The sequence below is a fragment of the Paenibacillus sp. JJ-100 genome, from assembly GCF_948329825.1.
In the GTDB taxonomy this organism is placed as follows: Bacteria; Bacillota; Bacilli; order Paenibacillales; family Paenibacillaceae; genus Paenibacillus.
Genome location: NZ_CAOJCM010000001.1, coordinates 977,479 through 1,035,149 on the forward strand (window position 1 = coordinate 977,479; position 57,671 = coordinate 1,035,149).

A 57,671-nucleotide genomic window follows, 5' to 3' on the forward strand; every position below is an offset into this window, starting at 1 on the left:
CTTTTTTCATGCTGGGGCCTCATATGGAACAATATCAGCAATCCACGAAGCGGATCGTGAACGAAGGGCATGGGCTCGGATTGCATGGAGTAACCCATGTACCAAACCAATTTTACAATTCGGCATACAGTGGACTAAAAGAGATGAAGCAAGCGAATGAAAGTTTAAATAAAGTTGCTGGTGTTAAAACGAGTCTTGTACGTACACCATATGGTAGCAAGCCTTATCTCAAACCGGCTTATCGTGATGTGTTGCTCGGTCAGGGAGGGTTTCATCTGTGGGATTGGAATGTCGATTCATTAGACTGGAAATACAAGAAAGATCACCAGAAAGTATACGATAATGTAATGTCTCAAGTTCACAAGGTGAAAAATAAGGGTGTGACTCCAGTTGTGCTAATGCACGACCAAGAAGCCACATTGAAAGTATTGCCGCGAGTATTGAAAACGTTGAAGGCAGAAGGGTATCAGTTCAAAATTTTGAATAAGAACGTACAACCTGTGAATTTTTGGAAGGACAAACGTTAAGATTGAGTCAAAAAACTAGTCTAGTTTAATCTTGAGGAGGTGCACATCATGAGAAGACAAACGATCTGGATGGCAATCTCACTCACAATTCTGCTCACTTTAAGTGGATGCGGGGAAACACAGTCGCAATCACAATCCAATCAGTCAATGACGGGGAACACAACATCAATATCGCCTGGAGATCAACCCTCCTCAAGTACGATGTCTAAAGATGGAGCAGCGTCAGATTCATCAACAGGTGATGATTCACATCCGAGGTTATCCAATAAGAATGAAGTTATGAAGGCGATTCGCACGGAGGTAAAGATGAAAAATGTGGTTCTGCCATCATCTTTTCCGTTAGCTAAAGATCGATATTTAGGTGCAGTAATCACTAAAAACACTTCGGATGCTTTGTATGTAAATTTCTACTCGACAGATCAGCCCGTATCTTTAAATGACCCATCACTCAAAAAGTCAGACGGTGAAAACTCTTGGCTAGCCAGCTATGAAGTCAAAACCGATGCTGATCCAAATTCAACGGATATCTTTCCCGAGACGGATCTGCAAAATATACCGAAAGATATGAGCGTTGAACTAGGCTATGGAATTAAAGGGTTGGCGGAAGGTGCTGCTGGAAGTCAGTACCTGACGTGGCAGGAGGGCCGATGGACACTACAGATTCGTTCTCGTTCTGAGGATCAGATGAACAATCCTGGAATTGCGAAGAAAATGGTTAAGTATCTGGAGTCACATAGGTTACCTGCTCCTAAAGATAAAGGATTGGTCCATGTGCAGTATACAAACGGGGGAGATCAGGTTCGTGTGACAATTTCCTGGCAGGACGGCGAACGAATTCATCAGTTGAAAACAGATCATATACCGCTGGACGCACTCCGTATGGTCGTATCGGTAAAATGATGAATCATCTGCTGAGTGTTCATGATAGGACAGTGATCGGCGGTTTGCCTTTAGCAAATATAGCAAGCAAAAAAGCTTCACTCAGAGGTAAAGCTCTTGAGCGAAGCTTTTTCATTGTTGTACATCGATCAGAGATGAGGTTCGCTGTTTTGGCTATACCTTCTGTTATCGGCTCTTTCACTTGAACCAACCTTTTTCTTTGGAGCGGGTGATCGCTTCGATGCGATTACTTGCATTCAATTTATTAAGAATAATCGAAATGTAATTCCGAACCGTTCCGGTCGTGATGAACAAATGTCCGGCAATTTCCTTCGTATTCTTCCCGTCTGCCATAAGGCCGAGTACAGCGTGTTCTCGTTCGGTTAACGGGTTTTCCTCGACATAAGCTTCATCCACCAGATCAGGAGCAAAGATGCGTCTTCCATTCATCACCTGTCGAATAGTTTCGGCGAGCTCTTCAATGGGGCTGTCTTTAAGCAGATACCCACGCACTCCGCCTTTGAGCGCACGTTCAAAGTAACCAGTTCTGGCGAATGTTGTGAGGATGATGACTTTGCAATTCATGCCTTTCAGTTCTTCGGCAGCTTCAAGCCCGCTTTTCACAGGCATCTCGATATCCATTAAACAAATATCAGGTGTTAGTTGCTTTACCAATGCAATGGCTTCCTGGCCATTGCTCGCTTGTCCAACAACCTCCATATCCTCCTCCAGATTGAGCAGAGAAGATAATGCCCCTAACATCATCCGCTGATCTTCAGCTATGACAATTCTGATCATTCTTCAGCCTCCTTCATCGGTTTGCGTACCATCTTAGGGATGTGGATGACTATGGCAGTGCCTATCTTTCCCATACCTGTCTGAATATCTATGCATCCGTTCACGAACTCCAGTCGTTCTTTCATACCAAGGATGCCGGTTCCGCGCTCATTCTGCTTACGCGTTTGTTCAATCCCCGTTCCATTATCATATACGGTTAAAACATTATGCGAAGGTGTCTCCTCAATGCTAACCGTACATTGGGTTGCCTGACTATGTTTAACCACATTGGTCACCGCTTCCTTCAAACACATCCCCAGCACATTTTCATTCAATTGCGATGTGTCTTGCAGCTTCGGGTTGCCGTTTAAAATAAATTCGATTGAAGCAGCTTTCAAAATCTGCTCCGCACGAAACAGTTCGTCGACCAGTTGCGTTCCTCGCATCGTCGTGACCATCTCCCGAACTTCCTTCAAGGCGGTGCTTGCCGTCTGTCTCAGCTCATTCAATTCAACGATCGCTTGATCAGGATTTTTACGGAGCAAGCGTTTGGCTAGATCGGTTTTGAGACCAATCAGTGAGAGCTTTTGTCCAAGGGTATCGTGCAAATCACGTGCAATCCGTTGCCGTTCTTCCATTTTCACAAGCTCGTCAAGTCTTTTGTTGGCACTTTCGAGCTCACCCTCAAGCTGTTCACGCTTGTTTTTATTGTATGTGCTGATTGGAAGAAGGATCGAGGCCATCAGCGTGATAAAGACGAATGGAAACTGACTAAGCAGGAGCGAGCTTTGATTGATAAATCCATAATTGACCGTCAGGAAGCTTGCGCCGAGATTTACCGAGTAAAGGGTAAAAAATCCGGCTTTATTTTTAATATTACCTATAAAAAAAGCGAGAAACAACGAGAAGTAGGCATAATCGTATGCAATCGTCATCGTGATGGAGATCGCGATCAGCAGTCCGATCCACATGTAGACCTGCCAGCCCTTGGTGATGAAGGCGAGTAAATAACAGACGAAAAATACAAGAATGATGATAATACCAGTCACCATTGTCCACAATTGCGAATACTGAGAGATGTAGTAGAAGGGCAGGATGAAAAAGACGAGCCATACATACGGATTCAAGCCAGTATTTTTATAAAAGAGTTGCGACCACTTCTGAATATCATTCTCCCCCTTGAAAAGGTGTTACTCAACTTTAGCCTGACTGTAGCACGACTGACGTCTGAATACAAGAAAACGAACCTGACAGAGTTAAGGCTTCTCTGTCAGACTCGCTTGATTGGTTACCCGAATAGAATTCGGAACGTAGTTTTTGCGGGAAGATTGCTTCAGTTCTCTGAAACTGATAAATTGTTTGCTTTTTTCATCCCACAGACGGAAGCGCAGTGCAACCAGACTGGAACGTAGTGTTATGGTGGTAGCCTTCTGCAAAGGCGGCGTTGCGTTATGTGCCTCTTCCAGATAGTAGTTCGGTACACGCGGACTCAGGTGATGCACATGATGGAACCCAATGTTTCCGCTAATCCATTGAAGCAGCTTTGGTAATTTGTAATAGGAACTTCCTTCTACAGCCGCTTTTACATAGCTCCATTCGTCTTCGTGTTCGAAATACGTTTCTTCGAATTGATGCTGTACGTAGAACAGCCAGATGCCGAAGAAACCGGAGAAGAAAAATACGGGTGCTTGCACCATGACAAAGGCCTGCCATCCAATGAGCCAGCACATCAAGCTGTATAGAGCGATGATCAAAACGGTTGTTAAATGAGTGTTCAATCGTTCCTTGCGTCTTGCAGCCTTGCGATTAAAACGGTAGGCGAGCAAAAATACATAGATTGGTCCGATGCCAAACATGATCACCGGGTTGCGATATACGCGATAGAAGAGACGCATCCAAGGAGTAGCAGCCTTATATTCATCTACGGTCATAACCCAAATGTCACCTACACCGCGTTTGTCCAGATTGCTGCTTGTCGCATGATGGATCGAGTGCTCAGCTTTCCATTGTTGGTACGGAGTCAGGGTTAATACCCCCGTGATGGTGCCTAGGATATCGTTGGCCCGTTTGCTTTTGAAGAATGAGCCATGACAACAGTCATGAAAAATAATAAACGTTCGCAGGACGAATCCCGATGCGACTAGTGCGATGGGAAACGTGAGCCAGTAGGAGATTGATAAGCTGTAGTATGCAGCTGCCCATAATAGAAAGAGAGGGAGTAATGTATTAATTAATTGACGGATACTAAGTTTGAGATCATTTTTTTCAAAAGGTGTGACTTCTTTTTTTAGCGCCATTTCTTTGCTTCTACTCATGCATGTTCCTCCTTCATGCGTACAACCATGACCGGCTGTACCTTTACGATCCCGGTGATCCTTTTTTGGGAAGCGTTTTTATCATTGTAAAAGAATATGCCCATGACAGTAAGTCATAAACGTCAGCCTGTTGTAATGATAAATATCAAGGATGAACCATGACATTTGTCATGTTGACATAAGCATAAGCAGGGAAGCAGAGCCTCAAGAAGAGGATATTGTACATTCTCTTTGGATTTATCATAAACAATTTGTATTATGTATACAAAATTTGTGAAGAGCATGGTAAAATCTAACCTTGAGTGTGCATGACGGATGTATCAGATTAGATTATCTATGTTAATTTTGGATAGATTGGGTGGAGCGCTGAATGAAAAAAAGAATTACGGATGTTTTATTTCTTATGGCTGGTGCGTTCTTGTTTGCACTGGCGGTGAACTTGTTTGTTATTCCTAACGACCTCGCAGAGGGCGGCGTGACAGGTATTACGATCATTCTATATTACGTGTTTCAATGGTCTCCGGGACTGATGAACTTGATTCTGAATGGTATTTTATTAATTATTGGCTATAAGTTTCTTGATAAAACGACGACAGTGTATACGATCATTGCAGTCATCTTTAACTCGCTGTTCCTTCATCTCACGGAGAGCTGGAGCATTGCTTCAGACGAGCTGTGGGTTAACACCATTTTTGCAGGTGTATTTGCAGGTCTTGGGATAGGTCTAATTGTCAAAGTGGGTGGAACTACAGCGGGAACAGTCATTCTTGCCCGGCTAGCTAACAAATATCTGGACTGGAATATCAGCTATGGCTTGCTGTTCTTTGATCTGATTGTGGCGTTCTCATCCTATTTCATCATTGGACCACAGGGACTGATGTGTACGATTGTGTTGCTGTTTGTTGGAACGAAAACGATGGAGTTTATCATTGAGGGATTGAACCCGAAAAAAGCAGTGATGATTATTTCTTCCAAACAGGATGAAATTGCGAAGCAAGTTATTGAGAAGATGGATCGCGGAGTAACGGTTCTCTCGGGTCATGGATACTATACGAAAAATAAGAAAGAAATTTTATATATTGTGATCAGCAAGCAAGAAGTGTCTATGCTCAAGAAAATCGTGCGGACAGAGGATGAGATTGCATTTATCACTATTCATGATGTACGCGACGTATTCGGGGAAGGGTTTATTGAGCTTTCAAAGTCCTAAGGTCAGGACGCATAGATCAGCTTAAAAATTAAGACGTAAAGGACGAGGTAGAATTCAATTCTGCTTCGTCCTTTTTGTGTATTTCAACGGAAATATCTAGCACATACTCCGAGACGGAGCATAGTCGGCCCGTAAACAATACGAAGGAGGTTATGAAAAAGTTACGGAACTATGAAGATGCAGAGCAAGAGAAGTCCAAACGATTAGTAGATTCAAACATAAGATAATTAAGAGTATCTCTTATCACAATAAATGTGTTTGCCAAGTATCCCAATAGCAATATTTTCAAGGTTAAGTCTATTATGATGATAGAAAGAAGGGGTGTACTTTGACAGTTTTATCAACCGGTCCAGTTGAGAATCGCCCTGTGGGTGGGGTTAGACCAAGCCAACAAGTGAGAGTTAAGATTATCAATGGAGATTCTGACAACTCTTCCGAGGTCCTTGTACAAGGTTATTACTTAAATGGATCCAGAACATTGTATGTGTTAGAATCCTTATCTTTAATTCCCGGTGAAGTGCTGACCAGGGATTATTTCGCGGATTTGGATGCATTTCAATTTGTTTTTACAACAGATGGTCTGGCAGAACCGAGTACTGATATTTCATTTTGGGGGACCGATGCTTCTGGACAACTGGTCACTGCTCATCGTTTTGTATCTGATGAACTTCTGGGATCAGGAGTGCCTGGACCACAAGGTGAAGAGGGTCCTCAAGGAATTCAGGGTCCTCAGGGGATACAAGGGCCGCCAACACTCATTGATACCAGAAGGGTAATTGATAATAGTGTACTTGCTATTCCGGGAGGAGACGGAAATTTAATTACATTTAATCTTCCAGAGATAACCTTAACAAGTAATAAAACGATAGAACTTACTGCTTTTTGCAGGATGGATTTTATTTCTGATGCTGTAGCCAACTTTTATAGTTATGTGGGGGTTGTTAGTTTAGTAGAACCTACTCTAGGTACACTTGTGCAATCTGTATTCGGGGAGGAGATATTCAAACGGAACACGGATTCGAAACAAACCGTAATCAGTCCTTCAGTTAGTTACCTGCTTCCTAATCTGGATCCAGGAACATACAATTTCAGTTTAAATATTTCAACAGGAGGGGAGCAGATCGAAAGTCGAGTACTCTATGTGCGTTATATCTATGCTAAAGTATTTGAACAATAGATGAACAATACTTTCGAGTGTAATTCCAAATAGTGCATAGATTTCGTTATTCATATTATTTTAAAACACCTTCAAGAAGAAGAACTAAGTCCTTAGACATAGGTAAGTTCTTGAAGGTGTTTTTCAGCTGCGCTACATAGCAATTTGGATTAACTATGGGTGATTTCACACGAAATTACCATCTTCTTTCTACTCATACATCCGTTGTTCTAATTCAGCAAAAGCGATGGACGGATCATCATGAGAATTGTCAATATAAGCAACAGATCTCGCTGGAAGCGGCCAAGCGACTTTTCTGCGGGCAAGAGATGTGCGAAACGTATCCCAATGAGACAGTTTCCATTCATCCAGCGGAGATTGTCTTGCTGTAATTCGCTGATGATGCATTGTTTCGTCCTGAAGATAAATGTAAGCTACTCGAACATCGGTGTCATCCAGGGAGCGCCCAATTCGTTCCAGTTCTTGTTTGATCCAGTCGGGATTTTCGATTTCTTTGGTAAAAGGGCCTACGACTACCGTGTCAATATCGAGCTGCACATTATCGAGCGCCGCATCCATGGTGATGCGATAACCCAGATCCCGGCAGAGCCGCTTGTACTCCGTCGAATCCCGATCAGAAGGATCTAGACCGTGTGATGTCATAATAGCCTCTGCAGCAGGACGGAGGAGGATATCCATGTCAAGAAAAACCGCTTTATATTTACGGGAAAGTGCTTTGGCAAGTGTAGTCTTGCCGCTTCCAGCACCGCCGAGAAAGAAAATGAGTTTACTTTTGCTCATGCCAATAAGTCTCCTTTTATTCGTGATATAAAGTAAGGTCGGATGCACATATCATGTGAAACTATAGGGACGAACACGAAAACAGATCATAATTATTTTAACATAAACTAAAGCTGCGATGTTTGGACACAACAAGACCAGGGACAAGCTTGCCTGCTATCATATCGGTTGAGCGCACGAGGCACTGAATGAAACGCGAAGACTTTGGATTAGCTGGGATTGTATTTATGCAAACGTCATATGTAAGTGTTATAATGTAAAAATGAACGTATGAAGGGGGTGGATCTCTTGTTTGAATTTCATGAGCTTTTACCATATATATTTTCCATCGGTCTAATCTTCACTGTCAGTTATGCCTATATTGCCCATCTTCACTGCGGTATGACGGAATACTGGATGGAAGGTGGAATAGGTGACGGGATTGAGCCTGTGTTTCCAGCGTTAGGCTTCAGACAGCATAGGCCAGAGAACCGGAGCCGCATGGTCAGACGAAAAGAAGCACCAGATGAAGATGAACCGGACTGTTATTCCTCGTTGAGAATGGAATCGACCAATCAACGAGGAGGATCTATATGGAACATAAGACAAACAAGAGATATGCACTTACCTCACACAAGGGACGAACCTTTGCCCTCACTGGAATCTTAATCGCTGTTATGCTGCTCGCCGGCTGCAGTAATAATCTATCAGAGATTAATTCATCCACACCGGGTTTCTTTAATCATTACATCGTATTTCCATTGTCGTACCTGATTCAGTATATTGCCAGTGCTTTTCATGGAAGCTACGGTGTTTCGATCATCGCTATTACGTTGGTCATTCGTCTTGGTTTGTTACCGCTTATGATGCGTCAGGCGAAGTCCCAGCAAGGAACACGGGTGATTATGAATGCGATGAAACCGGAAATGGACGCACTCAAGAAAAAGTATGAAGGTAAAAATGATCCGACTGACCGGCAGAAAATGTCCGAAGAAACGATGGCTTTATATAAGAAGCACAAGTTTAATCCGCTCAATATCGGTTGTTTGCCTTTGCTTATTCAACTTCCTATTCTGTCAGGTATCTACACAGCAATTCGTCTTACGCCGGAAATCTCGTCCCATTCATTTCTGTGGTTTAAGCTGGGTGCGCCTGACTATGTGCTTGCCGTGATCGTTGCGGTCATCTATCTAATCCAAGCGAAGGTATCACAAGCGAATATGGCTCCTGAGCAACGTAAACAATTTGCAATTGTAGGGTACATCTCCCCACTGATGATGGCATTATTCTCACTATCGGCTCCAGCAGCTATGCCATTGTACTGGACTGTAAGTGGTTCGTTCTTGATCCTGCAGACATTGCTGTTCCGTAAGCTGTATCCAGTGGAGTACCCGCAGGAAACAGCCTCTAAATCAAAGAAAAATGCCAGCAGTGACAAAAATACAACTTCTGCCAAACGAGCTGTCAAACCAGCCAAGTCCTAAATAAGCTTTCCCATGCTTTAAAATGAGAAGATGGGAAAAGAGAGCCGAAGCTTTCGCTCCTGTTTGTAAAATTTGTATTTGTAAAATAGTTTAAACCAAAGAGCCTATCCTTCGGGATAGGTTTCTTTGGTCTAGACGTCTACAGTTTCATTCCTATATTTCTTCTGATAATTGAAAGCGGGATACGAACTGCCAGATTAATTCACGGCGCGAGGATACCTCTGTTTTGGCAAAGATGGACTTGAGATGATCCTGAACGGTGTACACTGAGATATGCATAGCCTCTGCAATCTCCTTCGAAGAGAAGCTACGCAGTACGTAAGCGAGCAACTCACGTTCACGTGCGGATAATCCGTAACGTTCAGATAGCAGAGGGAGTACATCCTGAGGCAGGGCCTGTTCCAGCCAAACCGCAATATGATCCGGTTGAATGACGGATGGAGTGTCTTCCGGATGCTGCATCCGACTTGCATGAAGCATAAGATAACGTCCGTCCAACAGCTGGACACAGACTTTGGACAGAGGATTAAGCGCATGATCCGGTGATGGAAAAGAACTAGCGCCCGCTCCAGTATCTTTTCCAGTATCGTTACCGGTACCATTTCCTGCATCAGCTTCAGCAACAATCTTTGTCTCCGTATGAGTGGATTGCAGTAGATGAGAGCATACCGCTCGAATAGGTCTTGGAAGCACAGCGTGTCCCACCTGCTCCAGTCTGTGTAGCTCAGATAACCAGTAACGTGCAGCAGCATTGTTCATCACAGGTTCAAGTGACGTATTCAAAAGCATAATCCCCGGCTCTTCTGGGCTTTTAACTGTCAGCTCTTCCGTAAGGGACAGGCGAGTGGTACGAAGCATGAGTGCGATCGAGGCTGTCCAGTGCTGCATGAGCAAACGTTCTTCCTCTGAAAATGCAGGGGCATCCTGTTTGCGATATAAGGTGAGATGTCCCCAGCAAGCATTCTGATCAACGAAAACAGCGCGCATCTCATCATAAATCCCGGCAGGTCGCAAAATATTCGCATAACGTGAACTGCTTTCAGGATGTGAGTGAAGAGGAAGCGAAGCCTGTAAAATCGCTGTATATTGGCCGGATTGAATTAAATCCGCATATTTATGAACATCATCTTCCATATATTCATTGAGGAATAGCTGTTTATGAATGGCTTCGATACCATCCTCGGTAACTGCTCCTGTCGAGAGAAGTGTCGAAGGATCTACGGTGTTGAAGCAGTAAGCATCGAAGGGGATGATCGTCTTCATTTGTTTTAAAACAGCTTCCCGGTAGGTGCGGGAGGTCCAGCTTCCTTTTTCAAGTGAAGCCATCCGGTTAAGATTATGGTGAGTAAGCAGGCTTGCCAAGTGGATACGCTCCTTTCCGAGGTCATATACAGCGCAACTTTACGCACAAGATATGATATATCCCATACTTCTGGGATGGTGGTCTGTTCGCTTCCTTTTATAATGAAATTAGACGAATGTTCGGTCAAGTCTAACTTCAATTCAGAGGAGTGCAATCATGATGAAAGACCATATACATGACAACGTTACAAAGGTGGGCGAAGAATCGACTATGAGCTGGGATACAGCAGATTCATATCGATATGAACAATCGATAACGCTCAAAATACCGGGTTACGAGCATATGCACGACATGATGGAAAAACTGCTTGCCGCTTCGATTACGGATAACAACGACACTCATATCCTCGTAACGGGTGCTGGAGGCGGCAAGGAAATTACGCTGCTTGGTACAAGTCATCGGGAGTGGCGGCTGACAGGCATGGATACGTCTTTCCAGATGTTACAGCTGGCGCAGCAAAAAGCACAAGAAGCAGGTATCACGGGCCGGACTATACTGATTGAGGGCACGATTGAGCAGCTGCCCGAGGAGGCCTTGTATGATGGTGCAACTTGTATGCTTATGCTGCATTTTATTGAGGGGATAGAGGCAAAAAGGTCATTTTTGAGGCAATTGGCCCTAAGGCTCAAGCCCGGCGCACCTCTAATCATTGCGGCTGTCAATGCGGACCTTGCATCTCCGGCCTATCCAGTCATGATGCAGGCCTGGAGGGAGCATATGCTGCAAGCAGGTATTTTGGCTGAGGAATGGGATCGATTTGCCGCTTCGCTTGGTCAGCAGTCTGATCCAGTATCCGGTGAACTCATGGTCCAGTTGCTTGCGGAATGCGGGTTTTCCCAGATGACACGATATTATGGAGCGTTCTGGGTGGAGGCATATTATGCGAGCAGAGACTGAACATAACTCCCTGAATATGAAGGATCAGATATGGGTCATCGGTGGGTACGGTCAAGTCGGACAGATGATCTGTCAGCAGCTCGCACTTGCATATCCAGGCAAGGTATGGGCAGCAGGTACGAGATGGCAACGAGCCGAACAATTCAGCCGAGAAACGGGCGGTGCCGTTAAACCGTTGCAACTGGATATTACGAAACCGATCGATTCTGGCATGTTGCAAAACGTTAAACTGGTCATCATGTGTGTGGATCAGTATGATACCCGGTTTGTTGAAAGCTGCGCCAAAGCCGGAACGGACTATATCGATATTTCGGCCAAAGCTGATTTTTTGACACAGGTGGAACATCTGCACTCGACACTCCACTCATCAGGCTCAACCGCTATTCTCAGTGTTGGATTGTCTCCAGGCATCACGAATTTGCTTGTACGAGAAGCGGCAGTACATCTAGATCAGATACAGGAAGCGGATATCACAGTGATGCTGGGTCTCGGAGAGAAACATGGCAAAGCAGCGGTTGAATGGACTGTGGATCAGATGAGCACCACTTATGACGTCATGAGGCAAGGAGAGTTTGTCTCCGTCCAGAGTCTCAGCGGCGGGAAATACATTGATTTTGGCGATGGACTGGGACGGCGAATGGCGTATCTATTTCCTTTTTCCGATCAACAGGCTGTCGCTCGAACGCTGCATATACCCAACGTTTCAACCAGATTGTGTCTGGATTCACGCTGGATCACAAGATTGTTGTCGATGTCAAGACGAATGGGGCTGCTGAAACTGTTGCGCTTGCGCCGGATACGTCAGGCGATAGTCAATGCATTGGTTTGGATTCCGGGTGGGGAGCCCATGTATGCAGTAAAGGTGGACGTTACCGGCTGGAAAAATGGACAGTACACCCGTGTGGAACAACGTATCGTTGGCAATAAGGAAGCCGTGGTAACCGCTGAAGTCGCTGCAGCTGTGGCCAAAAGAGTGTATGATACCCCACAGCAGCCGGGCGTTTATCATGTGGAGCAGTGTTTCACTTTGCTTGATCTACAAGATGAACTTGCTGAGAAATTAAAGGTCGTTACGAAGATCAAATAGACGACGTTGAGAAGGATAACGGATTTTTGCCCACGAGCTTCAATCTGCTATGATGGAACTATGACATCTTGCACGATAGGAGGGGGAAAATGGACCATATCGCCGTATTGCCCTATTACAAAGTACAGCGAGAAGTAACTGGCCTTACACAAGAGATCGAGATGAACGCCCGTACCATGACCCTTTATTCGGATCGAATCGTGACCAAGTTTAGGGAATTCCTAATCACGGAAGTGTTTGATATGTCTTTCCGTCGGATGGGAGATGAAGGTGGTTTCTTCTATTTGCATACAAGCACAGGTGTATACCCTTATATGGTGGAGATTGATCCCCGGCCTTTTATCCGAACCTTTCGTCAAGTCGCAAGTTCCCGATTAAAATGATTGACCTTGCCGCTGCGTTAAGCCTTACGCTGGATTGGAATTAAATACATCCAATTCAGAGGAGCAGTGTATACCATGAGTATTTTGATTCGACAAGCAACGATCTTAACGATGCAAGACGGCCAATCCCCCTTTACCGGAGATATTCGTATTGTAGGAAATCGAATTGCAGAGATAGCCAGCCACATTGCCCCCGAGCCTGAAGACGACGTAATCAATGGTCAAAACAAATTAGCTATGCCTGGTCTGGTGAATGCTCACCAGCACTCCCCGATGAGCTTGCTTCGAGGATTTTCCGATGACTTGAAGCTTATGGATTGGCTGGAACGTAAGATGCTACCCGCTGAAGCTCGAATGACGCCTGAGGATATCTATTGGGGATCCAAATTGGCTATTGCAGAGATGATTCGTTCAGGAACGACGGCCTTTGCCGATATGTACATTCACATGAATGAGATCGCGGAAGCCGTCACAGAAACAGGAATTCGTGCATCGTTGACACGTGGCATGGTTTTTATGGAGGATGATGGGGGACGCAGACTTCAGGAAGCCGTTGATCTGGTACAAGGCTGGTCCGGTAAAGCGAATGGGCGAATTACAACGATGTATGGACCGCACTCTCCCTATACCTGTCCCATGGAACCGCTACGTGAAGTGATTACGATGGCCGTTCAGGATGATATCCCACTGCATATTCATCTTGCGGAAACGAAGGAAGAAGTAGAGAAAATCCGAAACCGATATCACATGACACCGACCGAATATTTGGAAGAAGCAGGCATGTTCGAACGAGCACATGTGTTACTTGCCCACGCTGTGCATCTGAATTCAAGTGATATTAGCAGACTTAAGCAGATGAACGGTGGAATAGCTCATAATCCAGTGAGTAACCTGAAGCTTGGATGTGGCATTGCGCCGGTTGAAGCAATGATGGCCGAAGGGATTACGGTGGGCATTGGTACAGACGGAGCGGGGAGCGCAACCACACTGGATATGTTTGAAGAGATGAAGGCGGCGTGCTGGCTGCAAAAATTAGATTACGAAGATCCAACTCGTCTGCCGGCGCGTAAAGTCCTCCATATGGCAACCCGTGGAAGCGCAGAATTGCTGGACATTCAAGATGATGTTGGTATATTAGCTGCTGGATATAAGGCTGATGTTATTTTGGTTGATCTCGCTAAACCACATCTGCAACCGATCCATGATGTAGAAGCGTTGCTAGCCTACGGTGTGAATGGCTCAGATGTACATACCACCATTGTAGATGGACAGATTCTAATGAGAGATCGAACACTCCTGACGATGAACGAAGAAGAGATATACCGTGAGGTGAACGCGCGAACGAAGCGAATAGTGAAGGGGATATAACGTATTTTAGTAAATCAATGAGGTGGAACGGTTTAGAACATTCTAACGCTATGAGAATTTATCTCGTGGCGTTTTTTTGTTGAACCATTTTTGTAAATAAATCTATTTGCTATTTGGTTGAATCTTAATCAAATTGCTATCATTAACGTGGAATTGTAGACACAAACTATGAATTTACGCTTATGTCATAGTTTCATACAGATGGGTCTCTGGTTATACGGCAGATCATTTGATAATATAGAAGAGACACCCGAGTGAACGTTTTTTAGCAGGATAAAAGGTAACGTTCGATTCAGTTTTGTATACTGGGGTGCATGTTGAGAGTGTATGTGAATATATGAACATAATGCAATTATTTTATTATACACAGAATGGAGCTATCCGATGAGATATCGCAATATGGAAGATTGTATTAACGATTTGGAGCAGCATGGTCATTTGATCCGGGTTAAGGAAGAAGTCGATCCGGATTTGGAGATGGCTGCCATCCATATGAAGGTGCATGAGGCCAAGGGCCCGGCGCTGTTATTTGAAAATGTTAAAGGTAGTAAGTTCCAAGCCGTTTCGAATCTGTTCGGCACGATTGAACGCAGCAAGTTCATGTTCCGGGAAACACTGGAAGGCGTGCAACGGGTGATGACAGTCCGAGGCGACCCAATGAAGGCACTCAAGACACCATTCAAGCATATTCGTACTGGACTTGCCGCATGGCAGGCGCTGCCTAAGCAAAAATCCATCAGTCTTCCTGTCTCTGCGCAGGAGATTCAGATTTCTGACCTGCCACTCATCAAACACTGGCCGATGGATGGAGGAGCGTTTGTCACTTTGCCGCAAGTGTATACCGAAGACCCGGACAAGCCGGGCATTATGAATTCCAATCTGGGGATGTATCGTGTACAGCTTAGCGGCAACGAGTATGAGATGAACAAAGAGATTGGCATGCACTATCAAATCCATCGTGGAATCGGAATCCATCAGGCCAAAGCGGTGAAAAAAGGAGAACCATTGAAGGTCAGTATTTTCATCGGCGGTCCACCTTCACATACATTGTCTGCCGTGATGCCGCTGCCGGAAGGCATGAGTGAGATGACCTTTGCCGGGCTACTTGCTGGTCGACGTTTCCGTTACAGTTATAAGGATGGCTATTGCATCAGTAATGACGCGGATTTTGTCATTACGGGTGAGATTTATCCTGGGGAAACGAAGCCCGAAGGCCCGTTTGGAGATCATCTGGGTTATTACAGCCTGACGCATGAGTTCCCGCTTATGCGTGTTCATAAAGTATATGCTAAGCCGAATGCGATCTGGCCGTTTACAGTTGTAGGACGTCCGCCGCAAGAGGATACCGCATTTGGTGATCTCATTCATGAGATTACGGGAGATGCCATCAAGCAGGAGATTCCGGGAGTGAAAGAAGTGCACGCCGTGGATGCTGCAGGGGTTCATCCGTTGTTGTTCGCCATTGGCAGTGAGCGTTATACACCTTATACCGACGTGAAGAAACCAACGGAGCTACTGACCATTGCTAACCGAATCTTGGGTACGGGTCAACTCAGCTTGGCGAAATATCTGTTCATCACGGCGGAGGACAAGCAACCACTTGATACACATCAAGAAGTAGAGTTTCTCACTTATATGATGGAACGAATGGATCTGCAGAGAGATATTCATTTTCAAACCCAAACCACGATAGATACACTGGATTACTCAGGTACGGGACTGAACAGCGGCAGCAAAGTTGTTATGGCCGCTTACGGAGACAAGATCCGTGAGCTCTGCAGGGAAGTGCCGGAAGCGTTGAAGAATATTCGAGGTTATGATAATCCTCAACTGATCATGCCAGGGATGGTTTCCATTCAGACGTCTGCCTTCACCAATTATGAAGATACGGATCGGGAGATGAAAGAGTTTACAGATCTTCTGCATAAGCGTGGAGGATTGGAAGCTTGTCCAATGATTATTGTGTGCGATGACAGCTCGTTCATGAGTGCGAATCTCAGCAATTTCTTATGGGCTACCTTTACGCGGAGTAATCCGTCTCATGATATGTATGGAGTGAATAGTGGCTATCATCACAAGCACTGGGGTTGTGATCAGCTCATTATTGACGCTCGAGTGAAACCACATCAGGCCCCGCCGCTGATTCCCGATCCATCGGTGGAGAAGCGCATTGAGCGCTTTTTTGCGAAAGGCGCAAGCCTGGAATCCATTAAACTGTAGCGAAAAAATGTGAGCAGGAAGTCCAAATATATTTTTGGTCTTCCTTTTTTAGTGGAATTCAGAGAGTTTATTCTTTTGATTAGAATGCGCAAATGTACGAGTAAACTCATAACTACGAAATCTCAATCGGGATAATCCTGATTTTATTATGAGAATAAAGTCTTAGATGTTCATTTTTATCTAAATCATTAAGGTCATTTGGACTATGTAAAAAAAGTAGAATTGAAACGATATAAAGTATAGGTATGTCTTGGCCCCGATCCATCCGGGAGCTATTAACTATAATCATTTGTCCAGGGGGAGTTCCGATTGAGAATCCATATTATGAACCTGCAAGACGGGGACCGTTTAACAGCGGATACGTTTAGTGATGCAGGGCTGCACATTCTCGGAAAGGGGACTGTCATTCGAAGCGAGGATATCGCCTTGCTCATGCAGCATCGAGTAGATTACGTAGAAATTGAATTGCGTGAAGAAGGTATTACAGAAGCGGAGTTTTTTGCAGCTTCCTTAAAACATGCATCGGAATCAAACAGTGCAGATCATAAAGAACAACGTCCTGAAGAAGAGATGAAATCTCAATTTCTTCAAACTGTACATAATTATCAAAATGCATTTCTAGAAGCTCTCACTGTAGGCAAGTTTAATGCGACCATGGTAGATGATGCCTTGCAGCCTATGGTTGAAGGTCTTGATGATCAAAAGGATGTAGTGCATCTCCTGATGATGCTGGAACGGGATGACGTGAATAACTACACCCATTCCATTCAGGTAGGTTTATTATCATTCTACATTGCAAGCTGGCTCGGCTATTCTCAGAAAGAATGTTATAAGATTAGCCGTGGAGGTTACTTACACGATATTGGCAAGTGTAAAGTTTCGCTCCGCATTCGGAATAAAACAGAGCCATTGACGGCAGAAGAACAGCTTGAATTGCAACGTCATACCATCTACGGGCATGAAATTATTAAAAATTCGATGACGGATGAGGTCACTGCCCTCGTTGCATTGCAGCATCATGAACGGGAAGATGGCTCAGGGTATCCAATGCAGATCGGAAAAGGTGAGATTCATCCATACACTCAAATTGTATCTGTAGCGGATATTTATATTGGTATGCGATCCGGTAAACACGGAGCGAGCAATCCGAATCTGATCAATAATCTTAGGGATATCTATGCCATGGGATTCGGTAAATTAAATGAGAAGGTCGTTCAGGCGTTAATGCAACATCTGCTGCCTAACTTTATTGGCAAACAAGTGCTCCTTAGCAATGGAGAGAAGGGTGTTATTGTCATGAACAATGCATCCGACATTTTCAAACCGCTAATTCGAGTGGAGTCGGAACAATACCGCGATCTGTCCAAAGAGCGTACACTTTCTATTAATGAACTGTTGATCTAAGTTTCTTCCAAAAGAAAACACTGAAACGAGCCTCTTGTCATTGGACGAGAAGCTCGTTTTTTTGTGCAAATGATCCATGATACTTCTAAAGACGGACTTCCAGATATCTGTTTCTAGATTACACTTGTATACTTGACTTTAGTTCAGATCCGAAATCCATCCAAATCAAGTTTTCTTCTTATGTTGTTAGTTCCTTTTTTGTTTGGTGAGACGAGCCGAAACGCTTTGGTATCTATCTTTTTAAAAGGGAGATAAGGGGCTATTTTTAATAAATAGCTTTTTAAATCTTCAATCTGTTCAAAAGGGAACCAGAATTCGGGCATCACACTGCTGTTTTTTTGCAGAAACACGGCAAGCAGTGATGTATTGCTTTGGTCGTCCAGCTCATGTTGTGATGCAGGATCGATAAAACAAAATCTATAAACTATTCTTAATTGAATGTAAGGCCTAACTGCCGTCGGATAAGGTTGATGATCAATCATGAATTGAATAGCTTGATTTAAATTGGATTGAGTTAACTGCCAACGGCTTAGATCGAAGATTCCATCGAAATGAGTTTCACATGTACCAAAAGCTTTGGTTGCTGCTTGCAACAACTTACTCACGTCTCGATCCTTATGTCCGTGGATGATCAGGTCGAATCTCTCGGGGGAGTCTACTTTTGCTGTTGTGCAGTGGGTGAGAAACTGCTGAATTACCGGCCAACAATGTTCTATTTTATGATTACTTTTAATGGCTTGAACGACTTTGGATAATGGTAGCTCATAGGTGATCTGAGGTTTGGATAACACGTTTTCTTCATGAGTTACCATGATGCATCTCCCTTATGTATCACTTTTTGAAGTGGTTTATTATTCCAATTTCTAACATATCATTTCATAGCATAAAATACATCTGGTATATGAGTCAAACAGTGAAAATCGTTTATTGGAACTCATCACTAGCTAGACTCACGTCTTTGGAATGGAATGTCTACTTTTTTTGATAAAAAAGGGCGAAATTTGTTGCAGTGATTGTACCGTTTACATACTATAAAAAGATACAAAATGTATCGTTTCTGGATGTATGAAATTTATCATGTTGAAGGAGGAAGCGGACATGCAGAGGAAAGCAACATGGACAGCCATTGTGCTGGCCCTAGTTACCGGAGCAGGATGGTTGCTCATGGGGAACTCCAAACCCAAGGAGAACACACCGTCAACAAGGCCTGTAACTACAGAGCGAGGTCATGTTCAGGTGTCGAATGCCCCGATTCAATCCGTTGATGTAACAAGCAAACTGGAATTGTTGGGGAGACCGTTTAACAAGTCACCATACGCCAACAATGTCTGGGACATGCAACTCTACAACGGTAAAATTTATCTAGGTCATGGCAATAGCAGCAATATGGGACCAGCACAGAATGCAGGCCCCATACCAGTCATCTATTTTGATATACTGAATGCTCAATTTCAGACGCAGACGGTAACGAACAGTAGCCCGAGCGCAATACCTTCGTCAAGGATGTTTGTGGATGAAGAACAGATTGATATTTATAAGGTATTAAATGGAAAACTGTATATCCCCGGTCATGATTCTGATGGTGAGAGCTGGGAATGGGGGGATTTTTATCGATTGGATGGGGATGAGTGGATCAAGTATCGGAACTTGCCAAAGGGCGTGCATGTCTATGATCTTGCATATTATCAAGGTAAACTGTTCGCCGCACTAGGTACGGAAACCAAACCAACTGTTTTAATCTCGCATAATGAAGGGGAGACCTGGCAGTTCTTTGGTACCATCAACTCCATGGGATTCAGAGCATATACGCTGTTTCAGATCAATGGGAAATTATATGCGTCTGCTATGATGTATCCTGCCAATAATATATGGAATGACAAGACGAATCTACTTGAGATCAATGAGCGTCTCGAGAAGAGAGATGTGGTCGTATATGGAAGTAAAATGTTACCAGGGTTAACTTATCAGCAAGGGACTGTCCCTTATAACAAAATAGGAAAGAACATTAATTTTAACAATAAACTCGTCTATATTGCGGGTGGTGTCTTTAATGATAGTCAATTATTACCCAAATCATTAAATGTCATGACCGATATTAACCAGGTAAGACGTGTTAATCTGACGGACTCAAATGCGTTGCCGACAGATCTGCTCGTTCGTGGTGATAAGGTTTACGTGTTAACGTACACTCGTAAGCAGGCCAATGTTTACTTGAACAGAGTATATCAAACTACTGATTTGACAACGTGGGACGAAGTTTTGCGCTTTACACAGGATACCTACGCCAAGTCCTTTGAGGAACTGGATGGTGATTTTTATTTTGGACTGGGTACTGACCCGGATGTCCTGTCGCCTTCATCTGGAAAATTATTACGCGTGAATCGGGCTGACATTCCAGTGAATTCAAATTAAAGTAGAAGGAAGATTATGGATTATATATTATGCTGCATCCACATTATTGGTGACTGGGCGAGGTGCTGATGATGTTCATTGCGGAGAGCAGTTTGCAACGTCGAGGTCAACGGACAGCAGCTCTTTCGAAGCTGTTCTTTTTTTTTGTCTTCCATTATGTGAGAATTTTGTTTGAAAATAAAAAAGAGAATCTATAAAATAAATAAAGAGAACTATTCATGACAGTCCACAGACGTATGGCATCTGTTGATTCATCACAGCATGTCAGAGCCAAGGTAAGTGCGAAATATATCATTTCCATTGCAAAGGAGACTAAATCATGAACGTACCTTCATCTTTATTTAAACCATTCACATCAGACAAACTTACCTTGCCCAATCGAATTGTTATGGCACCGATGACGCGTGGATTCTCACCGAACGGGATTCCTGGACCCGATGTAGCCGACTATTACCGCCGCAGAGCGGCTGGGGGCGTGGGGCTTATTATTACAGAGGGCACAGGTATAAACCATCCGTCCTCCGTAAGTGGTGAAAGCATTCCACTTTTCTATGGTGAGGAAGCACTGCAAGGTTGGGCGAATGTGGTCAAGGCTGTCCATGATGTTGGTGGGAAAATAATGCCTCAACTCTGGCATGTCGGGACAGCACGGCGCTCTGGAGATCTACCTAATGTAAGTGCTCAGCCCGTTAGTCCATCGGGGATCAGTATGGCAGGTGAAGCTGCATATGAACCGTTAACGGAAAAAGAGATTCAAGAGCTTGTGCAGGCTTATGCTCAGGCAGCAGCGGATGCGAAACGAATTGGATTCGATGGCATCGAACTGCATGGTGCACATGGATATTTAATCGACCAATTTTTCTGGGCACAGACAAATCGCAGAACGGACAAGTACGGTGGAGATTTGGTACGCCGAACACAGTTTGCAGTCGAAGTGATTGAGGCTTGTCGAGCTGCAGTGGGCCCTGATTTTCCGATTGTTCTGCGCTTCTCTCAATGGAAGATGGGCAGTTATGAGGCAAAACTGGTCGAATCGCCGGAGGAACTAAAACAATTTTTGGAACCGCTCAGTGCAGCTGGTGTAGATATTTTCCACTGTTCTACTCGTCGCTTCTGGATTCCGGAATTCGAAGGTTCTGACCTCAATCTCGCGGGTTGGACTCGAAAAATAACAGGTAAACCTGCCATTTCGGTTGGTTCTGTAGGGCTTGAGGCAGAGTTCGTGGAACGAGCCGCTGAGGCGAAAGGGACAGGAGATGCACATCTCGATTCGTTGAATGAGAAGCTGGAACAAGGAGAATTTGATCTCATTGCTCTAGGACGTGTGTTGCTGAGTGATCCGGAATGGCCGATGAAAGTACAGCAAGGACGTAACGAAGAGATTATACCTTTTTCCAATGAAGTATTATCGAAATTACATTAATAGTAGGTCGAAATTTCAACATATGAAAAATTCACAATAGATATTTTGCTATCTTGTTTTATTTTTCAAACGGGTATCAAGACGAAAGCCGCCGCAAGGCGGTTTTTTTGGTGTGTTTAAGATTGTTAAACTTTATTGAACTTTATTAATTTTATTTAACTGTATTGAACTTTATTCAACTGTATTGAACTGAAAGCACGGCTGTTAGTTCGAAATGTTTCCTAATGCAATGCAAGTACTTACTTGCTCAATAGATGAATATTTCAACATATGAAAAATTCACAATAAAAGAAATCGAGTTTCGCGCCTACTTTTTACTCATCCATTTCTTCAGCGCCCGTTCACGTTTTAAACACCTATTCATGCCATACCTCACTTCAAAAGGAAAGAGTTGTTTTTACATCGAAGGGCTATTTTGATAATCATTCACCTTATGGTAAGGTTAGGCCTGAACAAGCTCCATACCCTACATAATGGACAAATAGAAGGAGGAAGTACATCTCTTGAAAGAGTATACGAAACTGCGCTCACACCGAAAGATCACATTAATACGGGTCCTGTGTCTGCTCGCAGTAAGCATCCTGATCTTATCAGCATGTGGAGAAGCATCGAACCCATCTACGTCAGAAGGCGATAATGGTGGATCAGCTACAATTCCAAGCGGCTCACCTTCCGGGAATAAAGAAACGCCGTCTCAAGATAAAGGGCACGAGGATGCTCAGGCTCAAACGAAAAACGAGAGAGATCTGGTGCAGGAGCAGCTTCAGCAGCTAACGCTGGAAGAAAAGATAGGTCAGATGATCCTGGCTGGTGTGCAAGGAACAACACTGGATGATCAAGCGAAACAAATGATTGCTAACCAGAAGATCGGCGGCATTATTTTTTATGCCAACAATGTAACCACACTTCAGGGAACGGCTGCATTTGTGCAGTCGATCAAAGAGGAGAATCAACAAAATCCGGTTCCGATCCTGATGAGTGTGGATCAAGAAGGCGGCAAGGTGAATCGTATGCCAGACACAGTTGAGTCGATTCCTTCCAATCGTATCGTAGGCAAAACTAACGATCCTGAGCTTGCAGAGGAAATGGGTGCATTGCTAGCCAGACAGATCAAGCTTGCGGGTTTTAATGTCGATTTCGCCCCAGTGCTGGACATTAACAGTAATCCGAAAAACCCGGTTATTGGGGATCGCTCATTCGGCACTTCACCAGATTTGGTAACACGTATGGGGATTGCCGAGATGAAAGGGCTACGTAATGAAGGCGTGATTCCGGTGGTGAAACATTTCCCTGGTCACGGTGATACATCTGTAGACTCTCATCTGGACTTGCCTGTGGTGAACAAATCGGAGAAACAGCTTGCAGAACTGGAGTGGATTCCGTTTCAGGCTGCTGTGAAGGAACAGGCGGAGGCAGTGATGGTGGCCCATATTTTGTTTCCTGAACTTGATCCGAAGTACCCCGCATCCTTATCGGATGTGATCATCGGGGATCATCTTCGGGGAAAACTCAAGTATGACGGGGTAGTCATTACCGATGATCTGAGTATGGGAGCGATTTCGAAAAATTATCCTTTAGAAGAAGCTGCTGTCGCAACCGTGCACGCAGGAAGTGATATTTTGTTAGTGGCTCATAGTTACGAGAGTGCAAAAACGATATTCGATACACTGATCAGTGCCGTGAAGTCAGGTGAAATTAAGGAATCCCGTATTGATGAAAGTGTGTATCGTATTCTTTCATTGAAGCAACAATTCAAGTTATCGGATGAACAACAAGCTACCGGAGATGTGAAGCGATTGAACACAGATATTCGAAAGTGGCGCAAGCAAGTCGATGTCCGATGATCTATCCTGTGTTATGATTTGGCTAAGGAATCATGGAATATGCCATCATAACAGGTTAGAGGAGAGAGTCTTTCATGTATACGATTATGATTATCGAAGATGATCCCAAGATCGCGGGATTGTTGAAATCACATATTGAGCGTTATGGTGACCGTGCTGTGTTGGTTGAGGATTTTGAGCAGGTCACAGAACAGTTCAAACAGATACAGCCACATGTTGTATTACTGGATATCAACTTGCCAAGTTATGACGGGTTTTATTGGTGTAGGCAGATTCGAACGATATCCACGTGTCCGATTTTGTTTATTTCCGCAAGAAGCGGCAAAATGGATCAGGTTATGGCACTCGAGAATGGAGCGGATGATTATATTACTAAACCGTTTGAACACGAGATTGTTATGGCCAAGATTCGCAGTCAGCTGCGCCGGGTGTATGGAGATTATGCAGCCCGGGATGAAGAACGGAAGGTCGAGCTGAATGGACTCGTAGTGTATTTAGAACGGCTTGAGATCCAACTCGGCGATCAGAAAGTGCAACTCACCAAGAAGGAAACGATTTTACTGGAAACGCTAATGCGCCGCAGTCCCAAGCTAGTCAGCCGGGAAACAATCCTGGAAAAGCTGTGGGACGACTCGTTTGTGGACGATAACACACTGAGCGTCAATATTACGCGTGTACGCAAACGTCTAGCCGAGTTGGGCATTACCGATTCATTGGAGACGGTAAGAGGTTCAGGGTACAGACTGATCAACAATTGGATGGAGACTTCCTCGTTATGAGGCTGTTTATTCGGGAACATCTTGTTCTGACATGCTGGGTGCTTGTGATGATGCTGACTGTGGTAGCCGTGTTCTGGTACGATGGATACGATCATTGGAAGACCGCTCTATATGCTGTAGGGCTGGGATTCTTCTGGTATGCGGGATATCTCGTATACCGTTATATGTCACATCGAGCATTCTACCAACGCATGACACGGCCAGTAAATTCGCTAGATGAATTGGTTGCCCTCCACGAAACTGTACCACTGTCTGTAGCGCTGGAGAAGCTGCTGGATTCGCAGTACGGACGATATCATGCACATCTGAATCGTCTGGAGCAAAAACAGCAGGAATATCTCACGTTTATGAATCAGTGGGTGCATCAGATGAAGACACCGTTATCTGTCATTGAACTGACAGTGGAAGAGCAGGAGGACGACGATCCTCGATTTCGCAGCATACGTGAGGAGACCGATCAGATGCGAAGGGGACTGGAGACCGTCCTCTACGTGGCAAGGCTGGATACGTTTGAGCAAGACTTCAGTGTTGAACCCGTGGAACTCCGAATAGTAGGCGAAGAAGCGATTCATGAACTGAAACGATTCTTCATTCGTAACCACGTGTATCCCGAGATGCAGATTGATGCTTCACTGGTTGTACAATCCGATGCGAAATGGATTCGATTCGTGCTCGTACAGCTCTTATCCAATGCCATCAAATATGCCGCAGGCAGTGAAAAGAAGATACACCTTCAAGCATATGAATCCGAGCATCAGATTGTACTGGAAGTTCAGGATCATGGCATTGGAATACCCAAGTCAGACCTGAACCGGGTATTTAGACCTTTTTTCACCGGGGAGAACGGAAGGCATTTCAAGGAATCTACGGGCATGGGGCTGTATATTGCGAAAGAAGTGCTGACACGCATGAATCATCAGATTGAGATTGAATCGGTGTATGGTGAAGGGACAACGGTGAGGATTACATTTTCGGTTTGAATGAAGTCATGAACAGAAGATGAGTTGAAAGGGACGCCTTTTTGCCCTGCTGCGAGGAAGGCGTCTTTTTCTTGTCTATACATAAGCAAGCTTAATCTTACAATATTGTCATGTTGGTGAAAGGTTAACCCATAGGAGAATATAGGAAACATCGGGTAGACTGTAGTCAGAAGGTTAGAATAAGAAGAAAAGAATAAGAGAGTAAGTTAAGACATTAAGCGTTAAAGGAGTTGTACTTATGGAGATATGTTCCGTCCAACAGATCAGTAAAATCTATAAAGGTGTTGTTTCATACGAGGCTTTGTCAGGTATTGATCTCAGCATTCAGGAAGGGGAATTCGTGGGTATCATGGGGCCGTCAGGAAGTGGAAAAACAACGCTGCTGAACATGATTTCAACCATTGATCATCCCACTTCAGGTGAATTACGAATCGCAGGCCAGAACCCGTTCGAGTTGAACTCGGATCAGCTTGCCTTGTTTCGACGGAGAGAATTGGGCTTTGTCTTTCAATCGTTCAATTTGCTTAATACCCTAACGGTGAAAGAAAATATTGTGCTGCCCTTAACTTTAGACGGTGTTTCTGTTCGGGACATGAATGCCCGAGTATCTGAGCTAGCAAGCAAGCTTGGCATTGAAGCTATTTTGAATAAACGAACATATGAGATTTCGGGAGGGCAGGCGCAACGTACAGCAATAGCCAGAGCATTAATTCATTCTCCCAAGCTGATTTTGGCAGATGAGCCGACAGGTAATCTGGATTCGAAGGCAGCCAAAGATGTCATGGAGATTCTTGAAAAACGCAATCGAGAGGATCAGGCGACGATGCTGCTGGTAACCCATGATGCTGTTGCTGCTAGTTATTGCAGCCGAGTGGTATTCATTAAGGATGGCAAGTTATATAACGAGATTCATTACGGTGATAACCGCGCAGCCTTCTACCAAAAAATTATTAATGTATTATCCCTGATGGGAGGCTCTGGACATGAATTTTCGCCAGTTCGCCATTAATAATGTTGTTCGAAATAAACGGATTTATCTGGCTCATTTTCTAAGCAGTACGTTTTCGGTAATGATCTTTTTTATCTATGCACTGCTTCTGTTTCATCCCGATTTGAAGGATGGTTTGAAGGGATCTTCCACGACCGTGACCATCCTTGCTAATCAGGGTTTGATGATTGCCGAAATCATCATTTTCATCTTTTCTTTTCTGTTCTTGTTATATTCAGTAGGTTCATTCTTGAAGACACGCAAGAAGGAATTCGGTATATTCCTGATCATCGGCATGACTCGAAAACAGATGAACCGACTTTTGTTTATGGAAAATATGTGTATTGGTATCGCTGCCATCGTGGCGGGGATCGGGCTTGGACTGATATTTGGTAAATTAGTTTTGCTCATCTGCGGTTCTATGCTTGCGGTGGAGAACAGTCTGAGATTTTATTTTCCACTCAAAGGAATTCTACTGACAGCCGGAGCGTTTCTGTTGCTCTTTGTGGTCATTGCCTTGTCGTCGTCATTGCTGATTCGTAAGGGAACGCTGATTGATCTCGTGAAGTCAGAGGAGAAACCGAAGCCTGAACCTAAAGCCTCGCGCTTGCTCTCGCTGCTCTCGGTTGTATTGATTGGCGGCGGGTATACAGGTGTATTTATCTTTGCATGGGGGTTATATCTGTTTCCGTTACTGTTTGGCAGCGTGATGAGTGTCATTGCAGGGACGTATCTATTGTTTACGCAGCTTAGCGTATATGTCATTCGTGCACTCAAAAAGAATGAAGGATTGTTTTTTCGCAAAACCAATCTGCTCTTCCTGTCCGAGCTTACGTATCGGATGAAAGATAATGCGGTTATGTTCTTTATGGTAAGTGTGATATCGGCTTCGGCCTTCACAGGCATAGGCAGTATGTTAACTATAGGGGACCCAAGGCTCTCGTCTCTGGCGAATCCATACGCGTTCACTTATATGAATTCAGGAGATACGGATTCAGCAGTCGTTGATCGGCATCTCCGAAAGATTGAAGAGACGCTCGTCGACAATGAAGTCCCTTATGTGAAGGGGAGTTACCAATATTTATATGAGAACGACAGCAATTATATCATCAAACTCAGTGAGTATAATCGTCTGGCCAAAGCGCTGGGCTATGAAGAACGGGTGCTGGATCGCGATGATCTTGCGTTTAATACACCACCCAATATTGCGGCTCGCAAAAAATTGTTAGATATGAAAGAGGACAGCTATCCATACACTGTTGATTTATATGTAGGTGAACAGCATGCACAGATGCAGATGTTGCCGCCAGCGACCGATTTGGTCATTCCAATTGATAGTGAGATCGGCATCTACGTTATCTCGGATGATATGTATAAGAAGATTCGGGAAGCCTATATTGCAGAGATTGAGATGGAAGTTGATTTTTACTCTAGTCAGACGACCTTTTTTGTAGTCAAAGATTGGATGGCTACGCGCAGTTTTGCTCCAGATTTGCTGGATTCCATTGAAAAGGATCGCCCGGATCAAGGGTATATCGATTTCGGTTCTCTTGTCGTAGACTGGCTGGACAATAAACAAACCAACGGGATTATTCTAATCCTGAGCGGGTTGATTGGTATTGTATTCTTTACCTTTGCAGCGAGCTTCACGTATTTCAGGCTGTATGCTGATCTCGAGCGGGATGAGGCGCAATATCGCATGATTGGTAAAATGGGACTTAGTCGTCTAGAGCTACGCAAAATTGTAACAAGGCAGCTTGTACTGATGTTTTTCCTGCCGCTGCTGATCGCATTAATTCACAGCTCGGTTGCTTTTGCAGCGCTGTATCAGCTAGTGCAGTTCTCGGTTCTGGATCATAGCCTCCGCGTCTTTATGGTGTTTGTCTCGATGCAGGTGGTATTCTTTGCACTGGTACGCTGGCGTTATCTGCGCCATATGTATTCAAAGCTGGTGTAACAACGAGTTTACCTTGTACTGTTCACTGTTTTTATCAGCCTTGACCGCAGGTCAGGGCTTCTTCTTTTTTTAGCAAAAGCAAGAAAGAATAGCATGAATGAAGGGACTTCATATATAGTAAAATAAGTAGAGAGGACTACAAATAAGATTACATATGAAGATGAGGATATGGAGGGGAAATTTTTGTTCAAAGGCAATTCATTTGTAAGGTTCAGTATTGCACTGGCCCTGATTTTGGTTAATATCTATTTATTATCTCGTGTGAGCTTTATCTTTCAGCCGCTTGTCACGATGATTACGGTAATCACTGTACCCATGATGCTGTCCGTATTTTTTTATTACCTGTTACGGCCGCTCGTAAAGTACATGGAATCGCTGAAATATCTGAACCGTACGCTTAGCATTTTGCTGATTTATATTGTAGCCATTATGTTAGGAGTAGCGTTTATTGTGGGATTGTGGCCGTCTCTGCGGGAGCAGTTAGAGAATCTGGTGAACAATGCTCCTGATCTGATCCATTCACTGAGTCTGCAATTAAAAGAGTTAGAGCAGAACGGAGCGATTCAAGCGCTGTTTCCTAATGACTCCACTCCTTTATCGCAAGTGACCGATTACGTGAATAAAGGTTTTACGTTTGTGACCAACTATATGAGCGGTTTGATCTCGTTAATTTCCAGTTTTGCGATTATTCTATTCACCTTCCCGATTATTCTATTCTACATGCTGAAGCAGGACAAGCTGTTTGGGCGTAAACTGGTGAACATTGCTCCAAATCGCTTTAAGAAGGATAGCCGTGCAGTGGTACTTGAGATTGATCAAGCTCTGAGCGGATTTATCGTGGGCAGAGTGCTCGTTAATGTGGCATTGGGTGTGCTGATGTACATTGGTTTTCTACTGATTGGTCTTCCGTATGCACTTCTGTTAACGGTGGTGGCGGTGATTATGAACTTTGTGCCGTTTATCGGAGCCATTGTGTCCTCCATACCGATCGTGATTATGGGTCTGGTTGTATCACCGTCCGTTGCCATCTGGTCACTTGTTATTATTCTGGTATCTCAGCAGATTCAGGATAATCTCGTTGCCCCATACGTGTTTGGTAAAAAACTGGATATCCACCCGCTGACGACTATCATTCTTGTCTTGGGAGCAGGAGATCTGGGAGGCATCATTGCCATTCTGATTATTATTCCGGTGTATATGATTGTGAAAATACTGCTCGTTCGAATCTACCAGATGTTCTTCAAAGAAAAGTGGCAAAATGCCTAACTATCAATGCATATAATGCCTAGCTGCCAGTGCGGACATATTCTCTGGCAGAGCAGAAATGTAACTGTCCGTAAACCATGATAGAATAGGAGAGACAGCATCCATTGTGACTACACCAAAAAAAAGATCATAAGGAGAGGAACTTATGTCTGAAATCATTGAACAACCTACAAAAGAAGCGGAATATATTGCACCTCCAGCAGCTCAGCTAGGGACCATACATATCTCCAATGATGTTGTGTCCAAAATTGTTGGCATGGCTGCGCAAACGACGCCGGGAGTGTCTTCGATGTCTGTTGGATTGACAGAGGGACTCGCCAAGAGTATCAGTGGCAAAAGCTTGCAAAAAGGAATAGACGTTTCAATTGAGAATGACGAAGCTTCGATTCAACTGCGTATTAATGTGCACTATGGTCTCAACATGCAAGAAGTCTGTCAGAATCTGCAACACAACGTCCAACAAGCCGTTGAACAGCTAACAGGTGTGATCGTGAAAGAGGTCAGAGTACAAGTTGTGGGTGTTACCATGCCTGAGAATGTGTGAATCTTAAATTAAATCTGGAAGATCGACAGCACCTTTCTGTAGATAATTACAGAGAAGGTGCTGTTTTGTGTTTTCGATAATAGGTGGGAGCTTCGCCCATCACTTTTTTGAACATTTTGGAAAAGAGAAGCTGATCGGAATAACCCACGGAACGCGCAATATCTCCAATGCTTAAGTGAAGATCCAAGGTCAACTCGGCAGCTCTACGCATCCGGTAATGGACTAGATAGGATTGAATGCTGCTGCCCATCTGGTCTTTGAATAACGAACACAAATAACTGCGCTGCAAGCCGATGTGTGAGGCAATGGATTGAACCGTAATCGCGTTGGCATAGTTCATTTCAATAAAATCAATCACCTGAGTTACATACGTTTCCTTGCCAGAATGGGTGGTAGGCTGCAAGCTGTCGGCGTGAGCACGATCCATAAGGATAGCAAAAAATTGATATAACCATCCCGTCACGCTGATTTCCCAGCCTTTGTGTGATGTGCGAGCATGAACAATTCGGTGCAGACAGGATCGCATCTCATCGTCTTCATCACCAAGATCAAAGATCGGTTGTTGTTCAGACAAGCAGGCTTGCTGCAAAAAGGAAGCGCTATGTGTGCCCTGAAAAGCAACCCAGCTATACTCCCATGGATCATCTGAATCCGCTTTGTAATGGACAACCGAGTGGGGTACGATGAGGAAGCCTTGGCCTTTTTGCAGATGGTACGTCTTCCCGGACACTTCGAACGTGCCCTTACCGCTCAATACATAGTGAATTTTGTAGTAGTCCCGCATCGCGGGGCCAAAATGGTGTCCGGGTGTACAGGCTTCATTGCCATAATGAAGGAGTTGCAACTCCTGAAAATGAGAGTTTTTGAACAAATACGTAATCACAATATTCACTCCTGTGTTCTTTCGATGTTTCTTCTGTTTCTTGCATTTTAACATATTCAAGTGGCGAATGAGCTAAAAATTTATAGACTTAATGGGAAGTATAACAATCATTTTGCTATATCAATGTAGCGATAAACCATATCGGATCAGCTTGCAAAAGGACTAAGATATAAAGGCACTGACGGATCGAACAACCTGATAGAAATGAGGGAAGGTACGAGATGCCTTATATTGCAAATGAACAACGATATGATGATATGAGCTATGCGCGCTCAGGGAGATCGGGTATCCAACTGCCGCAGATTGCACTCGGGTTATGGCAGAATTTTGGCGGCAATCGCACGCTGGATGTTCAAGAAGACATGATTTTACGTGCGTTTGATCTCGGGATTAACCATTTTGATCTGGCGAATAACTATGGTCCTCCACCAGGATCAGCAGAAGAGAACTTCGGCATGATCTATCACAAGCATCTGCGCCCCTACCGGGATGAATTGTTGATCTCGTCAAAGGCAGGCTATCATATGTGGAGTGGCCCTTACGGTGAGTGGGGTTCCCGTAAAAATTTGATTGCTAGTCTTGATCAGAGCTTGCGCCGAATGGGACTGGACTATGTAGACATTTTCTATCATCATCGCCCAGATCCGAACACGCCACTAGAAGAAACGATGACGGCACTTGATCACATCGTACGTCAAGGGAAAGCGCTGTATGTGGGCTTGTCCAACTATAATGCAGAGCAGACCCAAGAAGCGGTGACGATTCTACGCCGCCTTGGTACACCGTGTCTTGTGCACCAGCCGAATTATTCGATGTTGAACCGCTGGATTGAAGAGGGTCTGCAAGAGGTGCTGGATGAACAGGGGGTAGGCTCCATCGCATTCTGCCCGCTTGGTCGGGGTCAGTTGACGAACAAATATGTAGATAAAATCAAAGCGGAACGTAATAATCCAACAGGAACGCTGAAAAAAGAATCGTACACGGACGAACGCATTGCCAGATTCGAAGCTCTGCAAGCCGTAGCGGAGCGAAGAGAACAGACGATCTCTCAGCTTGCGCTCAACTGGGTATTACGTAGTAACCGCGTAACGTCTGCATTGATTGGGGCCAGTCGTGTCTCTCAGATTGAAGAGAATGTTGCTGCACTTAAGGCTGCCGAGCTCACAGCCGCAGAGCTGAGTGAGATTGAAACGATTCTGGATGGAATCGGCAACTATCCTTGGTAAATCGTTAGTGAACAAAATTACGTTAACAATGAGTACCTTTTCTCTACCAGAGGAGAGGTGCTTTTTGTGTTGTGAAAGGGAGGAACTGGCGAATCGGATGCCATAAGGTTTATACTGGGATGATTCGTTATTAGAGCAAAAAGGGGATTTGAAGGAGTGGGAGAAAAGAAATCTAAAAATTCAAATAATGAATCAGCTTGTCTGGTTCTTAGCAGAATCAGTATAAAAAGTATCTTGTTCATAGTACCTGGTCTTAGGATTTGATGTATAATATAAAGACGCTATAAATTAGAATGATAAAGGAGAGGCTCCATTTGAATTTTGAACAGTGGATTTCGCCCGAAACCTATAACCTGACATCCGAGATGGAGAATCACCCGCCAGACCGGATTGCACTTAGATGGCTCAGCGATCAGAATGAAGTGGAAGAGATTACGTACGGTGAGCTTTTGAAACAAGCCAACCGCTTGGCCGGAGGTCTACGTGAGCTTGGATTAGTGAAAGGAGATCGGGTGCTGGTCATGGTACCACGCCGGATTATTGCATATGTGATATACATCGCCTGTCTGAAACTTGGCCTTGCCGTCATCCCTTCCTCGGAGATGTTGCGTGCAAAAGATCTGGAATATCGTCTGCGGCATTCATCTGCGCGGGCAGTGATCGTATGGTCTGAGACAACTTCGGAAGTGGAAAAAATGGACTCCGATCTGTCAGCACTTGCGCATCGTATCGTAGCATCCCCTAAAGGGGATCACATGGTTCCTGGTGAAGACTGGGTTAACGTACATCAATTGATGCAAAATCAACCGGATGAGATGACTGCTGTGCAGACCCATCGTGATGATATGGCTATTCTAGCCTATACATCGGGAACAACGGGTAATCCCAAAGGTGTCGTTCACAGTCATGGCTGGGGTTACGCACATCTGCGAATTGCATCGACACTGTGGCTGGATATCCAACCTTCCGATACCGTATGGGCAACAGCAGCACCTGGATGGCAAAAATGGATCTGGAGCCCGTTCCTGTCTGTACTCGGCAGAGGCGCCACCGGGCTGGTATACAACGGATCATTCCAGCCCAAGCGTTATTTGGAGTTGATGCAGGAGCACCGGATTAACGTACTCTGCTGTACGCCAACAGAATATCGCCTGATGGCTAAAACCGATGATCTCGGACATTTTGACTTATCTCATCTGCGTAGTGCTGTATCCGCGGGCGAGCCGCTGAATCAGGAAGTGATTGAAATCTTCCAGCGTCATTTTGACCTTACGATCCGAGATGGTTATGGACAGACCGAAAGCACACTCTTGATCGGCAGTCTAAAGGACGCACCGATTCGTATTGGTTCCATGGGGCAGTCGATTAGTCCTGGATTAATTGAAATCATTGGTGAAGATGGACAACCTCTGTCAGCGGGAGAGGTTGGAGATATTGCTGTGCATAAGGACATGCCAGCATTGTTCCGTGCTTATTACCAGGACGAGGGCCGCAAGGAAGCGAACCAACGCGGTGATTATTTTGTCACAGGAGATCGGGCAAGCAAAGATGAAGAAGGTTATTTTTGGTTTGAAGGCCGCAGTGATGATATCATCATCAGCTCCGGATATACCATTGGTCCATTCGAGGTGGAAGAAGCGCTCATGAAACATGTGAGTGTGAAGGAATGTGCTGTCGTTGCTAGCCCGGATGAAATACGGGGTAATGTCGTGAAAGCTTTTATTGTGCTGAGAGATGCCTCGCAGGCTTCAACGGAACTCGCACATGAGCTGCAAAGACATGTGAAGGAATGGACTGCACCTTATAAGTACCCTCGTAAAATTGAATTTGTGGCTGATCTGCCAAAGACCAACTCAGGTAAAATTAGACGGATTGAACTGCGTGAGCAGGAAAAGCGTAACGTATAACTTCTAGTATGAAGGATGCAACGTAGATGCTTAGAGCGAAGCATGTTGAGAAGTTATGAATACTTGGAAAACAGCTAATGAATCTAATTGAAGCAGGAGTGAATGAATATGAATTCGTTTGAGCAGTCATTTGCAAAATCATTGGAACAATATGCAGAGCTTGTAGTCAAAGTGGGCGTGAATATTCAAAAGGGCCAAGACTTGCTGGTGACAGCACCTATTGAAACTCTGGAATTCACTCGTCTGATCGTCGAAAAGGCATATGCTGCTGGAGCGCATTATGTGCAAGTCGATTTCGAAGACGATCACATTACACGCAGTCGTTTCGAACATGGGTCTGACGATAGTTTTGACTATTACCCGGCGTGGAAGGGCGATATGATGGAAAAGTTCGCAGAAGCTGGTGGTGCTACGCTAACAATCAAAGTGCCTGACCCGGATCTATACAACGGCATCGAAGCGTCCAAAGTATCCCGTGCAACCAAAGCCGCAGCAGAGGCTCGCAAAGGATATGCAAAATACACGCGTAACCATGAAATTAGCTGGTGTCTGATTAAAGCACCAACGAAAGCATGGGCGGATAAAGTTTTTGCCGATATTCCGGAGCAAGATCGTATTAACGTGATGTGGGATACGATATTCAAAATGAATCGTGTAGATGGTGGAGATGCGGTACAGAACTGGAAAGAGCATATCGAAACACTGAACAATATGAGTGAATTGTTGAACAAGAAAAATTATAAGAGTCTGCACTATCGTGCGCCAGGTACGGATCTCAAGATTGAACTGGTCCCTAACCATATCTGGGGCGGCGGTGGCAGCGAAAACAAACAAGGGGTCTACACTGTAGCCAATATGCCTACAGAAGAAGTGTTCACCATGCCTAAGCGGAGCGGAGTGAACGGTTATGTGAGCAGCACGATGCCGCTGAACCTGAATGGACAGCTGGTAGACCAGATACGCATCACCTTTAAGGATGGTCAGGTCGTTGCTTACTCAGCGGCTTCTGGCGAAGAGCACTTGAAGAATCTTTTCGCGACGGATGAAGGTGCTCGTTATCTTGGCGAGGTTGCGCTGGTACCACATGATTCTCCCATTTCGAATCTGAATCGTATTTTTTACAATACGGGCATTGATGAGAATGCATCCTGCCATCTGGCTGTCGGAAGTGCATATCCGTTCAATATGAAGAATGGCACAAGCATGTCGAATGAAGAACTGTTAAAACATGAATGCAATGTAAGTCTTACACATGTTGATTTTATGATTGGTTCCGCAGAACTGGACATCGATGGAGAGTTACAGGATGGCACAGTGGAGCCGGTATTCCGTAAAGGAAACTGGGCATTCTAAAATGTTGAATAGGTAAGATGATGCTTGGATTCACAGATTGTAAAATAGATCCATGAGATTAGGGTCAGCCGGATGAAATCTGGTTGGCCCTTTTTTGCGCTCTGGTGAGTTCATTAGAACGAAGTAACAGGCACACAAAGTTCACATAGATGCTGATCAAGCAGTTGAGGTCGATATCTTTCAATAACGGGTTTGTGATCCATACGATAGCCTTCCGCCTGTAACTGCGGGATCATCTCGTTCCAAGCTTTCTGAATACCCTCGGCGGTATGCGGAATCGTGAAAATGAGGTAGCTTCCACCGGGGAAGGTTCCTCTATGAATATCAAAGCCAGATTCGGTATCGAAGTCAAAATCATCAGGAATAACGATACATGCGTCGTATCGACAATGCTCCGGTAGTGTTGTGGCAGGATTATCTTGAGGAATACCAATCAAAACGGCATCTTCATTCAACAGCTGCTTCTGATTCGCCCATTGTTTCAGTTCTTCCATTGCTCGAATGTTGGATGGCCCATAAGGTCCGGTTTGGCGCACATAAGCAATTCTGGCGGGTGGAAGCTGCTCGAAATACATGTTTTTCATCTCCATGATCAACATCTCCTTTTGGAAAATAATGCTTACCTCAGCATGCTAACATGGTATAAAAAAAATTGCATAATCATTTTTCTCCAAAGTAGACGCAAAATGAATGGGAATTATAGAAACGAATAGCCAATGAGGCGGTAATATACCAAAAAAAGCCACGAATCCGTGGCTTTTCATGTTTATATGTTGGAATATGTTGGAGAAGGTTAAATAGATGATACCAAAGATAAATTATTCGGCGTGCATTTTATTAAAGCTGACATATTCATGGATGGGCTTACGATATCCGCGTGGACGCTGTTTCGATTCGGATTTTTTGCCGATTGTGATCAGCATAGCTGGTACGTAGTGGCCTGGAATGTTGAGGCTCTGCTGCAGCTCCTCCGCATTAAATCCAATCATCGGGCATGTATCCCAACCGCGGTCTTGTGCAATCAACATGAATTGCATCGCGGACAGGCTGGCATTACGAATTGCGTCCTCACGCTGAAAGAATCTGCCGCGTGTTTCGTAAAATTCGGTAACACTTTGCGATTCCTGCTCGTATTGGAACGGAGTCAGTACACCGAGATTGAGCAATCCTTCGTTAATTGTACGGATATGATGATGAGCGTTAACATCGCCAAGGACAACGATAACTGCGGATGCCGTCTTGACTTTGTATTGCTGTGAAGCCTCATATACTTTCTCTTTCTGCGCATCATCTGTTAATACAAGATAGTGGGTATGCTGCAAGTTAAATGCGGATGGAGCGAATTTGTTCAAGGCAAACATTTCTTCTAATTCCGACTCCGATATTTCAATGCCTTCTTCAAAAAGAACAGTAGATCTGCGGTTTTTTATCAAATTGTCTAGTTCACTCATGGTGGCTAACCTCGCTTATGTATGATTTTCTTCCTAAAGTGAATATAACACACTTAATTACTTTATGTAAGTATTATTTTTGAATAAGACAAGATATGCTCGCCATAGGCTAAAAATAAAAAACAGAGGTGAGTTATGCGATCATTCATCCTCAGATTGAAGTCAGCCTGGCAGCATCGTGAATTCCGTGTGTACGTCTTTGAATCCTCCGCCCTTAAGCGCTTTGTGGTAGTAGAGATCATTTTGGGTTATCTTGTATACGAAGTTGCCTTGTATCTTTGCCATAATGATTTCTGGGCTGGAGCAAGCACTTGGGCGGGAACTGAAGGTGTGAAACGGTTGCCGATCTTGATTCGCCGAATTGCCGGCGTTTAAAAGGGTTCTATTCGATTGTTAATTCGCGCGTTCCAGATACTGCTCTAGTGTAAGTTTTTGACTCGTAATCTCACCAGCAATGTACACACCTACGTAACGAACATGCCAAGGTTCATAAGCATATCCTGTCGATTTCTCCTGATCCTTGCCATAACGGATGATGAAACCATACTTGTGGGCATTGTCTTTTAACCACTTGCCCTCTTTGGTATCGCCAAAGCTCTGCTGAAGATCATAACCTGCGGAAGCGCTGGAAATATCCATGGCGAGTCCGGTCTGATGCTCACTCTGTCCTGGCCGAGCACTGGTTTTGTTAGCGACAGTCTCACCTTTAATGCTGGCATTGCGTTCGAAAATTGATTTTTGGGTCGCGTATGAACGATAGCCGGAAACCGCTTTGAGATCGATCCCGTCTTTTTTGGCAGCAGCAAACAACTTCTCAATAGCAGTGGCAGCAACTTTACGCATTTGCTTTTTCGGACTGGAGCCTGAGAAGCTGAAGGGGATGTTAGGAACAACCAGGTCTGTAGGTTTGTACGTGGACGGCAAATTTCTTTTTTTATTAACAAGCACGACTGTACTCGAAAGATTGGTGATGGTGGCAACACCTTTACTACTGGTTGTAATCGTGCGGCTTGGCGCATTGTCTTTCAAAAATTGTGAGAAACTTGAAGTGGCGGCTGAAGCCGTTGGATGAAGCACTTGGTTGATTGGAAGGGGAGTAAAAGCTGTGCCTGTAAGCACTGAACCGAGCAGGAATATGGATATGATAGATTTACGTGTAAACGATGGCATGATGAAATCCTCCTTGGAATATATCAATCTATAAACCAAGTATACTAGAGGATTCGATCCTAATGTTCTTCAATTGTTCCGACTTGTAAAAAAATTGCAAGAAGCGTCGAATAAGGGGGGATCTCCCCCCTATAACATGCAAGTATCAGAAGAATTAGATGTTCCTGCAGCGGCGGAACGTGCATCACGGAGCCGGAGATTACTGCTGATTACACCGGAGTCACTGCTTAACGTAAAGGCAGGATAGTTTTTTTGTGCATCCAGTTTCATACTGGATTCTAGGTTGAGCTGATGTTTGGGATCTACATAAAACGGCACGAGGTTCGTTTCAATCTGCTCATCCAGAGCCGCCAGTTCATCCACAATCAGCAGCACGACAACACCGTTACAGCCACAGCCTTCCATATCGTAAAATACTTTGAAGTAACCTGGTCGATCATTCAGACTTTCTGTTAAACGCTGGGCTGCCAGATCAGTAATTTGAATATGCATATCGCTTCACTCCTCTATATATTGACATCATTATAAATGGTTAAGGAACATTCAGCCTGTATTGCCATTATACCACTTTGTCGAAAATTAAATCATTCTTGTTCTTGACTGATCAGTCCGGAATGTATATGATAGGCATTAACGAAAGGGAGGTGGACACTACACTTGGCAAGAGCGAAAGAATTTGACACAGAACAAGTTTTACGTAAAGCAACCTCGGTTTTTGGAGCTTACGGTTATGAAGGAACTTCGTTATCGATATTACTTAAAGAGCTGGGAATTGCCAGACAAAGTCTCTATGACACTTACGGAACGAAACATGATTTGTTTGTCTCTGCTCTGAAGTTTTATGTACAGCAGAAGACAGAAGCATCCGTGCTATTGTTAGAACGAAGCACCAGTGTACGTGAAGGTATTCAGCACTTGTTTGACGAAGCAGTAAACGTGTTAACAGACCCGCATCGGCGCAACGAATGTTTCATTATTAACAGCGCAGTCGAACAGGCACCTCAGCAGCATGAGATCGCTTCTTTTATCCAGACGAACAATCGCTGGATGGAAAACATATTGTACACTGCACTTCTACGAGGATGTGCAGCTGGAGAGTTACAATTCCAAGAACAGGAACTACGCCGTATTTCACGTTTTCTAAACTATACCAGGCTCTCGTTGACATATGCAGCTAAGAGTGGCGCTACTGAGGAAGAGTTACGAGAACTTGTGCTAACGACTTTGATGGTATTGGATTAAACGTTGTGATCGTTTTTTCATAAATGAACGCATTAAGCGTTTATTTTTTCGCTAATTCCAGACTGATCGGTCTGAAAAAGGAGAGGTTTATATGACAACTCAACCACAAAAGGGCAATCAGCAAGATGTACCTCAGCATATCATGCAACAATTCACTGGACTTCTACTGGATGGCAAATTCGATCAATGGACAGAGTTGTTTGACACCAACGCAATTTTTGAATTTCCTTATTCTCCTCCAGGTTATCCTCGGCGCTTGGAAGGCAAAACAGCCATTGCCAACCATGTGAATACACTCTTTACACTTCTAGAGATTCAACATTTTAGCGAGCCCGTCATTTTGCTAGATACCAATCAACAGCGGTTTGTGGCGGAGTTCACTTGTGAAGGCGTGTTTCTGAGTACAGGCAAACCATACAATCAGACTTATATTTCTGTCGTTAGCTATGAGGGTAGCAAAATCACACATTACAGAGACTATTGGAATCCGCTTGTCCTATTGGAATCAGAGAATAGAGGTCATACACATGAACAATGAGAGACCGTTAACACTTATCACAGGAGCGAGTGGCAAGACCGGAAGTCGCCTTGCTGCACAGCTACAGAAACATAAATATCCAGTACGTTTGGCTGGTAGAAAGCAGTTTTCGTCTGTGGATTCCAGAGGGGATTATGTCTATTTTGACTGGTACGATCCAGGCACATATGGAGCTGCATTAAAGCATGTAACCCAAATATATCTTGTTGTGCCGGGGCCCCATCGGCAGACGATAGCTGATTCAGGTAAAATATACAGTGCAACGGGAGAAGGTAAAATTGGTTTTGTCAGTGCGGACGATATCGCAGCGGTTGCCTTCCATACCCTAACTGATGCTGTGCCTCACAATACAGACCACATCATAACCGGTCCGGATTCGTTATCCTATGCAGAAGTAGCAGAGACGGTTAGTGAATTGTGGAACCAACCTATCCAGCATGAATCGATATCAGAAGAAATTTTGAGAAACCAGATGGTTGAAGCAGGAATGCCAGAAGAGTATGCGACTTTACTTGCAGGTTTGGATACTTTTATTAAAGAGCAGGGAAGTGAAGATCAGGTAACCGATACGGTTCAACGCATAACGGGCAATCCTCCCTTATCCCTCCATTCGTTTTTCTCAGCACAGACGAACACTCAGTTGCATGAATGAAGAACATTCTAAGGTGACATTAGTTAGAGCTCCTGCCGGCGTAATGAACCTCTCATGAAGCACATGATAACGTTTCAAGGTAAATGTGCATTACATGTCGAAAGGTACTAGTAGCAGTGGGAGTTTCAAAAATGTACTTTGCAAAAGGGGAAGCCTCAGGCAACAGGTTCTCTCCTCTCCATAAACTTGTAGGGAGGGGCATTGTCTGGGGTACATCCAACTTCTGCAAGGAATGGCAGAGAGGATGAATATGAATATGACAATGTCAGCCCAAGGAATGCACCTTGAACGAGGACAATGGACAACCGAGCCTGTCCACACCCGTATAGACGGGGAAAAGCTTATTGTTCAGGCGGAGGAAGGCAGTGATTTTTGGGAGGAGACCTTTTATAGTTTTTGCCATCGCAATGGACACGCATTACTTGAACCGTGGGATGGATTACAGGCTGTCGAAGTTTCGTTCGATCTAGCTTCGTTTACGGAATTATATGATCAGGCAGGGTTAATGTTATGGCATGGAGAGCGCGAATGGATTAAAGCCGGTGTTGAGGTTAACGATGGTATTGTACATGTCGGCGCGGTTGTCACAGATCAGTTCTCGGATTGGTCCCTGTCACCTGTACCGGAATGGAAAGGCCGGATGGTTACCATTCGTGCATCCTACCATCAGGAGTCCGTTGTTATACGTGCTCGTACAGACGAACATCCATGGAGAACGATTCGGGTAGCCCGCTTCGCTTATCCTCAAGACAAACAAGCCGGACCGTTCCTATGCTCGCCCAAACGCGCAGGGTTCGAGGTGGCTTTTACGAGATGGACTTGCACGCCATCCGACGTGGATTTGCATACCGATCCACCAAATCATGAATAAAGGGCATGTTTCACAATAGGGCAAATTCCTGCAAAAATATGTTAATTGGATAGGTGTGGGGATGAGCATAAACTCTCCATTCCCAGCTCTGATCAAAAGAAGCAAGTTTCTCCGGCTGGAAACTTGCTTCTTTTGATCATTCCTCATTCTTTTTCTTCATTGTCGTTCATTTCACGCATACGTTCCTCATAATCCTCCAGAAACCATAATGGGTCCATGTTGTTTTCTTCGCCATTATAGTTGATGAGAATCTCTTCACCGGCTTTGATGTCCTTATACGCGTAAAAATCAAAGGTGTGATTCTCAAAGTTGATATCGTACGTAGCATTAGGTTCGTAGGAATGATTAATCAGGCTGCCATATCCCAGCAGGATCGCCGTATGATTAGCTCCATATTCGAAGACGTAATCCTCCAGAATCGTTTTTTCAATATGTTCATGATCTTCATTCGGATAAGGCACAACGGGTGCCTGATGGATGAGCTGGCCTTTGGGTATATCCACCGTTGCAAATACCCCTCGGTTAAACTCGCCGCCGTCACCCAGTTTGGACTGTTTTACTTCAATCATAAGATTCACCTGATGCTCTCTGTGAGAGCTCCGTTCTATTAAAATAGTTGTATTTGTTTAAGGCAAAATTTTAACCCATCCGCAGCGATAAGGCAAATGGAACATCCATAATATAGCTGTAGGTTTACAATGCAGGGGTTAAACGAGATCCATTTTGAAATAGGGCGTTGAGTTGTGTGGGAGATAACGCTTATAATATACAAAGAATTAAGTCTATATAGAAAAGGTGTCATGAATGAGTATATTAAATGTAGAAAAATTAAGTCACGGTTTTGGTGACCGGGCTATCTTTAACGACGTTTCATTCCGCCTGCTCAAGGGCGAGCACATTGGTCTGATCGGGGCGAATGGAGAAGGTAAATCCACCTTCATGAATATTATTACGGGTAAGCTTCAGCCTGACGAAGGCAAAGTGGAATGGTCCAAACGCATGCGTGTAGGTTACCTTGACCAGCATGCTGTACTTAGCAAAGGACAATCGATCCGCGATGTGCTACGCAGTGCGTTTCAGTACCTGTTTGACATGGAGCAGGAAATGAACGATATGTATGGCAAAATGGGTGATGTTACACCCGAAGAACTGGAGCAGCTTCTTGAAGATGTAGGTACAATCCAGGATACACTGACGAACCAGGACTTTTACATGATTGATGCAAAAGTGGATGAGACTGCACGTGGTCTGGGCTTGACCGATATCGGTCTGGACAAAGACGTTAACGATTTGAGTGGAGGACAACGGACCAAAGTTCTGCTTGCGAAACTTTTGCTCGAAAAACCGGACATCCTGCTTCTCGATGAGCCGACGAACTATCTGGACGAACAGCATATTGAATGGCTCAAACGTTATCTACAGGAGTATGAGAATGCCTTTATTTTGATTTCTCACGATATTCCGTTCTTGAACAGTGTAATCAACCTCATTTACCACATGGAAAATCAGGAACTCACTCGTTACGTGGGTGATTACGACCACTTCCAGGAAGTATATGAGATGAAGAAGCAGCAACTTGAGTCTGCGTATAAGCGTCAACAGCAGGAGATTGCGGACCTGAAAGACTTTGTTGCGCGCAACAAAGCCAGCGTGGCAACACGTAATATGGCTATGTCCAGACAGAAAAAACTCGATAAGATGGACGTTATTGAACTGGCAAAAGAAAAACCGAAGCCGCAATTCAATTTCCGTGATGCTAGAACATCCGGCAAGCTCATTTTTGAAACCCAGGGGCTGGTTATTGGATATAACGAACCTTTATCCAGACCACTTGACCTGCGTATGGAGCGGGGACAGAAAATTGCGTTGGTCGGTGCAAACGGGATCGGGAAAACAACCTTGATGCGCAGCATTTTGGGTGAAATCCAGCCGCTCGAAGGTAGTGTTCAGCGCGGCGAAAATCTGGAGATTGGATATTTCCAGCAAGAGATGAAAGAAGCCAATTACAATACGTGTATTGAAGAAATTTGGCAAGAGTTCCCTTCCTATACTCAATTTGAAGTCCGTGCGGCACTAGCTAAATGCGGGCTTACGACGAAACATATTGAGAGCAAGGTTGCTGTCCTCAGTGGGGGAGAAAAAGCAAAAGTACGTCTCTGCAAGCTGATCAACAATGAAACGAACCTGCTCGTGCTCGACGAACCGACGAACCACTTGGATGTGGATGCGAAGGATGAGTTGAAACGTGCACTTCAAGCATACAAGGGCAGCATCTTGCTGATCTCGCACGAACCCGAATTTTATCGTGATATCGTGACAGACACATGGAACTGTGAGTCCTGGACAACGAAAGTATTCTAATAACGAAAGTATTCTAAAAAGGCACTGGGATAGTAAGCCGTTTAACAAAGGAAACCAAGTTCCGATTAGGCTTACAGGTAAAGGCGCGTATTTCACTTGCATAGAGCATGTGAAATACGCGTTTTTTGTCATATTAGAGAGAGGATGGAATAGGACCAATGAATGGTTGACAGCCTTAAAAGCAAGTTATATTCTAATGCTAGAAAACGTTTACATTTAATGCTTAAGAAACCTGTTTATGACATGGGTGAGAAAGAAACGGTTCTCGGTAACGTTGGATGATTTGCACATGCCTGAGTAAACGGGTCTTTTTTCGTTCTCTAATGAAACCGATTTCATTTATTGAGGAGGTGTGATCAGCGGAAGATGTATAGTCTGTGGCCTGATTGCCTGAATGATGTGAACTGAAGTTCAACTACTACGTTGGGTGTGTATGGAACCTGTTTATATTTTCTGATGCAAAGGAGCGAATTGAGATTGAATAAACGGAGAAAACCGATTGCAATCCTGTTATCCGCCGCACTGATATTATCTTCAGGACCGTTGATGTACCCGAACAAGGCTCAAGCAGATGGAAACCTTATTCCTGAATTGTGGATTCAAGACGATTTTTCCGATGGAGACTATACCGTTTCACCTGAATGGCATGTGATCTCAGGGGAGTGGCAAGTGACATCCGATCCCGTGGATGCATCCAATCAGGTTCTTTTTCAAAATGGTACCGATGAAGGCTTTATCACAACGGGGGAGTCCATACCGGATAAGACGGTGTCAATGCGTTTTTATACAGGGGCGGGCGAAGGATTTCCCGGCATTTTGCCGCGATTTCAAGATAAGAGCAACTACTACTATTTCCAAATGCAGGTGCCGGCCAACAAACTCGTTTTTAGTAAAAGAGTAAATGGCGCAGATACCACACTAAAATCGGTTGACTATACATTCAACAAAAATACATGGTATACGCTTAAAATGGTGCTTTCAGGCACGTCCATTCGTGGTTACATCGTGCAAAATGGGATGGATCGATTGGTTTTTGATCTGAACGATGCATCCATTCCAACCGGCAGAGTTGGCGTTCGGAACAAGTGGCAGACCGTACATATTGATGATGTCATCATCGCGGATCTGCCTCGAATGAATGACGCTGTGCTTGCAAAGGATGGAGAGACGGCATCTTCGATTTCATTGCATTGGCCAGAGATTGAAGGAGCAACAGGTTATCGTCTGTATCGTTCGAACACGCAAGAAGGCGGATACTCGTTGGTGAGTCAGATGTCATCAACAAGTTATGTAGATGAAGGGCTAAGCTCGGATACAACTTATTACTACAGACTTGCCTATAACTACGGAGCGTTAACCGAGTCACAGTTGTCTGCTCCGCTTGAAGCAAAAACGGCTGCCGAGGTTCCACAGGCTCCGGGTGATCTGAGAGCGACAGCGCTCACTACGACAAGTGTCAAATTGACCTGGAATACGGTAAATAAGGCGAGCGGTTATCGTGTCGTTCGCGCTGAGCAAGGAACGGAACAATATGAGCAGGTATACGACGGCAATAATTTAACATTTACAGATCAGGCACTTGAGCCAGGAAAGAGCTACAGCTATCGGGTGACCGCGTACAACACTGCGGGTGAATCGGCATACAGTACAGCGGAAGTGCGGACGTACGCTGTTGATTCTCCTTCAGGATTTGCCGTTACTGCTGCAACGGATACGTCCATTTCCTTGAGGTGGGATGCACTGCCTGGATCAGAAGTCACCTACACGGTATCGAAGGCGACCAGTGCTTCAGGGACGTATCAGCAAGTCTATGCAGGGAGTGCGAATTCGTTAGACGACACAGGTCTAACGATGGGTACGGGTTACTTTTACACGATTCAGGCCAAAGTGGACGGAATAGATACACCTGTCTCTGCACCGCTTGGTGTATCGACGGTGCGCACAAGTATTACGCCAGGGCAATTGTGGCCGGATCAGAACGGCAGACCGATTGATGCTCATGGCGCGGGTTTCTTTTACGATGAAAAAACAGAAAAATACTTCTGGTATGGTGAATATCATACGGGTGGTTGGCCTGCTGCGGGTGTGCGTGCTTACTCCTCCAAAGACCTGATGAACTGGACGGACGAAGGCATAGCACTGACCATGCTACAATCGATGGATGATTTTGACACGAACCCGCTAATAAAGGAACTGTATGCTGGTCGCGAAGATCGTGTGGACATCTGGGCAGATATACGCAAAGGACGGATCATCGAACGGCCAAAGGTCATTTACAATGATAAAACGAAAAAATACGTCATGTGGGCCCATATGGATGGAGACAAGGACCCTTACAACAATAATGCCAATTACGGTAAAGCAAAGGCTGGTTATGCAATCAGTGACTCCCCTGCTGGACCTTTTGTATATCAGAAAAGTTATCGTATGGACATGGCCCCTGAAGGCGAGAAGGACTATTTCCCAAGTGATCGAGGCATGGCTCGTGATATGACGCTGTTTAAGGATGATGATGGCACGGGTTACCTGATTTACTCCAGCGAAGAAAATCTGACGTTATACATTTCCAAGCTCACCGAGGATTACAGTGACGTCACAGGCTGGCACAAGCAAGGCCTTAAGGATGATAAAGGCAATCCTGTTCGTGATAGCGTGTATCAGGCGGAGTACGGTGTAGACTATGTTAGAGTATTTCCTGGTGGGCAGCGTGAAGCACCGGCCATGTTCAAGTATCAGGGTAAATATTATATTTTAACATCAGGTGCAACAGGCTGGGCTCCTAATGAGAACAAAGTTACGGTGGCGGATCATATCTTCGGACCTTGGTCGGCGATGACAAACCCGTTTGTCCGCACACTGCCGAGTGATCCAGATCCCGGGAAGGCTTTTGGTACGCAGACAACTTCAGTCATCCCGGTTGATCCGGAAAAGGGCAAGTTTATTTATGTAGGCGATATGTGGAACGGAGGCAATTTCGCCAATGATGCAGCCAAGTACGTCTTTTTGCCGATTGAATTCGGCATAGGCTCAGACATTGCGATCAAGTGGTATAACAGCTGGACACCCGATCTGCTGGATTCAATGGGGAAGGTAGATATCGTAGATAAGCTGCCAGAAGCGGTAAAACTTGGCGAAGTGCCGACCTTGCCTTCCACTGTGAAGGTGCGTGATGGTAATGAAGTGGTGTCAACGCTAGCCGTATGGACGATTAATGGTCGAGTGATGACAGCAGAGGATTTCGACAAGCCTGGGCCGCTCACGTTACAGATCACAACACCTGAGTTTAACAATAAAACACAGGCAGTCCGTGTGTTTATCGTTCCGGAGAATACATTATACTTTGTGAACAGCGGTGGTTATGATACGGCAGATTACAAGCTGATGACTAGTTATATGAAAGATACGCTCTTGCATCCGGGAAGGGTGGATCAGATGTACGCTCCGGCTAAAGGCCAATCATGGGGATATGTTAGTGCCGATGCGCTGCCTTCCGGTTCGAACGGCGGTGATATATTTTCAACCGTGCGTTACTTGAATGGCGGTAATGTAAGCAACTCGCCCAAAGGCAAAGATTTGACGTATAGCTTTGATATACCAAACGGTGAGTATGATGTGTATGCGGGATTCAATGACCCGTGGACGAATACTTCACGTCGTGCGGATTTTATCATTAACGGTACAAACACCGGGGTGGTTACTTATATACCTGCTAGTGTTCGGGCCCACAAGGGCATTAAGGTATCTAACGGTAAACTGGATGTCACAGTTCGTAATACGGCATCCCAGGATCCACTGATCAGCTGGATTATGATTGTAAAACCTAAAAGCTGATACTACATCACCGGGTGGATTTTAAACATAGAAGAAAGCTTACTTAAACCTGAATTCAGGTTTAAGTAAGCTTTTTTTTGCTTTTCTGTCCAATGCTACTGGCAAAGTAAAAACCGTAGATTCGGACGTTTTATTCCTTTATCAGAGAAACTGATAAATGGTATAAAATCATTGAAATTGACCCCTAACCCCCAGTGTGTTAGGTTCTAGAGAGAAGAAATTAATAAGATCAATTTAGTAGGAATTAAAATTGAAGCATGGCGTGAGGTGGCAGATGGTGGAACTTCAAGTGACAAATAGTCCTTTTAATCAAGAGCAAGTAGAATTGCTCAATCGTCTTATTCCTACATTAACGGACGGACAACGAATCTGGCTTAGCGGATATATTGCAGCGTTTCAGTCAGGTACGGCGACAGCAGTCCAAACAGGCCTGGCCCAACAGACTGGAGAAATTCCGGCTTCTGTACCTGTTAATACTCCTGCAATATCCCGTGAGGTTACGGTATTGTATGGTTCACAGACGGGCAACTCCATTGGATTGTCGAAAAAGCTCGCTAAAAAACTGGAAGAACAAGGACTGCAGGTGACCTTGTCCTCCATGGGTGATTTTAAACCGAACGGACTCAAAAAAATTGAGAATCTTCTGATCGTGGTCAGCACACATGGAGAAGGTGAGCCGCCGGATAATGCGATTCCGCTTCATGAGTTTCTGAATAGCAAACGAGCACCAAAGCTGGACGGACTTCGATATTCTGTACTTGCTTTGGGAGATACGTCTTATGAATTCTTTTGCCAGACAGGTAAGGATTTTGATAAACGCCTTCAGGAATTAGGCGGAACGCCACTGGTTCCAAGAGTGGACTGTGATGTGGACTTTGACGAGCCAGCTGCAGAATGGATGAATGATGTCCTGGCTTCACTTAGCAGCACAACAGCAGCTGCGGGGACGGTAAGCAGTGAAGCGATTACGGCTGCGGTAAGCAGCGGAGAATCCCAGTTCAACCGCACGAATCCGTTCAAGGCGGAAGTGCTTGAAAATCTCAACCTGAATGGTCGCGGATCGGACCGTGAGACACGGCATATTGAACTGTCTCTGGAAGGCTCCAATCTGGATTATGAACCAGGTGACAGTCTAGGTGTCTTCCCCGAGAACCACCCGCGTCTTGTCGATGAATTGATTGCAGCTATGGGCTGGAATGCAGATGAACGTGTTACGGTGAACAAAAACGGAGATCAGGTATCGGTCTATGAAGCTCTGTTACGTCATTATGAAATTACGGCAGTAACCAAACCGGTGGCAGAGCAGCTTGCCAAGCTGAGTCCAGAGAGCGGATTAGCGGCATTGATCGCCAATGATGCAGAATTCCGTAACGTTATGAACAGCTGCGATCTGCTTGATGTAGCTCAGGATTATGCATTGAAAGGTATTCCAGCCGCGGATTTCCTGGCGGTTCTTCGAAAAATACCAGCACGCCTGTATTCCATTGCGAGCAGTTCGAAATCCTACCCGGACGAGGTTCATCTGACGGTACGAACCGTACGTTATGAAGCGCGTGGAAGAGAGCGTTATGGGGTATGCTCCGTCCATCTTGCTGAACGAATCGAACCTGGGGATACCTTGCCAGTGTATATTCAGCATAATCCCAACTTCAAATTACCGGAGAATCCAGACACACCAATTATTATGGTCGGTCCTGGGACAGGTGTAGCCCCATTCCGAGCATTCCTTGGCGAACGGGAAGAAACGGGTGCTGAAGGGAAAACGTGGTTGTTCTATGGAGATCAGCACTTCGCTACCGATTTCCTGTACCAGACGGAGTGGCAACGTTGGCTCAAGGATGGAGTTCTTACAAAAATGGATGTAGCCTTCTCCCGTGATACGGAGCAGAAAGTATATGTTCAGCATCGGATGCTGGAACACAGCAAGGAATTGTATCAATGGCTTCAGGAAGGAGCGGCCGTGTACATCTGCGGTGATGAGAAAAAAATGGCTCATGATGTGCATGCTGCGCTGATTACGATTCTAGAGCAGGAAGGCGGCTTGTCGTCTGAGCAGGCTGCGGAATACATGACAAGGTTGCAACAGGAGAAACGTTATCAGCGGGATGTGTATTAATCTGAGGCTGAGCCGAAAGGTTATATCCCGCAGAGACGAGAGGAGAAAGCGGCATGGCTTATAATAATTTACTTAATCCGCAACGTACGAACAGCGATGTGGAAGATATTAAGATCAAGAGTAATTATCTGCGCGGAAGTCTTACCGAAACACTGGCGGATCGGATTACCGGCTCGATTCCTGAAGATGATAACCGCCTGATGAAACATCATGGCAGCTACATGCAGGATGATCGTGACTTGCGCAACGAGCGTAACAAATCCAAGTTGGAGCCGGCGTATCAGTTCATGCTGCGGGTGCGTGCTTCCGGCGGTATCGTAACACCCGAGCAGTGGCTGATGATGGATCGTGTTGCTCATAAATATGCGAATCAGACTATCCGACTGACTACTCGCCAATCGTTTCAATTGCATGGAGTATTAAAATGGGATCTCAAAAATACAATTCGTGAGGTCAACGATTCTTTGCTTAGTACACTGGCCGCTTGCGGAGACGTGAACCGTAACGTGATGTGCAACCCGAATCCATACCAGTCCGAAGTGCATGCTGAAGTGTATGAATGGGCTTGCCAAGTAAGTAATCATCTGGACCCTCGTACACGCGCTTATCATGAGCTGTGGTTGGATGGGGAGAAAGTGATTGACTCTCAGGAGTCGGATGAAGAAGTTGAACCAATCTACGGCAAAGTGTACTTGCCGCGTAAGTTCAAAATTGGTATCGCGGTACCACCGTCCAATGATGTGGATGTATTTTCACAGGATCTCGGTTTTATCGCGATTGTAGAGAACGGCAAACTGCAAGGCTTCAACGTATCTGTCGGTGGAGGAATGGGGATGTCTCATGGTGATCCGAAGACGTACCCTCAGGTGTCCAAAGTCATTGGCTTCTGCACGCCGGAGCAGATGATCGATGTTGCTGAGAAAACTGTTATGATCCAGCGTGACTACGGGGATCGTGCGGTACGTAAACATGCGCGGTTCAAATATACCATTGATGATCGCGGACTCGAATGGTTTACAGAAGAGTTAACCAGCCGTCTGGGCTGGAGCTTGGAAGCTGCGCGTCCATATCATTTTGAACATAATGGAGATCGGTATGGTTGGGTGAAGGGCAGTGATGGCAAATGGCACTACACCTTGTTCATTCAGAACGGACGGGTAAAAGATGTAGACGGATACCCGCTTATGACGGGTTTGCGTGAAATTGCTAAAATACACACGGGTGATTTCCGTCTGACGGCCAACCAAAACCTGATTATCGGCAACATCAGTAGCAAGAAAAAGAAAAAGATTGAAGCGTTGATGCAGGAATACAATCTGACAGATGGGGCTCACTATTCAGCACTTCGCCGAAGTTCTATGGCTTGTGTTGCGCTCCCAACGTGTGGTCTGGCCATGGCTGAGTCTGAACGTTATCTGCCTTCATTAATCGATAAACTGGAGCCTGTACTCGATGAAGCGGGTTTGCGAGACGAAGAGATCGTTATTCGTATGACAGGCTGCCCGAATGGGTGTGCTAGACCGATGCTTGCAGAGATTGCTTTTATCGGCAAGGCACCAGGCAAGTATAATTTCTACTTGGGCGGTAGCTTTACAGGTCATCGTCTGAATAAATTGTACCGTGAAAATATCGGTGAGGATGAGATTCTGAATATACTGACACCGATGATTAATCAATATGCAAAAGAGCGCAACGAAGGTGAGCATTTCGGTGACTTTGTTATTCGTGCGGGGTATGTACCTGAAGTGCTGGATGGACGACAGTTCCACGCCTAAGCTCATCGTTTACGAAAAAGCATTCCTTTCATGGAGTGCTTTTTTTGTCTCATTGGTTTGAGTTAAGACAGAATAAATCTAATGACTTTTCCCATTTTTACGTAGCTAGAAACTTGTTGAACCAGACGCAACAAGATATAATGACAAAGTAGAAAGCAGATTAAATGTTGAAAGTGAGCGGAAATAATATGGGTCGTAAGTGGAATAACATTAAGGAAAAGAAAGCTTCGAAAGATGCAAACACAAGTCGGATCTACGCCAAATTCGGCGTTGAGATCTATGTAGCAGCGAAGAAGGGCGAACCGGACCCGGAAGCAAACCGTGCGCTCAAGGTCGTTTTGGAACGTGCCAAAACGTATAATGTTCCCAAAGCCATTATTGACCGTGCGATGGAAAAAGCAAAAGGCAGCGGAGATGAAAACTATGAGGAACTGCGCTACGAAGGTTTTGGACCAAACGGTGCTATGGTGATCGTAGATGCCCTCACGAATAACGTAAATCGCACAGCGCCTGAAGTCCGCTCGGCATTCAACAAAAACGGTGGCAACATGGGTGTCAGTGGCTCCGTAGCTTACATGTTTGATCCTACAGCCGTAATCGGTGTTGAAGGTAAAAATGCGGAAGAAGTACTGGAAATTATGCTGGAAGCAGATGTGGATGTACGTGATATCGTGGACGAAGACGATACAGTCATCGTATACGCAGAGCCAGACCAATTCCATGCCGTTCAGGAAGCATTCAAAGCTGCTGGAGTGACTGAGTTCACGGTTGCCGAGCTGACGATGCTGGCGCAAAACCACATTGAACTGCCTGCGGATGCACAAGTTCAATTCGAGAAACTGATCGACGCGCTCGAAGATCTCGAAGATGTGCAGCAGGTGTACCACAACGTGGAGTTTGCAGAGTAACCGAGAATAAGCTTTTTGTTATTCTTGATTATTAAAATGTAAAAGAGTGTCTAAACAATCGATCGGGATTGAATAGACACTCTTTTTTGTGGTTTTTATGGTTGGCTAGGTGTGCTGCGTGGTGACTTGTCTGATGATTCAGATGTATCTTTGTTCAATCCGCCAAACTTGAAAAGAATGATACCGCCAACAATGACAAGTACCCCCAAAAGCTGGTTCCATGAGAACGGAATTTGTTCCAGACCGAGCCAGCCCATGGAATCAAACAATAGAGCAAAACTCAACTGAGACGTCAACACGATGGAGATCGCATAGGTTGGACCGAGCAGCTTCATCCCCTGAACAAGACAGAAGACGACACCGACCCCAATTGCTCCGCTCAGCCAATACCAGGGTTTCATGTCCTGAAAGCTAAATGTGTTGGTACCTTCAACCAGCAGGGAGATTAGAAATGAAGCGATGAATCCGGTAAACAGCACCATGGTTGTCGTGGACCACGAGCCTGTGCGTTCATTGACTTTACTATTGAAAATCGTTTGCAGACTCACGAGTGAACCAGCCAGCAGCGCGAGTAAAATACCTGTAATTATCATGTGAGTCTTAACTCCTTATTCATATATATTGTATTCAGCGATGTTCCGAAGTCCTTCGCGATTGGTAATACGCAGCAATCCCTGGTGACGCTCGATATAACCATCTGAACATAGTTTCTGGATGACTCGGTTTAAATGGCGATAACTGGTACCGATCAGATTGGCAATGTCCGTCAGATTAAAGGCATCCAGCTCCTCATGCATGACTGTGCCACCCTCATCAGTTGAGATGGAGAGCAAATAGCTGGCTAAACGAACTTCCACCGGATACATCAGATTAAAATTGGAAAAGTTCGAATCAATATAGAATTTGTGTGAGATAATTTGTAGCAAAAATTTTAGCAAAGGCGCATAGTCACTGGCCAGCTCAGTGAGCCAGCGGTAATGAATGCGAATCATCATAACAGGGGAGACCGCCTGAACCGTGTTAACGGTATGACTTTCGCGAACATACTCGATGTCTCCGACCACTTCAAGCGGTGTTTTGAAACAGAGTACCAGTGTTTTATCCTGAGGAGAGGTGGTGAAGATTTTAATTTTCCCCTCAACCAGTACATATAAGTATTCAGAAGCTTCGCCTTCTCGGCAGATCAGCTCACATTTTTCAAACAGACATAATGTCATATGTGGACGCAGGTTCTCATGAAAGACCTTCTCGAGTTGGTACTTTTCCAAGTAATGCATCATCTGCTGAGTATTATGAATCTCTTCCATGTGGTTCTCACCTCTGCGTTCGTTCTTTCGAAATTACACTGAAAGCTACAGCTTCATAATAATAACGCCAGCGATCATGAGGGCAATGCCTAGAAATTGCGGCAATTTCATCTTTTGTTTAAGCACCCCGAACCATCCATTGCTGTCGATCAAAAAGGTTAAACACAATTGTGCAATCAGCAGGGCCGAGATCGTAAAGGTCACACCAATCTGCTGAATCGCAGTGACTTCGCTGAATATAATAACAGCACCAAACGCCCCGCCAGCAAGATACATTGGTTTTACTTGCTTAATTCCCTGAAGATTGGCATCTCGTACAAACACTAGAATAAGCGCTGCGAGTATAAATCCGGTTAATTGCGTGATCGTCGCGGCTTGCCATGTGCCTATGTCTGTACTGATTCGAGTGTTGGCAACCCCTTGTAGTGTAATGCAGGCTCCACCTAGTAGAGCAAAAATAATTCCTCGCATACTTCTATTGCAGCTCCTTTATTCCATGACTTCGACCTCTATTAAATGATAAAACTACCATTATTGCCAAGGACAAATGTCCTGAGCAAGAAATTTCATCACATGTGGCTTACGTTAAGATCGGGTGAAACCTAGATATAGTCTTCCCAATTGGTGAAGAAAAGTGTTATCCGTTCGAGGTCGCTTCATATGTACAGCCAAAGCACTCTAATGCAACATCAAAGTACTCTAAATACAGGTTGTTCCTTCACATAACGAACGGGAATCCCCCTGAAAAATTCGGCCAATCGATGTGTAAGAAATTCCATTCCTGGACTCTCACTCTCGGCATGACCAATCATGATGAGCGCCTTGGAATGGCCTTGTTGTACGGCGTCGCGAATGTACTCAGGCGTCTCCCATTCGAATCCCTCTCCGGCAATAATCAGATCAACTTGCTCGTTCTGGACAAGAGGAATAGTATTGTTGCCGTTACCCCGGAATCCGACTAGAACAGCTACACGTCTGCACACCGTCTCCATATCGCCCGCGAATCGAACATATTCCAGACCAAGCTGTTCTTTCAACTTCTCAGTGATAGATCGAACGCTGACTCCCTCTGCAAAGGTAATCACATCTGCTTCTGCTGTACGTTGACTCACGTACGTGTTCCATCCCAGGCTCTGGATCAGACCGTCAGTGATGCCATCCGGCTCGAAACGATGTATGATATCATGGCACCGGAATATGGCAATGCCTTTTCGATCAATCAAATTTCTTTTATATGTATATATCGGGTCATTCTCAAGCCAATCGGTCGCACTGTGATGGTTATAGAAAGGAGATTCATGAGCAATAATCAGATTAGCTCCTAGCTGAACGGCCTGTTCAATGACATATTGTGTGGGCATAAAAGCAATAACAATCCCAGTCACGACCTGGTCCATGGAACCAGTAATCAGTTGATCCACAGTATGTTCTGGTAACGTTACACCATGACGAAGATGGTGGATAATATCTTGCACTTTCAGGTTTTTGAATTCGGTCAAGTCCTTGAATTTCATCCAATGTTTCCCCCTGAGTCTAAGCATTTAGTGTTAGTTTACCATGTCTAAGCTTAAAAACCATCAAGGCAGACCATACTTCATCACCTATGTCTATATGAAATAGAGAGCAATGTGACTGTACTAATGATGTTGGCTTATCACATATCTGTGATTAGCTCTGGTGAATTCATGGTGTTTTCTGGTAGGATAAAATGTACACCCATATAAAAGGTTTTCATTAGTGATAATAAACAGACATCGTATAGGACGAGCTTGATCATACGAAAGGGGATAACGACTTGACAGCAGCAAATATTATGGAACGTCTGAAAAGTGAGACGGCACATTACCATAGACAAGTGGAACAGAATCCTTATGCGAAAGCAATTATGGATAAAACCATAACGATGGATCAGTATATAGCGTATTTGAAAAAATTCTACGGTTTCCTAAAACCGTTGGAGGATCAAGCGGTAAAGCTGCCTTTTTGGGAAAAAACAGGACTGGATATCGCTGTTAGGGGCAAGGCAAATTTATTAGAGCAGGATCTGATGGACCTTGGATTAAGCAGAGAGCACATCGAGCAGATACCACTTTGCGACCAGTTACCTGATATTTCTACGTCTGCAGGACTATTTGGATATCTCTATGTTATTGAAGGTTCGACCAATGGCGGGCAAATTATGACGAAACGTTTGTCTCAATTTCTGCCAATTGATGCGGATCATGGGCTGCAATATTTCAACGCATACGGTACGGAGACGCGTACTCGATGGAGCGAGTTTATGCAAATGTTGCAAAAGTCCATAAATACACAGCAAGATCATGATATTATGGTCGATACTGCCTCAGAGACATTCCGGTTGCTGGACCACTGGATTAACGGATCTGATTAAAGCAAATACATCCCGAATCACTGGTGTTCAGGTCTATAACTGATCCAGGGTCGCGGCAAGGAATTAGCATAATATGAACGGTACATTACCGAATATCAGAGGAAAATAGATTGAATAAAAAGAAGGCAGTTATGCCTTCTTTTTGTGTTGAAAGAAAGTGTCACTTTGCCGCCCACAGAACCTGGACAAGTGTTATAATGATCCATATGGATACACGTGTTCGTATTTTGTTATGGAAGGGGTACATTTTATTCCGATGAGGGATGATTCTGAACAGCTAGAATTTATAGAGATTGATCTGAGTGAAGAGACCGAGACGACACGCATTCGAATACCCGATCGTTCATCCTTAATGGAGAAAGGTCGGCGATCACCTGTATCACAGGGAACTGTGTTGTCTTCGGAGAAAAGGTTTGTGGAGGAAGCCGTGAGTCTGGCAGAAATGACGGGAGAATGGGCAGCGCCTGTTCCATTTATGAGTTACTGGCCGACCTATGGAGTGATGAATGATGCGCAGCTGAAATGGTATTTGTACTGGAGAACGGAAGTGCGTCAGGAGACATACCTGGATGTTGATCTCTCGTATCTGTTTGTTCATATCTACGAATTGATTAACGGCATCGGTTGGCAACACCCTCAGGAGGGGTATGACCAATTAAAACGATTGTGGTTGAACTACCGCGAGCGACTTCCTCAATTGAACGTATACATGCAGGAATGGATGGTTGATTATATTCTTGTCCATAACCTTCATTCGTTACTTCATGACGTGATGCAGCTCTCCGGTGGTTATTTGCCTGCACCGTTCATGGACAAGGAGTTACAACGGATATTACAGGGGAATGCTGCTGATCTCACACTGGATCTGCTGCAAAGATATTATGATTATGATATTACACTGAACACCTTTTACCGGGATGGCGGCAAAGAAATCATGGAACGGTATATCCCCAAAGTTATGGCAGTGGCAGATTCATATCTGAAGCGGATCGGACAAGAGGGGCTCCTGCCAGAACTGAAACCGGAAACTGAGGAGATCGTGGAACGCACCCTTTTTCGTAAAGCGGTGTATGACGAATCCTTATATGGCAGGTCCGTTTCGTTTGCATATTTTCCAATCGGAATGCATGCAGATTTTGTACAGAGGTTAACACGAATTTATCGCTGTACGGAAAATAAACTTCGTGAACTGCTCGGAGTTCGAGGTCGTCTCCGCGGTAAAACGCTAGAACCAGAGCTGGCTGGTGTGATTGAACGTTATCTTGAGAAAATCTATGCTTTGGAACAGAAAGAAAACGTAACTAAGCCAGTCATTCATATTGATACGGCCAAGCTGGCTTCATTGCAGCAGGATAGCGAGTATGTGCGTATGGCACTCACCATTGAAGAAGAAAATACAGCACCGAACTCTGTTGAAGCCGAAGTGAAAATAGAAGCTGAAATAGAAGAGGATGTAGAAGACGAAGTAGAAGTAAATTCTATTGTTATTGTATCCAATAGAGATGAATATGATCGAAATCAAACGAATCGAACAGACGATGTAGCCAATCCGAATGCTCAGTTGCAATGGGACGAGGCTGCGGCAGCTGGACTGCAGGAAGAATGGCGGGAATTTGCTGAACAACTGGAGGCCCGTCATGTAGTG

At 44.7% G+C, this 57,671-nt stretch carries 51 protein-coding genes (2 of these 51 only partly in view); 35 read left to right on the forward strand and 16 right to left on the reverse strand.

What is annotated here, in order from left to right; translation table 11 throughout:
• Together PQG66_RS04750 and PQG66_RS04755 are read left to right on the forward strand one after the other, a co-directional pair.
• Positions 1 to 527, forward strand: the 3' portion of a protein-coding gene (locus PQG66_RS04750; protein WP_272035654.1) for a polysaccharide deacetylase family protein. 217 nt of this gene lie to the left of the window's left edge; 527 of the gene's 744 nt are visible here — the last part of the coding sequence; its start codon lies off the left edge, out of view; the stop codon is at positions 525 to 527.
• A gap of 48 nt (positions 528 to 575) precedes the next feature.
• On the forward strand, positions 576 to 1,427 hold the full coding sequence (locus tag PQG66_RS04755) for a hypothetical protein (protein WP_272035656.1): 852 nt from the start codon (positions 576 to 578) through the stop codon (positions 1,425 to 1,427).
• Positions 1,428 to 1,604: 177 nt separating this feature from the next.
• On the opposite strand, the gene PQG66_RS04760 is transcribed toward PQG66_RS04755, so the two are convergent.
• The 3 genes from PQG66_RS04760 to PQG66_RS04770 all read right to left on the reverse strand — a co-directional run bounded on the left by PQG66_RS04760 (position 1,605) and on the right by PQG66_RS04770 (position 4,498).
• Complete coding sequence (locus PQG66_RS04760; RefSeq protein WP_272035658.1) at positions 1,605 to 2,204, reverse strand: response regulator transcription factor; 600 nt, start codon at positions 2,202 to 2,204, stop codon at positions 1,605 to 1,607.
• Positions 2,201 to 3,349: a sensor histidine kinase gene (locus PQG66_RS04765; RefSeq protein ID WP_272036479.1), complete on the reverse strand. Its 1,149-nt coding sequence runs from the start codon at positions 3,347 to 3,349 to the stop codon at positions 2,201 to 2,203. Before PQG66_RS04765 ends, PQG66_RS04760 begins: the two co-directional genes overlap by 4 nt.
• A gap of 90 nt (positions 3,350 to 3,439) precedes the next feature.
• Entirely contained in the window at positions 3,440 to 4,498 is a 1,059-nt protein-coding gene (locus PQG66_RS04770; protein ID WP_272035660.1) for a fatty acid desaturase, read from the reverse strand.
• A 370-nt stretch (positions 4,499 to 4,868) separates the two neighbouring features.
• Between PQG66_RS04770 and PQG66_RS04775 the strand changes: the two genes are divergently transcribed.
• Together PQG66_RS04775 and PQG66_RS04780 are read left to right on the forward strand one after the other, a co-directional pair.
• Positions 4,869 to 5,708, forward strand: coding sequence for a YitT family protein (locus tag PQG66_RS04775; protein WP_272035662.1), 840 nt, complete (start codon positions 4,869 to 4,871; stop codon positions 5,706 to 5,708).
• A gap of 328 nt (positions 5,709 to 6,036) precedes the next feature.
• Positions 6,037 to 6,885, forward strand: coding sequence for a collagen-like triple helix repeat-containing protein (locus PQG66_RS04780; RefSeq protein WP_272035664.1), 849 nt, complete (start codon positions 6,037 to 6,039; stop codon positions 6,883 to 6,885).
• A gap of 189 nt (positions 6,886 to 7,074) precedes the next feature.
• Here PQG66_RS04780 and PQG66_RS04785 read toward each other — a convergent pair whose 3' ends face one another.
• A complete protein-coding gene (locus PQG66_RS04785; protein ID WP_272035666.1) occupies positions 7,075 to 7,665 on the reverse strand; it encodes an AAA family ATPase in 591 nt (196 codons plus the stop codon).
• A gap of 572 nt (positions 7,666 to 8,237) precedes the next feature.
• On the opposite strand from PQG66_RS04785, the gene yidC reads away from it, so the two are divergent.
• Complete coding sequence (gene yidC / locus PQG66_RS04790) at positions 8,238 to 9,128, forward strand: membrane protein insertase YidC (RefSeq protein ID WP_272035668.1); 891 nt, start codon at positions 8,238 to 8,240, stop codon at positions 9,126 to 9,128.
• Positions 9,129 to 9,281: 153 nt separating this feature from the next.
• On the opposite strand, the gene PQG66_RS04795 is transcribed toward yidC, so the two are convergent.
• Positions 9,282 to 10,490 (reverse strand): helix-turn-helix transcriptional regulator, encoded by a 1,209-nt coding sequence (locus PQG66_RS04795; protein WP_272035670.1) that lies wholly within the window; start codon positions 10,488 to 10,490, stop codon positions 9,282 to 9,284.
• A gap of 157 nt (positions 10,491 to 10,647) precedes the next feature.
• Here PQG66_RS04795 and PQG66_RS04800 point away from each other — a divergent pair, with 157 nt between their 5' ends.
• The 6 genes from PQG66_RS04800 (at position 10,648) to PQG66_RS04825 (ending at position 17,850) form a co-directional block, all read left to right on the forward strand.
• A complete protein-coding gene (locus tag PQG66_RS04800; protein WP_272035672.1) occupies positions 10,648 to 11,388 on the forward strand; it encodes a class I SAM-dependent methyltransferase in 741 nt (246 codons plus the stop codon).
• Positions 11,372 to 12,475, forward strand: a complete 1,104-nt coding sequence (locus tag PQG66_RS04805; protein WP_272035674.1) for a saccharopine dehydrogenase family protein — start codon at positions 11,372 to 11,374, stop codon at positions 12,473 to 12,475. The genes PQG66_RS04800 and PQG66_RS04805 overlap by 17 nt, the downstream gene beginning before the upstream one ends.
• 89 nt (positions 12,476 to 12,564) lie before the next feature.
• Entirely contained in the window at positions 12,565 to 12,858 is a 294-nt protein-coding gene (locus PQG66_RS04810; RefSeq protein WP_272035676.1) for a hypothetical protein, read from the forward strand.
• A 75-nt stretch (positions 12,859 to 12,933) separates the two neighbouring features.
• On the forward strand, positions 12,934 to 14,226 hold the full coding sequence (locus tag PQG66_RS04815; protein ID WP_272035678.1) for an amidohydrolase: 1,293 nt from the start codon (positions 12,934 to 12,936) through the stop codon (positions 14,224 to 14,226).
• 384 nt (positions 14,227 to 14,610) lie between these two features.
• The gene (locus tag PQG66_RS04820) at positions 14,611 to 16,446 is read left to right on the forward strand and encodes a UbiD family decarboxylase (protein WP_272035680.1); all 1,836 of its coding nucleotides are present in this window, start codon (positions 14,611 to 14,613) and stop codon (positions 16,444 to 16,446) included.
• A gap of 309 nt (positions 16,447 to 16,755) precedes the next feature.
• Positions 16,756 to 17,850 (forward strand): HD-GYP domain-containing protein, encoded by a 1,095-nt coding sequence (locus tag PQG66_RS04825; RefSeq protein WP_272035682.1) that lies wholly within the window; start codon positions 16,756 to 16,758, stop codon positions 17,848 to 17,850.
• Between the two features lie 143 nt (positions 17,851 to 17,993).
• Here PQG66_RS04825 and PQG66_RS04830 read toward each other — a convergent pair whose 3' ends face one another.
• Positions 17,994 to 18,662, reverse strand: a complete 669-nt coding sequence (locus PQG66_RS04830; protein ID WP_272035684.1) for a hypothetical protein — start codon at positions 18,660 to 18,662, stop codon at positions 17,994 to 17,996.
• A 286-nt stretch (positions 18,663 to 18,948) separates the two neighbouring features.
• On the opposite strand from PQG66_RS04830, the gene PQG66_RS04835 reads away from it, so the two are divergent.
• The 9 genes from PQG66_RS04835 to PQG66_RS04875 all read left to right on the forward strand — a co-directional run bounded on the left by PQG66_RS04835 (position 18,949) and on the right by PQG66_RS04875 (position 30,043).
• Complete coding sequence (locus tag PQG66_RS04835; protein WP_272035687.1) at positions 18,949 to 20,262, forward strand: hypothetical protein; 1,314 nt, start codon at positions 18,949 to 18,951, stop codon at positions 20,260 to 20,262.
• A 319-nt stretch (positions 20,263 to 20,581) separates the two neighbouring features.
• The gene (locus PQG66_RS04840; protein ID WP_272035689.1) at positions 20,582 to 21,685 is read left to right on the forward strand and encodes an NADH:flavin oxidoreductase; all 1,104 of its coding nucleotides are present in this window, start codon (positions 20,582 to 20,584) and stop codon (positions 21,683 to 21,685) included.
• A gap of 503 nt (positions 21,686 to 22,188) precedes the next feature.
• Positions 22,189 to 23,529 (forward strand): beta-N-acetylhexosaminidase, encoded by a 1,341-nt coding sequence (gene nagZ, locus PQG66_RS04845; protein ID WP_272035691.1) that lies wholly within the window; start codon positions 22,189 to 22,191, stop codon positions 23,527 to 23,529.
• A gap of 74 nt (positions 23,530 to 23,603) precedes the next feature.
• Positions 23,604 to 24,308 carry a response regulator transcription factor gene (locus tag PQG66_RS04850; RefSeq protein WP_272035692.1) on the forward strand — a complete coding sequence of 235 codons (705 nt, stop codon included), beginning with the start codon at positions 23,604 to 23,606 and terminating at the stop codon, positions 24,306 to 24,308.
• The gene (locus PQG66_RS04855) at positions 24,305 to 25,288 is read left to right on the forward strand and encodes a sensor histidine kinase (protein ID WP_272035694.1); all 984 of its coding nucleotides are present in this window, start codon (positions 24,305 to 24,307) and stop codon (positions 25,286 to 25,288) included. Before PQG66_RS04850 ends, PQG66_RS04855 begins: the two co-directional genes overlap by 4 nt.
• Before the next feature lie 238 nt (positions 25,289 to 25,526).
• Positions 25,527 to 26,297 carry an ABC transporter ATP-binding protein gene (locus tag PQG66_RS04860; RefSeq protein ID WP_272035696.1) on the forward strand — a complete coding sequence of 257 codons (771 nt, stop codon included), beginning with the start codon at positions 25,527 to 25,529 and terminating at the stop codon, positions 26,295 to 26,297.
• Positions 26,272 to 28,233, forward strand: coding sequence for an FtsX-like permease family protein (locus tag PQG66_RS04865; RefSeq protein WP_272035698.1), 1,962 nt, complete (start codon positions 26,272 to 26,274; stop codon positions 28,231 to 28,233). The genes PQG66_RS04860 and PQG66_RS04865 overlap by 26 nt, the downstream gene beginning before the upstream one ends.
• 183 nt (positions 28,234 to 28,416) lie before the next feature.
• Complete coding sequence (locus tag PQG66_RS04870) at positions 28,417 to 29,499, forward strand: AI-2E family transporter (protein WP_272035700.1); 1,083 nt, start codon at positions 28,417 to 28,419, stop codon at positions 29,497 to 29,499.
• A gap of 145 nt (positions 29,500 to 29,644) precedes the next feature.
• Positions 29,645 to 30,043 (forward strand): Asp23/Gls24 family envelope stress response protein, encoded by a 399-nt coding sequence (locus PQG66_RS04875; RefSeq protein ID WP_272035702.1) that lies wholly within the window; start codon positions 29,645 to 29,647, stop codon positions 30,041 to 30,043.
• Positions 30,044 to 30,089: 46 nt separating this feature from the next.
• Here PQG66_RS04875 and PQG66_RS04880 read toward each other — a convergent pair whose 3' ends face one another.
• Positions 30,090 to 30,926 (reverse strand): AraC family transcriptional regulator, encoded by an 837-nt coding sequence (locus tag PQG66_RS04880; RefSeq protein ID WP_272035704.1) that lies wholly within the window; start codon positions 30,924 to 30,926, stop codon positions 30,090 to 30,092.
• Positions 30,927 to 31,147: 221 nt separating this feature from the next.
• Here PQG66_RS04880 and PQG66_RS04885 point away from each other — a divergent pair, with 221 nt between their 5' ends.
• The 3 genes from PQG66_RS04885 (at position 31,148) to PQG66_RS04895 (ending at position 35,412) form a co-directional block, all read left to right on the forward strand.
• Complete coding sequence (locus tag PQG66_RS04885; protein ID WP_272035706.1) at positions 31,148 to 32,152, forward strand: aldo/keto reductase; 1,005 nt, start codon at positions 31,148 to 31,150, stop codon at positions 32,150 to 32,152.
• A gap of 365 nt (positions 32,153 to 32,517) precedes the next feature.
• Positions 32,518 to 34,059, forward strand: coding sequence for an acyl-CoA synthetase (locus tag PQG66_RS04890; protein ID WP_272036486.1), 1,542 nt, complete (start codon positions 32,518 to 32,520; stop codon positions 34,057 to 34,059).
• A 108-nt stretch (positions 34,060 to 34,167) separates the two neighbouring features.
• Positions 34,168 to 35,412: an aminopeptidase gene (locus PQG66_RS04895; protein ID WP_272035708.1), complete on the forward strand. Its 1,245-nt coding sequence runs from the start codon at positions 34,168 to 34,170 to the stop codon at positions 35,410 to 35,412.
• A gap of 113 nt (positions 35,413 to 35,525) precedes the next feature.
• Here PQG66_RS04895 and PQG66_RS04900 read toward each other — a convergent pair whose 3' ends face one another.
• Complete coding sequence (locus PQG66_RS04900; protein WP_272035711.1) at positions 35,526 to 36,002, reverse strand: AraC family transcriptional regulator; 477 nt, start codon at positions 36,000 to 36,002, stop codon at positions 35,526 to 35,528.
• A gap of 228 nt (positions 36,003 to 36,230) precedes the next feature.
• A complete protein-coding gene (locus PQG66_RS04905) occupies positions 36,231 to 36,863 on the reverse strand; it encodes a nitroreductase family protein (RefSeq protein ID WP_272035713.1) in 633 nt (210 codons plus the stop codon).
• Positions 36,864 to 36,998: 135 nt separating this feature from the next.
• Here PQG66_RS04905 and PQG66_RS04910 point away from each other — a divergent pair, with 135 nt between their 5' ends.
• Entirely contained in the window at positions 36,999 to 37,238 is a 240-nt protein-coding gene (locus PQG66_RS04910) for a hypothetical protein (protein WP_272035715.1), read from the forward strand.
• Positions 37,239 to 37,256: 18 nt separating this feature from the next.
• On the opposite strand, the gene PQG66_RS04915 is transcribed toward PQG66_RS04910, so the two are convergent.
• Positions 37,257 to 38,033: a M15 family metallopeptidase gene (locus PQG66_RS04915; protein WP_272035717.1), complete on the reverse strand. Its 777-nt coding sequence runs from the start codon at positions 38,031 to 38,033 to the stop codon at positions 37,257 to 37,259.
• Between the two features lie 129 nt (positions 38,034 to 38,162).
• Entirely contained in the window at positions 38,163 to 38,525 is a 363-nt protein-coding gene (locus tag PQG66_RS04920; protein WP_272035719.1) for an iron-sulfur cluster biosynthesis family protein, read from the reverse strand.
• 165 nt (positions 38,526 to 38,690) lie between these two features.
• Between PQG66_RS04920 and PQG66_RS04925 the strand changes: the two genes are divergently transcribed.
• From PQG66_RS04925 to PQG66_RS04940, 4 genes are all read left to right on the forward strand, one after another.
• Positions 38,691 to 39,275 (forward strand): TetR/AcrR family transcriptional regulator, encoded by a 585-nt coding sequence (locus PQG66_RS04925; protein ID WP_272035721.1) that lies wholly within the window; start codon positions 38,691 to 38,693, stop codon positions 39,273 to 39,275.
• A 91-nt stretch (positions 39,276 to 39,366) separates the two neighbouring features.
• On the forward strand, positions 39,367 to 39,813 hold the full coding sequence (locus PQG66_RS04930) for a nuclear transport factor 2 family protein (RefSeq protein ID WP_272035722.1): 447 nt from the start codon (positions 39,367 to 39,369) through the stop codon (positions 39,811 to 39,813).
• On the forward strand, positions 39,803 to 40,465 hold the full coding sequence (locus PQG66_RS04935) for a hypothetical protein (protein WP_272035724.1): 663 nt from the start codon (positions 39,803 to 39,805) through the stop codon (positions 40,463 to 40,465). Before PQG66_RS04930 ends, PQG66_RS04935 begins: the two co-directional genes overlap by 11 nt.
• A 232-nt stretch (positions 40,466 to 40,697) precedes the next feature.
• Positions 40,698 to 41,336 carry a DUF1349 domain-containing protein gene (locus tag PQG66_RS04940; protein WP_442955005.1) on the forward strand — a complete coding sequence of 213 codons (639 nt, stop codon included), beginning with the start codon at positions 40,698 to 40,700 and terminating at the stop codon, positions 41,334 to 41,336.
• Positions 41,337 to 41,479: 143 nt separating this feature from the next.
• Here PQG66_RS04940 and PQG66_RS04945 read toward each other — a convergent pair whose 3' ends face one another.
• A complete protein-coding gene (locus PQG66_RS04945) occupies positions 41,480 to 41,905 on the reverse strand; it encodes an SET domain-containing protein (RefSeq protein WP_272035726.1) in 426 nt (141 codons plus the stop codon).
• A gap of 235 nt (positions 41,906 to 42,140) precedes the next feature.
• On the opposite strand from PQG66_RS04945, the gene PQG66_RS04950 reads away from it, so the two are divergent.
• The 5 genes from PQG66_RS04950 (at position 42,141) to PQG66_RS04970 (ending at position 52,327) form a co-directional block, all read left to right on the forward strand.
• Positions 42,141 to 43,697: an ABC-F family ATP-binding cassette domain-containing protein gene (locus tag PQG66_RS04950; RefSeq protein ID WP_272035728.1), complete on the forward strand. Its 1,557-nt coding sequence runs from the start codon at positions 42,141 to 42,143 to the stop codon at positions 43,695 to 43,697.
• Positions 43,698 to 44,174: 477 nt separating this feature from the next.
• Complete coding sequence (locus PQG66_RS04955) at positions 44,175 to 47,528, forward strand: fibronectin type III domain-containing protein (RefSeq protein ID WP_272035730.1); 3,354 nt, start codon at positions 44,175 to 44,177, stop codon at positions 47,526 to 47,528.
• Between the two features lie 277 nt (positions 47,529 to 47,805).
• Positions 47,806 to 49,644: an assimilatory sulfite reductase (NADPH) flavoprotein subunit gene (locus tag PQG66_RS04960; protein WP_272036490.1), complete on the forward strand. Its 1,839-nt coding sequence runs from the start codon at positions 47,806 to 47,808 to the stop codon at positions 49,642 to 49,644.
• Between the two features lie 53 nt (positions 49,645 to 49,697).
• Positions 49,698 to 51,419 carry an assimilatory sulfite reductase (NADPH) hemoprotein subunit gene (gene cysI / locus PQG66_RS04965; protein ID WP_272035732.1) on the forward strand — a complete coding sequence of 574 codons (1,722 nt, stop codon included), beginning with the start codon at positions 49,698 to 49,700 and terminating at the stop codon, positions 51,417 to 51,419.
• A 188-nt stretch (positions 51,420 to 51,607) separates the two neighbouring features.
• On the forward strand, positions 51,608 to 52,327 hold the full coding sequence (locus tag PQG66_RS04970) for a YebC/PmpR family DNA-binding transcriptional regulator (RefSeq protein ID WP_272036493.1): 720 nt from the start codon (positions 51,608 to 51,610) through the stop codon (positions 52,325 to 52,327).
• A 95-nt stretch (positions 52,328 to 52,422) separates the two neighbouring features.
• Here the strand turns inward: PQG66_RS04970 and PQG66_RS04975 are convergent, their stop codons facing one another.
• The 4 genes from PQG66_RS04975 to PQG66_RS04990 all read right to left on the reverse strand — a co-directional run bounded on the left by PQG66_RS04975 (position 52,423) and on the right by PQG66_RS04990 (position 55,148).
• Complete coding sequence (locus tag PQG66_RS04975) at positions 52,423 to 52,917, reverse strand: DMT family transporter (RefSeq protein ID WP_272036495.1); 495 nt, start codon at positions 52,915 to 52,917, stop codon at positions 52,423 to 52,425.
• Between the two features lie 18 nt (positions 52,918 to 52,935).
• Complete coding sequence (locus tag PQG66_RS04980; RefSeq protein WP_272035734.1) at positions 52,936 to 53,634, reverse strand: Crp/Fnr family transcriptional regulator; 699 nt, start codon at positions 53,632 to 53,634, stop codon at positions 52,936 to 52,938.
• A 45-nt stretch (positions 53,635 to 53,679) separates the two neighbouring features.
• Positions 53,680 to 54,105: a DMT family transporter gene (locus PQG66_RS04985; RefSeq protein WP_272035736.1), complete on the reverse strand. Its 426-nt coding sequence runs from the start codon at positions 54,103 to 54,105 to the stop codon at positions 53,680 to 53,682.
• Between the two features lie 218 nt (positions 54,106 to 54,323).
• The gene (locus tag PQG66_RS04990) at positions 54,324 to 55,148 is read right to left on the reverse strand and encodes a Nif3-like dinuclear metal center hexameric protein (protein WP_272035738.1); all 825 of its coding nucleotides are present in this window, start codon (positions 55,146 to 55,148) and stop codon (positions 54,324 to 54,326) included.
• 281 nt (positions 55,149 to 55,429) lie between these two features.
• On the opposite strand from PQG66_RS04990, the gene PQG66_RS04995 reads away from it, so the two are divergent.
• Together PQG66_RS04995 and PQG66_RS05000 are read left to right on the forward strand one after the other, a co-directional pair.
• Positions 55,430 to 56,026, forward strand: a complete 597-nt coding sequence (locus tag PQG66_RS04995) for a biliverdin-producing heme oxygenase (protein ID WP_272035740.1) — start codon at positions 55,430 to 55,432, stop codon at positions 56,024 to 56,026.
• 256 nt (positions 56,027 to 56,282) lie between these two features.
• Positions 56,283 to 57,671: the 5' portion of a TerB N-terminal domain-containing protein gene (locus PQG66_RS05000; RefSeq protein ID WP_272035741.1), read on the forward strand. 192 nt of this gene lie beyond the right edge of the window; 1,389 of the gene's 1,581 nt are visible here — the first part of the coding sequence; its start codon is at positions 56,283 to 56,285; the stop codon falls past the right edge of the window.

Coding starts and splice junctions, on each gene's coding strand:
- PQG66_RS04985 (WP_272035736.1), bottom strand. CDS start 54,105: ATGCGAGGAATTATTTTTGCTCTACTAGGTGGAGCCTGCATTACACTA.
- PQG66_RS04935 (WP_272035724.1), top strand. CDS start 39,803: ATGAACAATGAGAGACCGTTAACACTTATCACAGGAGCGAGTGGCAAG.
- PQG66_RS04800 (WP_272035672.1), top strand. CDS start 10,648: ATGATGAAAGACCATATACATGACAACGTTACAAAGGTGGGCGAAGAA.
- PQG66_RS04820 (WP_272035680.1), top strand. CDS start 14,611: ATGAGATATCGCAATATGGAAGATTGTATTAACGATTTGGAGCAGCAT.
- PQG66_RS04915 (WP_272035717.1), bottom strand. CDS start 38,033: ATGCCATCGTTTACACGTAAATCTATCATATCCATATTCCTGCTCGGT.
- PQG66_RS04770 (WP_272035660.1), bottom strand. CDS start 4,498: ATGAGTAGAAGCAAAGAAATGGCGCTAAAAAAAGAAGTCACACCTTTT.
- PQG66_RS04855 (WP_272035694.1), top strand. CDS start 24,305: ATGAGGCTGTTTATTCGGGAACATCTTGTTCTGACATGCTGGGTGCTT.
- PQG66_RS04945 (WP_272035726.1), bottom strand. CDS start 41,905: ATGATTGAAGTAAAACAGTCCAAACTGGGTGACGGCGGCGAGTTTAAC.
- PQG66_RS04840 (WP_272035689.1), top strand. CDS start 20,582: ATGAACGTACCTTCATCTTTATTTAAACCATTCACATCAGACAAACTT.
- PQG66_RS04835 (WP_272035687.1), top strand. CDS start 18,949: ATGCAGAGGAAAGCAACATGGACAGCCATTGTGCTGGCCCTAGTTACC.
- PQG66_RS04875 (WP_272035702.1), top strand. CDS start 29,645: ATGTCTGAAATCATTGAACAACCTACAAAAGAAGCGGAATATATTGCA.
- PQG66_RS04850 (WP_272035692.1), top strand. CDS start 23,604: ATGTATACGATTATGATTATCGAAGATGATCCCAAGATCGCGGGATTG.
- PQG66_RS04810 (WP_272035676.1), top strand. CDS start 12,565: ATGGACCATATCGCCGTATTGCCCTATTACAAAGTACAGCGAGAAGTA.
- PQG66_RS04980 (WP_272035734.1), bottom strand. CDS start 53,634: ATGGAAGAGATTCATAATACTCAGCAGATGATGCATTACTTGGAAAAG.
- PQG66_RS04905 (WP_272035713.1), bottom strand. CDS start 36,863: ATGAGTGAACTAGACAATTTGATAAAAAACCGCAGATCTACTGTTCTT.
- PQG66_RS04940 (WP_442955005.1), top strand. CDS start 40,698: ATGGCAGAGAGGATGAATATGAATATGACAATGTCAGCCCAAGGAATG.
- PQG66_RS04895 (WP_272035708.1), top strand. CDS start 34,168: ATGAATTCGTTTGAGCAGTCATTTGCAAAATCATTGGAACAATATGCA.
- PQG66_RS04830 (WP_272035684.1), bottom strand. CDS start 18,662: ATGGTAACTCATGAAGAAAACGTGTTATCCAAACCTCAGATCACCTAT.
- PQG66_RS04910 (WP_272035715.1), top strand. CDS start 36,999: ATGCGATCATTCATCCTCAGATTGAAGTCAGCCTGGCAGCATCGTGAA.
- PQG66_RS04815 (WP_272035678.1), top strand. CDS start 12,934: ATGAGTATTTTGATTCGACAAGCAACGATCTTAACGATGCAAGACGGC.
- PQG66_RS04950 (WP_272035728.1), top strand. CDS start 42,141: ATGAGTATATTAAATGTAGAAAAATTAAGTCACGGTTTTGGTGACCGG.
- PQG66_RS04805 (WP_272035674.1), top strand. CDS start 11,372: ATGCGAGCAGAGACTGAACATAACTCCCTGAATATGAAGGATCAGATA.
- PQG66_RS04990 (WP_272035738.1), bottom strand. CDS start 55,148: ATGAAATTCAAGGACTTGACCGAATTCAAAAACCTGAAAGTGCAAGAT.
- cysI (WP_272035732.1), top strand. CDS start 49,698: ATGGCTTATAATAATTTACTTAATCCGCAACGTACGAACAGCGATGTG.
- PQG66_RS04865 (WP_272035698.1), top strand. CDS start 26,272: ATGAATTTTCGCCAGTTCGCCATTAATAATGTTGTTCGAAATAAACGG.
- PQG66_RS04885 (WP_272035706.1), top strand. CDS start 31,148: ATGCCTTATATTGCAAATGAACAACGATATGATGATATGAGCTATGCG.
- PQG66_RS04860 (WP_272035696.1), top strand. CDS start 25,527: ATGGAGATATGTTCCGTCCAACAGATCAGTAAAATCTATAAAGGTGTT.
- PQG66_RS04775 (WP_272035662.1), top strand. CDS start 4,869: ATGAAAAAAAGAATTACGGATGTTTTATTTCTTATGGCTGGTGCGTTC.
- PQG66_RS04970 (WP_272036493.1), top strand. CDS start 51,608: ATGGGTCGTAAGTGGAATAACATTAAGGAAAAGAAAGCTTCGAAAGAT.
- PQG66_RS04930 (WP_272035722.1), top strand. CDS start 39,367: ATGACAACTCAACCACAAAAGGGCAATCAGCAAGATGTACCTCAGCAT.
- PQG66_RS04890 (WP_272036486.1), top strand. CDS start 32,518: ATGGAGAATCACCCGCCAGACCGGATTGCACTTAGATGGCTCAGCGAT.
- PQG66_RS04785 (WP_272035666.1), bottom strand. CDS start 7,665: ATGAGCAAAAGTAAACTCATTTTCTTTCTCGGCGGTGCTGGAAGCGGC.
- PQG66_RS04755 (WP_272035656.1), top strand. CDS start 576: ATGAGAAGACAAACGATCTGGATGGCAATCTCACTCACAATTCTGCTC.
- yidC (WP_272035668.1), top strand. CDS start 8,238: ATGGAACATAAGACAAACAAGAGATATGCACTTACCTCACACAAGGGA.
- PQG66_RS04760 (WP_272035658.1), bottom strand. CDS start 2,204: ATGATCAGAATTGTCATAGCTGAAGATCAGCGGATGATGTTAGGGGCA.
- PQG66_RS04900 (WP_272035711.1), bottom strand. CDS start 36,002: ATGGAGATGAAAAACATGTATTTCGAGCAGCTTCCACCCGCCAGAATT.
- PQG66_RS04920 (WP_272035719.1), bottom strand. CDS start 38,525: ATGCATATTCAAATTACTGATCTGGCAGCCCAGCGTTTAACAGAAAGT.